This is a genomic window from Georgenia sp. SUBG003, assembly GCF_000715355.2.
Classification (GTDB): Bacteria; Actinomycetota; Actinomycetes; order Actinomycetales; family Actinomycetaceae; genus Georgenia.
The window spans coordinates 2,008,059-2,063,601 of the sequence record NZ_CP180204.1 but is presented as its reverse complement, the minus strand read 5'-3'; the positions used below and the strand labels follow the sequence as shown (position 1 = coordinate 2,063,601).

Below are 55,543 nucleotides of genomic sequence, written 5' to 3'. Positions count from 1 at the left end.
GGCACCGCGGCCGGAGCCGTGATCGGCGTCGTCTTCGCGGCCGGCGGCTGGTGGCTCGCGCCGCTCTTCACCGGGGACGACGGCGTCCGTGTCGCAGCCGCCGTCGGCCTCGCCGTCTCCGGCGCGTGCCTGCCGGTCGCGGGGGTGGGTCTACGTCCTGGACGGGGTCCTCATCGGCGCGGGCGACGGCCGCTACCTCGCGTGGGCGGGGGTCCTCACCCTCGTCGTGTACCTGCCCCTGGCGTGGGCGGTCCGGCAGTTCGCTCCCGACGGCGCAGCCGGCCTCGCGTGGCTGTGGCTCGCCTTCGGGGGTGGGTTCATGGCGGCCCGGGCCGTCACGACGGGGCTGCGGGCGCGCGGCACCAGCTGGATGGTTCCCGGGGCAGAGCGCTGAGGGCGGGGCGTCGCGGCAAACACGCCCGCCCGCCGCCGCGCCGCGTCAGCGCGCCTGGACGACGCAGAACTCGTTGCCCTCCAGGTCCGCCATCACCGTCCAGCGGACGCCCTGCTCGTGCTCTCCCAGCCTGCTGGCGCCGAGGGAGACGAGACGCTCCACCTCGGCCTCCCGGTCACCGGCCTCGAGGTCGAGGTGCATGCGGTTCTTGGCGGTCTTGCCCTCGGGGACGGCGAAGAAGAGGTAGGCCGGTCCCTCTCCGCCCACCGCCGCGAACTCGGCGGAGGCGCCGTCCTGGACCGGGCGGTCGAGGGCGGCACCCCAGAACCGGGCGAGCGCGCCGGCGTCGTCGGCGTCGAAGGTGATCGCGTGGACTGTCAGTGCCATGGCGCCAAACGTAGGGCAGCGCGGCGCAGGATCGGCGGAATGGTGTCGGCTCGGTGGCACGCAGCGCCGTCGTCGATAACGTTCGTCCCTCGCGGGGCAGGTGACGCTCCTACGCTGGGACCGGAGCGACGGCGCAGACCCGGGAGGCCGACATGCAGCGGATACAGCCGAACCTCTGGTTCGACACGGAGGCCGAGGAGGCTGCGCGGTTCTACGTCGACGTCTTCGGGGGTGACAGCAAGATCGGCACGATCACCCGCTACGGGCCAGACACACCGGGGCCCGAGGGCACCGTGATGACGGTCGACTTCAAGCTGCAGGGCCAGTGGTTCACCGGCATCAACGGCGGCCCGCAGTTCCCGTTCACGGAGGCGGTCTCCTTCGTCGTCAACTGCGAGGGGCAGGACGAGATCGACCACTTCTGGGACCGCCTCGTCGAGGGCGGTGAGCCCGGACCGTGCGGGTGGCTGAAGGACCGCTACGGCCTGTCCTGGCAGGTGGTGCCGACCGAGTGGTACGAGATGTACAAGGATCCCGACCCGGAGAAGGTCCGGCGCGTCACCCAGGCGATGCTGGCGACCCGGGGGAAGTTCGACGTCGCCGAGCTGCGGGCGGCGTTCGAGGGCAACGCCCAGCCGGCGCGCGGGCTGTGACAGCGGCGCCCGCCGCTGCTGGTGCGAGCCTGAGTCGCGGGCACCGTGCGGATGCTCGTCCGCCGTCGCCCGTCCGCCGTCCGCCGTCGGCCCGAGGCCCGAGGCCATCCCGGCCTGGCGGCCGGGCCGGTCGCCCAGGTGCGGCCGCCGGCCGGCGAGCCCGCCGAGCGGCCCCCCCGTGCCCGAGCCGGAGGCCGAGGCCGAGGGCCGGGCGGATCTCCGCCGCCGCCGAGGCCGTGGCCAGAACGCTCCAGGAGTCCGCGGCGACCGTCGAGGGAGAGCGCCGCGAGCTTCTCGAGACGACGGCGCAGATGGCGTCCGACCCCACCCTCGTCAAGGGAGCGGCCGCCCTCGTCCGCACCGAGCACCTGCCGGCGCCGCGGGCGGTGTGGCAGGCGGCGGGCAGGGTCGCCGAGCAGCTCAGCGCGCTCGGCGGCTACATGGCCGAGCGCGCCAAGGACGTCGCCGACGTGCGCAACCGGATCATCGCCGAGCTCACCGGGCAGCCGGTGCCCGGCGTCCCGCAGCGTTCCGAGCCGTTCGTCCTCGTCGCGACCGACCTCGCGCCCGCGGACACGGCCCTGCTCGACCCGGCCCTCGTGCGCGCCATCGTCACCGCCGAGGGCGGCCCCACCTCGCACACCGCGATCCTGGCCCGGTCCCTGGGCATCCCTGCGGTGGTCGGCGTCACCGGCGCGTCGACTCCCTGAAGGAGGACGCGGTCGTCCTGGTCGACGGCGGAGCCGGCACCGTCGAGGTCTCGCCGGACCCGGAGCGCGTGCGCCGTGCCGAGGAGCAGCGCCGGGTCACGCGCACCTTCGACGGCCACGGCCGCACCGCGGACGGGCACGAGGTGGCGCTGCTCGCCAACGTCGGGGACCCCGACGGGGCGCGGGCCGCGGCGGAGGCCGGCGCCGAGGGGGTCGGTCTGTTCCGGACCGAGTTCTGCTTCCTCGACCGCACCGAGGAGCCCGGGGTCGACGAGCAGGCGGAGCAGTACCGGCGGGTGCTCGAGCAGTTCCCCGGCAGGAAGGTCGTGGTCCGCACCCTCGACGCCGGGGCGGACAAGCCGCTGCCGTTCGTCACCGACGCCGAGGAGGCCAACCCCGCGCTGGGTGTCCGGGGTCTGCGCACGGCTCGCAAGGCCCCGGAGGTCCTGGAGAACCAGCTCGCCGCGATCTCCCGTGCCGCCGGGGCGGCCGAGGCGGACGTGTGGGTGATGGCCCCGATGGTCGCCACCGTCGCCGAGGCGGAGGACTTCGTCGCCGCGTGCGAGCGCCACGGGCTCGGCACCGCGGGCGTCATGGTCGAGGTGCCGAGCGCGGCGCTGCTCGCCGGGCCGATCCTCGCGCGCGCCTCGTTCGCCTCCATCGGCACGAACGACCTCACCCAGTACGCCATGGCCGCCGACCGGCTGCTCGGCTCTCTCGCCGAGCTGTCCGACCCGTGGCAGCCCGCCGTGCTGCGCCTCGTCGAGGCGACGTGCCAGGGGGGGCGCGCAACAGTCCCGGCCGGTCGGCGTGTGCGGCGAGGCGGCCTCGGACCCGGCCCTCGCCGTCGTCCTGGTCGGCCTGGGGGTCTCGTCGTTGTCGATGACTCCACGGGCGCTGGCGGACGTCGCCGCCGTCCTGGCCGACACCGACCTGGGCACCTGCCGGCGCCTGGCGCGGGTCGCCGTCGACGCCGAGTCGGCGGCCGACGCCCGGGCCCGGGTGCGGGAGGGGCTGCCGGTTCTCGCCGACCTCGGGCTGTGAGCGATGATGTGCGGGTGACAGCGCAGCGACCCACCCCCGCCGACATGTCCGAGGTGTTCGAGGCCATGGGCGGGCACGCCACCTTCGCCCGGCTGGTGCGCCGGTTCTACGAGGGGGTCCGCGAGGACGAGCTGCTCGCCCCGATGTACCCCAGCGACGACTGGCAGGGCGCCGAGGAGCGCCTGACGATGTTCCTCGAGCAGTACTGGGGCGGCCCCACCACCTACTCCCAACGGCGCGGGCACCCGATGCTGCGCCGTCGGCACATGCCGTTCGAGGTGACCCCGGCCGCCCGGGACCGCTGGCTGGCCCACATGCGGGTGGGCGTCGACGAGCTCGGTCTCGCCCCTCAGCTGGAGGCCGTGCTGTGGGACTACCTCGAGCGGGCCGCGCACGCGATGGTCAACACTCCCGAGCCCGGGCGCCGCAGTCTCGTCTGAACCGCCCGCCGTACCCGACACCAGGAGCGTCATGCCCGAGCTGCCCGTAGCACCCGACGCCGCCGCCGTCCTCGACGTCCCGGAGACGGACGTCGAGCCCCTGGCGACGGTCCTGCGCACCCTGCGTCTGACGCGCCTCGGTCCGGACGAGTTCACCGGCACGTCCGTGCCCCAGCTGACCGGGCGGATCTACGGCGGCCAGGTGCTCGCGCAGTCGGTGCTGGCCGCCGCCGCGACGCTGCCCGAGGACGGCGACGGCCCGCGCCAGCTCCACTCCGTGCACGGGTACTTCCTGCGGCCGGGAAAGGTCGAGCTCCCGATCACCTTCGCGGTCGAGCGCCTCCACGACGGACGCTCCTTCAGCACCCGGCGCACGCACGCCCTGCAGCAGGGCAAGCCGATCCTCTCGCTGATCAGCTCCTACCAGGAGGACCAGCCCGGGCGGGAGCACGCCGCGACGGCTCCGCCGGCTGCCGACCCCGAGAGCCTGCGCAGCGCGCTGACGCTCTTCAGCGAGGTCGACCACCCGGTCGCAAAGTTCATGTCCTCCACCGCCGCCTTCGACATCCGTCACGTGGAGCAGGACGTCTACCTGCGTGGGGCGGCGCGGCCCACCGACTCGCAGATGCTGTGGATGAGGGCTCGCTCGCCGCTGCCCGCCGGACTCACCCAGCTCCAGCACCGGGCGCTGCTGGCGTACGCGTGCGACCAGGTGCTCCTGGAGCCGGTGCTGCGCCGCCACGGGCTGAGCTGGCGGACGGAGGGCCTGAGCGTGGCGAGCCTCGACCACGGGATGTGGTGGCACCGGCCCCTGGACGTCGGCCAGTGGCTGCTCTACGTGCAGGAGTCCCCCTCCGCCCAGGGCGGGCGCGGGCTCGGCATCGCCAAGATCTTCGACACGGCCGGCGCCCACGTGGCGACCGTCGCCCAGGAGGGCATGGTTCGCGTCCCGGCCGACGCCGAGCCCGGCCCGCGCACCGAGGAGCGTGAGGTCCCGGTGCCCGGGCCGGACGAGGAGTGGCGGCGCCCGTCGCTGCGGTGAGCGCGGGCGCTCCGCTCAGCCCAGGCTGTCGGCCCGCACGGCGGGACTCGCCACGGTGCCGGCCTCGACGGTGACGAACGTCGCCGCCGTCCCCTCGGCGCCCTCCTCGGCCACCTGCACCCGGTAGCGGCCCGGCGCCACCCCCACCGCGCCGAACCAGCCCGAGCCGTCGGTGCGCACGAGCACCTTCGCCCCCGGCGCGGAGACCGGGTGCAGCACCACGTCGACCTGGTCCGCCACCGTCCCGTCCGTGAGCGTGACGGTCCCCGCGACGTTCCCGGTGGTGGCGTCCGTCCTCCAGGCCATCTCCGGCACCGCGACGTCGTCGGCGAGCACGTCCTCCCGCAGCGCCGCCGTCAGCGCGGCCCGTTCGGCGTCCTTGACGGCCCGGTCGCCGGAGGCGGTCGCCGCCATGGTGGCGTTGGCGTAGGAGTAGCCCATCCAGCCGTCGAACCCCGCCTCGAGCGTGTCCCGGGCCTGCTGGACCGAGCTCTCGACGTCGTTGAGGTACAGCGCCGGGCCGTTGACGACGTGCCGGCCGGCGCGGTACGCGACGAGCGCGTCGTTCCACTCGTCGAACATCTGGGCCTGGGCGGGCATCCACTCGCGCTTGTAGTTCATCGCGCTGACCGTGTCGACGATGCCCTCGTCCAGCCAGCCCTTCCAGTCCTGCAGGACGTTGCGGTACGGGCGGGTCCCCTCCCAGCCGCCGTAGCTCGCGGGCCCGAAGGCGTAGGTGATGCCGTTGACGCTGAGCCGGTCGGTGGGATCCACCTCGTACATCTCCAGGTAGATCTTGCGCACCAGGGCAGAGACCTGGTCGCGGCGCCAGTCGCTGAACTGCTCGTCCGTCGGCGCCGGGACGTCCGTGCGGCCGGTCTCCGCGGCGAACCGGGCGAGCGAGACCTCGGAGTAGCCCCAGTCGTTGACGAAGTCCCCGGTGTTGTGGTCCGGGTAGCGGATGTAGTCGAGGTTGATGCCGTCGACGTCGTAGTTCTCCGTGATGGAGGTGACCGCGTCGACGACGTAGTCGAGGCGTGCGGGTTCGCCGGGTCGATGAAGGAGTTGCTGCCCACCTTCTCCACGCCGTCGGCCCGCCTGTTGAGCCACCGGTCCTCGCCCTCGGCGGCGAAGCCGTGGGCGTTGTACGCGTGCTCGGGCGAGCGGGGCGGGGTGGCGGAGTTCCACAGGGTCGTGGCGTTGACCCAGGCGTGGACCTCGATGCCGGCGGCGTGCGCCTGCTCGACGACCTCGGCGAGGGGGTCGTACGGCGCGGGGTCGACGAAGGCGTCGGTGCGCGGGAAGAGCGCGTCGTTGCAGAAGCAGTCGAACCGGCGTCCCACCTGGACCACGAGCGCGTTGGCGCCCAGCTCCCCGGCGTCGGAGACCAGCGCGGCCACCTGCTCGGCGTCGTAGATGCCCGGGTTGAAGGCGTCGACCCAGTACCCGCGCCACTGCTCCGGCCGGTCCTGGCCGACGTCTGCCGGGTCGGCGGTGACCGGCGCGGCGAGCGCGAGCGCCGGAAGAAGTGCGATGCCCCCCAGCGCGGCGATCGTCCGTGAAGTCGGTGCTCTCATGTCCTGCTCCCCCTGGTCGATGTGGTCGCCGTCGCACAGCTCCGGGCGACGACGGCACGCCGGTGGTCCGGCGGCGTCGCCCGCCGCCTCGGATGCGGCGGGCGGGGCTCGGCACACGTCGTCGCGCGCAGCGCCCTCCGGGATCTTCCCGGGCGGTACCCCTCCCTCCTCGTGGGTGGCGGTGAATGTTCGGCGGTGCCGCGTCCGTCAGTGGGTGACGGTGCGGGGGCGGTGCTCCAGCCGGCGGTCGCGGACGGCGTCGCGCGTGGCCTCCAGCGCGCGCTGGCTCGCCGCGAACGTCCGCTGGGCGACGCCGACGAACACGCAGTCGACGACGGTGAGCTGGGCGAGCCGGGAGGCGGTCGCGCCGGAGCGGAAGGTGGTCTCCCGGGCTGCGGTGAGCAGCACGTGGTCGGCCTCCTGGGCCACCTGCGACCGGGGGGGCGTTGGTGATGGCCACCGTCGTCGCACCGTTGCGCCTGGCGATGGCGAGCGCGTCGACGGTGTCGATGGTGGTGCCCGTGTGCGAGATGCCGATGGCCACGTCCCCGGGCCGCAGCAGCGCCGCGGAGGTGAGCGCCAGGTGGGCGTCCGGGTAGGAGAAGGCGACCCGGCCGATGCGGTGGAGCTTCTGCTGCAGGTCGGCCGCGACGATCCCGGACGCGCCGACGCCGTAGACGTCGGTGCGCCCGGCGGCCACGACGGCGTCGACGGCCGCCTCGAGCGCGGGCACGGACAGCGCGCGGCCTGTCTCCTCGACGGCGCGCGCGTCGGCGAACGCGATCTTGGCGACGACGGCCGCCAGGTCGTCCCCCTCGGCGATGTCGCCGGGCAGCTCGGCCGGACGGGACTCCCCCTGCCGCCTGCCGAGGTCGGCCACGAGCGCCAGACGGAACTGCCGGTACCCCGCGAGACCGACCTCCCGGCACAGCCGCACGATCGTCGACTGGGAGGTCCCGCAAGCGTCCGCGAGCCCGGTGATGGTGAGGCCGGCGGCCCGCTCCGGGTCGGCCAGCACGAACTCGGCCACCCGCCTCGTCGAGGGCTGCAGGTCGTCGAGCAGCCCCCGCAGCTGCACCGCGAGCGCGACCTCCGTCATCGCACGGCCGTCCCGAGGGCGGCGACGGCGGACCGGACCCCGGCCGGGTCCGGTGCCGGCCGCCGTGGCGGCGCCCACGGGAACGGCGGCTGCCCCGGCGGTGAACAGCGGGAGGACCAGCGGCAGGAACAGGCCGAGCACGACGACGACGGCGAGCACCAGGACGATCCGTCGTTGCCGTCTGCTGCGCCTGGTGCTCACGCCGGAAGCCTACGTGCCCGTTCCCGGACGGCGCCCGGCCGGTCCCGCGTGCGCCGTTAGGCTGCGAGGCGTGGAACGCGACACCGGCACCGCGGGTGCTCCCGGCGCGGACGGCGTGCAGGAGCGCCGCCCCCGCTACGCCTACCTGGGGCCCGAGGGCACCTTCACCCAGGCCGCGCTGCTGCAGGTCACGGGGCCGGAGGAGGCGGACCTGCAGCCGTGCCCGGACGTGGTGACCGCGCTGGAACGGGTGCGCTCGGGGGAGGCGGACTTCGCCGTCGTCCCGATCGAGAACTCGGTCGAGGGTGGGGTGAACGTCACGCTCGACACCCTGTCCAGCGGCGCCCCGCTGATGATCGTCGGCGAGATGCTCGTGCCGGTCACGTTCACGTTGTGCGCGCGGCCCGGCACCGGCCTCGAGGACGTCAGGCGGGTCTCCACCCACCCGCACGCGTGGGCGCAGTGCCGTCGGTGGATCACCGAGCACCTCGACAGCGCGACCCATGTGCCGGCCACCTCCACGGCCGCGGCCGCCGCGCTGCTCGCGTCCGACGAGCCCAGCCCCGGCTTCGACGCCGCGCTGTGCTCCGACCTCTCCGCCCGCCAGTACGGCCTCGAGGTGCTGGCGGACGGCGTGGCGGACAACCCGCACGCCGTCACCCGGTTCATCCGGGTCGCCCGCCCCGGCCGGCTGCCGGAGCCCACCGGCGCGGACAAGACGACCCTGACGGTCCACCTCGCCGACAACGAGGCCGGCGCGCTGCTCAGCATGCTCGAGCAGTTCGCGACCCGCGGGGTGAACCTCTCCCGCATCGAGTCCCGGCCGATCGGCGACTCGCTCGGCCGCTACTCCTTCTCCATCGACGCCGAGGGCCACGTGGCGGAGGAGCGGGTGCAGGCCACGCTCATCGGCCTGCACCGCGTGTGCCCGACCGTGCGCTTCCTCGGGTCCTACCCGCGTGCCGACGGCCGGCGTCCCCACGTGCGGCCGGGCACGTACGACGCGGACTTTCGCGCGGCGAGGGACTGGGTCAGCGGGCTCGTGGCGGGGCTGCACGCCGAGGGCGACTGAGCGCCGCGCTCAACCGCTCGCCGGCCGCGCTCGCCGGCTGCTGGCGTTTCCGCCGAGTGCCGCCGTCCTGCCGGGCGCACCCGGCGGTTTCACGCGCACTCGGCGGTCTTGCGCGCACCCGGCGGTTTACCGTGCCCGCCGCCAGCCAGTCACCGACGGCGGGCGATCTCGCCGACTGCTGGCTTTTCCGCCGAGTGCCGCCGTCCTGCCAGGCGCATCCGGCGGTCTCACGCGCACTTGGGGGTGTCGCCAGCACCCGGCGGTTTTACGTGCCCGCCGCCAGCCAGTCACCGACGGCGGGCGATCTCGCCGACTGCGGCGGTTTCACGTGCCCGCCGCCAGCCAGTCACCGACTGCGGGCGATCTCGCCGACTGCTGGCGTTTCCGCCGAGTGCCGCCGTCCTGCCAGGCGCGGTCGGTGGTTTCACCCGCGGTCGGCGGTTCACCCGCGCTCGGCGGCTTCACGCGCGCCCCGGCGATCTCGCGCGCACCGGCAGACGCACCGCCGACGGGGCGGGACCTGTCGGTGCGGCCGTCTCACATGGTGCGGACGACCAGGCCGCCCTTCTCCACCCGCGCGTGGATCGTCGTCGCGAAGCCGACGAGATCACCGTCGACCTGCACGTGCTCGGGCTCCTCGGTCCGCACGACGACGGAGCGCGCCCGCCGGAACTCGATGGTGCCGGTGTTGTAGGGCACGAGGTCCTTGCGGATGCCGATGCCCTGGAGGGTGACCTTCCGCAGCAGGTCGGCCCAGCCGATGAGCCCGCCGCGGGTGTCGATCGCGGCGATGTCGAGCCAGCCGTCGTCGAGCTGGGCGTCCGGGAAGAGGACGATGTTGCCGGGCAGGCGGCCGCAGTTGGCGAAGAGCACCGTCCGGGCGGTGAAGGGCTCGCCGGGCTCGGAGTCGCCGAGCTCCGCCGTGGCGTGGATCTTCCGTCCGGTCAGATGCTTGACCCCGGCGACGAAGTACGCCATCCAGCCCAGCTTGGCCTTGAGCTCGTCGTCGGCGGCGGAGACCATCGCGGCGTCGAAACCGAGGCCGCCGATGACGAGGAAGACGTGCTCCTTGTCGGGGTCGTCGCCGGGGATCGAGCCGGCGTCGGGCGGCTCGACGCCCTTCGCGGCGGCCCCCTCTTCCGGGATGGCGGCGTCGAGCTCGGGCCCGCGCGCGGCCTCACCGGTGTCGGTCTTCTCCGCAGACCTGGCGGTCGACGCGTCGGCGCGGCCGCGGACCTTCTCCTTGTCCTCGGCACTGAGCGGCTCGGTGCGCAGCCAGCCCAGGTCCATCTCCCGGTTCCTGCCCGTCAGCGCCGTCGCGACGAGCTCGCGCTGGCTGCCGAGCGGCAGGTCGAGGTTGCGGGCGAGCAGGTTCCCGGTACCGAGCGGGATCAGCCCCATCGGGACGCCGGTGCCGGCCAGCGCCTCCGCCACCGCGCGCACCGTGCCGTCCCCGCCGGCGGCGACGACGACGGACGCTCCCATCTCGAGCGCCTCCCGCGCCTGGCCGAGGCCCGGGTCCTCCACGGTGGTCTCGAACCACAGCGGGTCGCCCAGGCCCACCTCGGCGGCGGTGCGGTTCACCAGGTCGCGCAGGTACTCCACGTCCACGGGCTTCGACGGATTGACCACCACCGCCGGCGGACCGGTGCGGGGCGGCGGGGGAAGCTTCTCCGCCTCCTCCTCCGCGGAGAACGAGGGCGTGCGCTTCCGGACCGCCCGCCACGCCACCAGCCCGAGGATCACCGCGGCCAGCGCCAGGACGAGCGCCGCCACCGCGACCACCGCGACCCACTGCTCCGACGTCATGGCCGCAACCTACTCGCGCCGAGGGCCACCCCGCCCGCCGGGAGCACGCCTGCACCGTGGGCCACCCCCGTTCGCCGGGCCGTCTGCGCCGGGGGCACCCCGCCCGCCCGGGCGTCGGCCAGTCCCGACCGCCCGGCGGACCTGCGACCGGTGCGCCCACCGACGGCCGATAGGCTCGGAGGCATGATCGACCTGCGAGCCCTGCGCGAGGACCCGGAGAAGGTGCGCGCGAGCCAGCGCGCCCGTGGCGCGGACGAGTCCCTGGTGGACGCGCTCCTGGAGGCGGACGCCCGGCGCCGGTCCACGCTGGCCCGGTTCGAGGAGTCCCGGGCGGAGCAGAAGCAGGTCTCGAAGTCGGTGGGCAAGGCCTCCCCGGAGGAGCGCCCGACCGTCCTGGCCCGCGCCAAGGAGCTCGCCGAGGGCGTCAAGGCCGCCGAGGCGGAGTCCAACCAGGCGGCGGCCGCTCTGGACCAGCTCCTGCACCAGGTGCCCAACGTCGTCGCCGACGGAGTCCCGGTGGGCGGCGAGGACGACTACGTGGTGCTGCGCCACGAGGGCACCGTCCGTGACTTCTCCGCGGAGGGCTTCGAGGCCAAGGACCACCTGGATCTCGGGGAGGGGCTGCGCGCGATCGACGTCAGGCGCGGCACGAAGGTGGCCGGCGCCCGGTTCTACTACCTCACCGGCATCGGCGCGCGCCTCGAGCTCGCCCTGCTCAACGCCGCGATGGACCAGGCCCTGGCGGCGGGGTTCACGCCGATGATCACGCCCACGCTCGTCAGTCCGCAGACGATGTCGGGAACCGGGTTCCTCGGCGCCCACGCCGACGAGATCTACCACCTCGCCACCGACGACCTGTACCTCACCGGCACCTCCGAGGTGGCGCTCGCGGGCTACCACGCCGACGAGATCCTCGACCTCTCCGACGGTCCGCTCCGCTACGCCGGCTGGTCCACCTGCTACCGCCGCGAGGCCGGCTCGTACGGCAAGGACACCCGGGGCATCATCCGGGTGCACCAGTTCAACAAGGTGGAGATGTTCACCTACACCAGCGTCGAGGACGCCGCGGACGAGCACGCCCGGCTGCTCGCGTGGGAGGAGGAGATGCTCGCCAAGGTCGAGCTGCCCTACCGGGTGATCGACACGGCCGCGGGGGACCTCGGCGACTCCGCCGCCCGCAAGTTCGACTGCGAGGCCTGGCTGCCCACCCAGAACCGGTACATGGAGGTCACCTCGACCTCCAACTGCACCACCTTCCAGGCGCGCCGCCTCGGCATCCGGGAGCGCGCCGAGGGCGGCACCCGCCCGGTGGCCACCCTCAACGGCACGCTCGCGACCACCCGCTGGCTCGTCGCCATCCTGGAGAACCACCAGCAGCCGGACGGCTCCGTGCGCGTCCCTGCGGGGCTGCGGCCCTACCTCGGGGGGCTGGAGGTCGTCGAGCCCGCATGACGGGGACCGACCGCCTCGCTCCCGTGACCGAGCGCGCAGCCCGCTGGAGGAGCCTCGTGCCGGAGGCCGTGCCCGCCGCCGGTCCCGACCTCATGGTCGCCCTGGACATCGACGGCACCCTTCTCACCCACGACGGCGGACTGGGGGCCGAGGTCCGCGCCGCCGTCGCGGCCCTGAAGGAGTCCGGCACCCACGTGGTGCTCGCGACCGGCCGCTCCGTCCAGGCCACGATCCCGGTGGCCCGCGACCTCGGGCTGACCGACGGCGCCGTCGTCTCCTCGAACGGCGCCGTCTGCGTGCGCATCGACCCCGCGCACGAGAACGGCTACGAGATCACTGACGTCGTGACCTTCGACCCCGGACCCGCGCTGCGGCTTCTGCGCGAGGAGCTGCCCGACGGGCTGTTCGCCGTCGAGGACCTCGGCAGGGGGTACAAGGTCACCGCACCGTTCCCGATGGGGGAGCTGTCCGGCGAGGTCGAGGTGGTCCCCTTCGAGGAGCTGCTCGAGGCCCCGGCCACCCGTGTGACGCTGCGCGCCCCGCACCTCGACGCCGCCGACTTCGACGCCCTCGTGGACCGGATCGGCCTGCACGGCGTGGGCTACGCCGTCGGCTGGACCGCGTGGCTCGACATCTCGCCGGAGGGTGTCAACAAGGCCAGCGCGCTGGAGATGCTTCGCGGGCGCCTCGACGTCGCCGCCGGCGCGACCGTCGCGATGGGCGACGGCGGCAACGACCTGGAGATGCTGGCCTGGGCCGCCCACGGGGTCGCGATGGGCAACGCCGGGCCGCACGTGCAGGCGGTGGCCGACGCCGTGACGGGTGACGTCCACGAGGACGGCGCCGCCGTCGTCCTGCGCGCGCTGCTCGAGCGCTGAGAGCTCCCGGCGGGCGCCGCGGGCGTGCTCGGGCTCCAGGGTCCTTCGTCCCGGCGACGCCGGAGCGGACGGTTCCCTTCCGCAGTGTTGCCGGATCGTTACCGTCGAATCACGTCGTTGTGTTGCACGTCACCGCCCGAAAAGGCTTTGGTTGACCCGTAGGAGCGCTGCCGCGCTCGTGACGCTGACGTGACGAGGAGTACCGCAGTGAAGATGATCAACCGACGCCGCACGACGGCGAGCCTTGCGGGCGCCGCGGCGCTCGCCATGACCCTGGCCGCCTGCGGCGGCGCCGACGACCTCGGCGGTGGTGGCGGGGGCGGCGGCGGAGGCACCGCCGGCGGCGGCGAGGCCGACTGCTCCGCCTACGAGGAGTACGGCACCTTCGAGGGGGAGACGGTCACGCTCTTCTCCTCCATCCGCGAGGTCGAGGCCGACCAGCTCCAGGACACGTTCACCGACTTCACCGAGTGCACGGGGATCACCGTCGAGCACAACGGCTCGGGCGAGTTCGAGCAGCAGGTCGTCGTGCAGGCCGAGGGTGGCAACGCCCCCCGACCTGGCGATCTTCCCGCAGCCCGGCCTGCTCCAGCGCATGGTCAACGACGGCCATGTCGTGGCCGCCCCCGACGCGGTCGAGGAGAAGGTCGACGAGGGCTGGTCCGAGGACTGGAAGAACTACGGCACCGTCGACGGCGAGTTCTACGCCGCCCCGCTGATGGCGTCCGTGAAGTCCTTCGTCTGGTACTCGCCGAAGGCGTTCGAGGAGAACGGCTACGAGGTCCCGAAGACGTGGGACGAGCTGATGACCCTCACCCAGACCATCGCCGACGAGCAGGGCTCGGACACCACCAAGCCCTGGTGCGCGGGCATCGAGTCCGGTGGGGCCACCGGCTGGCCGGCCACCGACTTCATCGAGGACATGGTGCTGCGCTCCGCGGGCGCCGACGTGTACGACCAGTGGGTCGCAGGCGAGATCCCGTTCAACGACCCGCAGATCGCCGAGGCGGTCGACATGGCCGGAGACATCCTCAAGAACCCCGACTACACCAACGGCGGCCTCGGCGACCCGCGCACCATCGCGACCACGTCGTTCAACGACGGCGGCCTGCCGATCCTCGACGGCGAGTGCTTCATGTACCGCATGGCGTCCTTCTACGAGGCGCAGTGGCCCGAGGGCACCGACGTCGGTCCCGACGGTGACGCCTTCGCGTTCTACCTGCCGGGCATGACGGAGGACGAGTCGCCGCTGCTGACCGCCGGCGAGTTCGTCGGCGCCTTCAACGACCGCGAGGCCACCCAGGCCGTCCAGGCCTACATGGCGTCCGGCGACTGGGCGAACACCCGCGTCGAGATCGGTGGCGTGGTGTCCGCGAACAAGGCCGTCGACCCGGAGCTCGCCTCCTCCGACGTCCTGCGCCAGGCGATCGAGCTGCTCCAGGACGAGGGAGCCGTCGCCCGCTTCGACGGGTCCGACCTCATGCCGTCCGAGGTCGGTGCCGGTTCCTTCTGGACCGGGATGGTCGACTGGATCAACGGGTCCGAGACCCAGCCGGTCCTCGACCAGATCGCGGCCTCCTGGCCGTCCAGCTGACCTGACGGCTCGACGGGGGCACGGCGCGAGCCGTGCCCCCGTCCTGTTACCGAAGGAGGTACCGGGATGGACTTCTTCCTCTACTCCAAGTTCGGCCAGATGATCCTGGCCGTCATCGTCTTCGCCGCGGTCATCGCGATAATCCTGGGGCTCGCCCAGCTGGCCGACCGCTACAGCGGACGCAGCCGGACGTTCTGGATGGTCCTGCTCTTCGGCGGCCCGGCGGCGTTCCTGCTCTGCCTCGGCCTCATCTACCCCGCCATCCGCACGACGATGATGTCGTTCATGGACCGGAGCAGCGAGACCTGGGTGGGCTGGGCCAACTACGAGTGGGTCCTCACCAACCCCGACTCGCTGCAGTCCTTCATCAACACCTTCTGGTGGGTGGTCCTCGTCCCGACGGTCTCGACGACGGTCGGCCTTCTCTACGCGATCCTCGTCGACAAGGCCCGGTTCGAGAAGATCGCCAAGTCGCTCCTCTTCCTCCCCATGGCGATCTCGTTCGTCGGCGCCGGCATCATCTGGAAGTTCGTCTACGAGTACCGCGGTGCCGCGCAGGAGCAGATCGGACTGCTCAACGCCGTCATCACCGGGATCGGGCTCGAGCCGGTGCGCTTCCTGCAGGACGCCCCCTGGAACACGTTCTTCCTCATCCTCGTGATGATCTGGATCCAGGCCGGGTTCGCCATGGTGCTGCTCTCCGCGGCGATCAAGGCGATCCCGGACGACATCGTCGAGGCGGCCCGGCTGGACGGCGTCAACGCCTGGCAGATGTTCCGCAGCATCACCGTCCCGAGCATCCGGCCCACCCTGGTCGTCGTCGTCACGACGATCACCATCGCCACGCTGAAGATCTTCGACATCCCGCGGGCCATGACCGGCGCGCGGTTCGACACCCAGGTGCTGGCGAACATGATGTACGACCAGTCGTTCACGTTCGGCAACAACGGCACCGGGTCCGCGCTGGCCGTGATGATCTTCCTGCTCGTCATCCCGATCGTCGTCTTCAACGTCCGGCAGATGATCAAGAACCGGGAGGTGCGCGGAGCATGAGCGGAACCACCCCCCGCCAACCCGGCGGTCGCCGTCGAGAGTCCCGTCCGGACCGTGCCCGACCCGATGGGTCACGCGGAGCCGCGCGTCGGTGCCTCGACCAGGGCGAAGCGCATGCTCACGTCCCGGCTCGGCTCCGCCGTCGCCGTCGTCATCGCCGTTCTCTGGACGGTGCCGATCGTCGGCCTGCTCGTCAGCTCGGTCCGCCCCGAGGCGGAGATCCGCACCTCCGGGTGGTGGACGTTCTTCACCAACCCCGCGTTCACGCTGGAGAACTACAACGAGGTGCTGTTCGGCCGGGCGTCGTCCGGGCAGCTGTCGAACTTCTTCATCAATTCCATCGTCATCACGGTGCCCGCGACGATCATCCCGCTCGTCGCCGCGACGATGGCCGCCTACTGCTTCTCGGTGCTGCAGTGGCGCGGCCGGGACACGGTGTTCGTCATCGTCTTCGCCCTGCAGATCGTCCCGCTGCAGATGGCGCTGATCCCGCTGCTGCGGATCTTCGCCGGCACGGAGGTCATCCAGAACTTCCCGTACCTGGCGGTGTGGGTGGCGCACGCGTGCTTCGCCATGCCGCTGGCGACGTTCCTCCTCCACAACTTCATGGCGGAGATCCCGCGCGAGCTGATCGAGGCGGCCCGGGTGGACGGCGCGGGGCACGTCACCGTTTTCCTGCGGGTGATGCTGCCGCTGCAGATCCCGGCGATCGCCTCCTTCGCGATCTTCCAGTTCCTGTGGGTCTGGAACGACCTGCTCGTCGGCCTGACCTTCACCGGCGGCAACAACGCGGTCCAGCCCCTCACGGCCCGGCTGTCGGAGATGGCCGGCTCGCGCGGGCAGGACTGGCACCTGCTCACCTCGGGCGCGTTCGTCTCGATCATCGTCCCGCTGATCGTGTTCTTCGCCCTGCAGAAGTACTTCGTGCGCGGACTGCTCGCCGGGTCCGTCAAGGGTTGAACCGCCCTGTCGGGCGACCTGAGGGCCCGTCCGATCGTCGAGGTCGGGCGGGCCTTGCCCGTGCCGCGGCGCCGCGGGACGCTGGGCGGACCGGATGGAGGCTGCCGCGGCCTCCGGGATCGGAGCGATGATGCAGATCGCGGAGGGTGCGCTGACCGGTGGCCTGCCGTACCTGGCGTTCGGGTCCGGGCCGCCGCTGGTGATGCTCTCGGGTCTCGAGGCCGAGAACGCCAACCCGACCGGGTGGGCCCGCGCGTCGGAGGCGCGCGGGCTGCGCGGGTACGCGCGCCGCTTCCGGGTGCACGTGGTGCGGCGGCCGCCCGGGCGTCCCCGCGGGCACGACCATGGCCGACCTGGCGGGCCTGCACGCGGCCGCGCTCGCGGACGCTCGGGGGAGGCGGTCGACGTGCACGGCACCTCGACCGGCGGCTCCGTCGCGCTGCAGCTCGCCGTCGACCACCCGGGGGCCGTGCGCCGGCTCGTCCTGCAGTCGGCAGCCTGCCGGCTCTCCGACGGCGGCCGGGCCGCGCAGCGCAGGTTCGCGGCGCGGGCCGCGGCCGGCGAGTACACGAGGGGCGTGGTCGAGCTGGCGCCGGTCATGGCGGCGACGGCGCCCGGCGCGCTCGCGGTGGGCGCCCTGCTGCGCGCGACGGGCCCCTCCATGGCTCCGAAGGACCCCACCGACCTCCTCCGCACGATCGAGGCCGAGGACATGTTCGACGTCAGCGACCGCCTCGGTGCCGTCCGGGCCCCGACGCTCGTGGTGGCCGGAGCACATGACGGCTTCTACAGCCCCGAGCTGTTCCGCCGGACCGCCGGAGGCGTCCCGGAGGGACGCCTCCTGCTGTACCCCCGCATGGGGCACATGGGTCCGACGCTGAGCCGCCGGGTGCGGGCCGACGTGCTGCGCTTCCTGGCCGGCGCACCGGTCGGCGCAGCTCCGCCGTCGTAGGTCCCACCGGGACGACTCCGTCAGGACTCCCCTGACGACGACGCCTCCACCTCTCGTCGGCAGGTCCGGCACGGCGAGGCTGCCGGCGGCCAGGCAGGGCCGGCCCGATCAGGGAACCAGCAGGACCTTGCCGAAGACGCTGCCGGAGTCGAGGAGCTCGTGCGCCCGGGCCGCCTCCGCGAGCGGCAGCCGCTCGGCGACGACGGGACGCAGCCGTCCGTCGTCGAGCATGGGCCACACGTGCTCACGCACGTCCGCCACGATCGCGGCCTTCTCGTCGAGCGGCCGGGCCCGCAGCGTCGTGGCGTGCAGGCTCGCTCGCTTCGTCATCATCCGGCCGAGGTCGATCTCGCCCCTGCGTCCCCTCTGGGTGCCGATGACCACGAGCCGCCCGCCGGTGGCGAGTGACCGCACGTTCTGGTCGAGGCCGCCCGCCCCGAGGACGTCGAGGACGACGTCGACGCCGCGGCCGTCCGTCGCCTCCTCCACCGCGGTCACGACATCCTCGGTGCGGTGGTCGATGGCGACGTCGGCGCCCAGGTCCCGGCACCGGGCCGTCCGCTCCGCCCCGCCCGCCGTCGTGAGGACACGCGCGCCGACGGCGGCGGCGAGCTGGATCGCCACCGAACCGACCCCGCCCGAGCCGCCGTGGACCAGCACCGTCTCGCCGGCACGCAGGCCGGCGACGTGGACGAGGTTCGACCAGGCCGTGCAGGCGGCCTCGGGGCAGGGCGGCGGCGTCGACGAGGTCGACCCCGGCGGCGGCGGCCTGCACGGGGATCGGGCCGCTCGGGGCGACTCTGCGCGCGCAGCGCCCCCCTCCGGGCGCCGCCCGGGACCGGTCCGGAGGACCTGGGCTGCGCCGTCCTCCACGCGATCCCCGGCTGCGCGGTCCTCCACACGATCCCCGGCTGCGGCGTCGTCCACAGCGCCGGCGGCTCGCGTCACCGGCCGCGGGAGGCGGTGCCTAGCGTGCCGACCTGGACGGAGCAGGCCGTGCGGACCGCCGCCCCGGCCGGGACATGCCGCGGAGGCCTGGGAGGGGAGACCATGAGCGAGGCGCCGAGGTGCTACCCGGGCGACGGTGGGACGTCGGCCATGCGGGCCGACATCCTCGCGGCCATCGGTCAGCTGGCAGAGGCGCAGGCGCAGCTGCGCGCTGCGTTCCCCGCGCAGTGGACCGGGGCCGGGGCGAACACCTTCACCGACGTGCTGCTCTCCCTCCTCCACCACTCCCAGGCGGTCGACCGGGCGCTGCGGGCTGCGGACCGCGCCGCGCTCGTGGCCGACGCCGAGCTGGAGGCCCGGCTGGCCGGAGGGACCGCATGACCACGGTGAGCGCCGAGCCGGACCTCGGGCGGGCCGCGGAGGGACGGCCGCCCTGGGCCACCGGCGTCATGGTGACCGGCGGCCGGGGCGGCCATGTCCGTGGACACGGCCGAGCTGGCCGCACTGTCCGCGCGCCTGCTCGCCGCCGCGGACATCGTCGCCGGCGCCGACAGGCTGGCCGGCGCCATCGAGGCGCACGTGCTCGAGTACGCCACGCGGTTCGTGTCCTCGATCCTGACGGTGCAGGACCGCCTCCGCGAGGCGCGCTTCCAGGGCGACGGTCTGCAGACGCTCGAGCAGCGCATCCGTGACCTCGCCGCCGACCTTCGCCTGCAGGGACTCTGGTACGAGGAGGCCGAGCGGCGGGTGACCACCACCTTCAGACCGCCGCTGTGGCGGTACGTCGTCGCGCTCGCACCGCCCAAGCTCATGCCGACGAAGGTCTGGCTGGCCGTCCGGGGGCTGGACGTGGCGCGGGTGGGCGGGCACCTCGTCGCCACCCACGCAAGCCTGGAACACTCCCCGGTGCCGGACGCGATCCTCGCCCAGCGCCACACCGCCGCGCTGGCGGAGCAGCTGCAGTACCTGAACCACGAGATCCTTCCCGGCAAGGTCGTGCTGGACGGCGAGCTGGTCGACGTCACCGGTCTCACCCCGGTGCAGCGTTCCGCCGTGGGCGTGATGCCCTGGCTCGCCAACCTGTCCCTGATCCCGAACCGAGGGCGCGCCTACGACGACGTCACCGCCTCGCCGGCGCTCCCCACGACCATGGCCGGCCCCGTGCCCACCCCACGGACCGAGTCCGACGTGCTCGGGCGGATCCCGGCGCTCGAGGAGGAGATCGCGCGCCGGGGGACGGGAGCGGTGGAGATCCTGCGCACCACCACCTCGGACGGAACCCGGCACTGGACGGTGGTCATCCCTGGGACGCAGGACCCGTGGGCCGGGGGTGAGAACCCGATGGACAACGAGACGAACCTGCGCGCCGTGGCCGGGCTGCGCACGGACATGGCGATCGGTGTGGCCGCGGCGATGCACCAGGCGGGGATCGCCCGCGGCGAGCCCGTGGCCCTGGTGGGCCACAGCCAGGGCGGCCTCGTCGCCGCACGCCTGGCTGCCGACCCGGTGCTCGGGCGCGAGTTCCGGATCTCGACCGTGCTGACTGCCGGTAGCCCGGTCGCCACCGTGAAGGTGCCGTCCGGGGTGGAGGTGCTCAGCCTGGAGCATGTCCAGGACCCGGTCGTCGGCCTCGACGGCGCCCCCAACGAGCCCGTTCCGAACCACGTCACGGTCGCCGTCGGGGACGCGACGCCGCCGAGCGCCCTCGGGGACGCGCACCGGCTTCCCGGCTACCGGACCGCGGCGGACCTGCTGCCGGGCATCCAGGACCCGGCGGTGGAGCAGTGGCTCGCCCGCAGCAGGGACGCGATGGGCGTGACGGACGAGGGTGCGCGCACGGAGTCGATGGTGTTCGAGATCCGGCGACGGTGACCGCTACGGGTGCCATGGTGACCGCTACGGGCGCAGCACCTCGACGGCGACGGCGTGACGCACCCCCGCCGCCCGGCCGGTCGTCCCCAGCATGTCGCCGAGCATCTCGGCGGGCACCGGCGCGGACGCGCCGAGGCCGGCCAGGTACTCCGCGTGCGCCTCCAGCGACGCCACGCCGGCCGCGAAGCCGGCGGTCACGTCCACGGCGTGCTCCGCGAGCGGCGACCCGAACGCCAGCACCGTCCGCGCCCCGCCCCACGGCTCGAGCCCGTCCTCGACGAGGTCGGTGAAGACCCAGCGGTTCCCGGCGTCCCGGACCGCGTCCACCACCGCCCGGCCGACGGCGATGTGGTCCGCCTGGTTCAGCAGGCCGCCCGGCCAGGTCTCCCGGAAGCCGCCGGTCACTACCGTGTCGGGCCGGAACCGGCGGATCTCCGCGGCGATCGCCCGCCGCAGGTCCAGCGAGTACTCGACCGTGCCGTCCGGGAAGCCCAGGAACCGCAGGTCCGTCACGCCGACGCGGGCGCAGGCCTCCCGCTGCTCGCGCTCGCGCAGGGGGCGTGCCCGCCCGGGAGGTAGGGAGTCGATCCCGGCCTCACCGCTGGTCGCGATCACGTATGCGACGTCGGCACCGCGTGCCGTCCAGCACGCCACCGCGGCCGCGCCGCCGTACTCCATGTCGTCCGGGTGCGCCACGACGGCGAGGACCCTCGCGACGTAGCTGTCGTCGAACAGGCTGAGCGTCTCCATGGCCCCAGCCTGCCCGAGGGTCAGCGCTGGTCGCCGGGGATGAGGAGCTGCAGCACCCAGGTGGCGATCGCGATGATCAGCCCGCCGACGAGGGCGTTCCAGAATCCGTCGACCTGCAGGCCGAACTCGGTGAACGAGGTGATCCAGCCGGTCAGCATCAGCATCAGGGCGTTGACGACCAGGAAGAAGAGTCCGAGCGTGAGGATGTAGAACGGCAGCGAGAGCAGGGCGACCACCGGCCGGACGAACATGTTCACCAGCGTGAAGACCGCGGCGACGACGGCGAGCTCGAGCAACGTCGACCCGGTGCTCGAGGTGGGGGCGAGGGAGATGCCGTCGAGCAGCCAGGCGCAGAACCAGATGGCGGCGGCGTTGACGAGAAGCTGCACGACGAACCTCATGGAGCCGATCCTGCCACCGGGCGTCCGGGAAGGGACGGACTTCGCCCGAGTACCATCGGCGCCCGTGTCCTCAGCCTTGGCCGGGCTCCTCACCGGCCTGTCGCTCATCGTCGCGATCGGTGCGCAGAACGCCTTCGTCCTCCGCCAGGGGCTCGCGCGCCGCCACGTCGGCGTGGTCGTGGTGATCTGCGCCGTCTCCGACGCTCTGCTGATCCTGGCCGGGGTCTCGGGCGTGGGCGCCGTCGTGCAGGACCACCCCACCCTGCTGAGCGTCCTGCGCTGGGTGGGTGCGGCGTACCTGTTCGGCTACGGCGTCCTCTCGCTGCTTCGCCTGCGCCGGCCGCAGGGACTGGATGCGGCGCAGACCCGCGCCGGCAGCCTGCGCTCCGCCGTCGTCACGGCCCTCGCGCTGACCTATCTCAACCCGCACGTCTATCTCGACACCGTGCTCATGCTCGGCTCGATCGCGAACCAGCACGGCGACCCGGGCAGGTGGTGGTTCGCCGCCGGCGCCGCGACCGGCAGCGTCATCTGGTTCACCTCGCTCGGGTTAGGCGCCCGTGCGGCGTCGCACGTGCTGGCGCGGCCGGCGACGTGGCGGGTGCTCGACCTCGTGATCGGCGTCGTCATGATCGCCCTCGCCGTTCGACTGCTCCTCGGGTAGACCCGTACTCGCGACGGGTCCTGAAGAACCTGACGGCTACAAGAAGCTTGACGGCTCGCGGAGGAGTTGACGGCTCGCGGAGGAGTTGACGTCTCGGGGGGTGGGGCGGGACGGGGGCGGACGGCGCACCGCCCGGCCGGTGGACAATGGGCACATGGCCAACCCGCGCTCCTCCGTCAGCCTGCGGCCCGACATCGACGCGCTGCCCGCCTACGTGCCCGGCGAGCGGCCCGCGAAGGGACGTCAGGTCTACAAGCTGTCCAGCAACGAGGTGCCCTTCCCGCTCCTGCCCGCGGTCGGCGCGGCGCTGGTGGACGTCGGCCCCGACCTCAACCGGTACCCCGACATGCACGCCACCCGGCTGGTCGAGGCGCTCGCGGAGCACCACGGCGTCAAGCCCGGGCGGATCACGGTGGGCAACGGCTCCGTGGCCGTCCTGGCCCACGTCCTCGCCGCCGTCTGCGAGCCGGGCGACGAGGTCGTGATGGCCTGGCGCTCCTTCGAGGCCTATCCCATCGCCACCCAGGTGGCCGGCGCCCGCCCGGTCCAGGTCCCGGTGGACGCCGCCGGCCGGCACGACCTGGACGCCATGGCCGCCGCCGTCACCGAGCGCACCCGGGCGGTTCTGCTGTGCAGCCCGAACAACCCCACCGGGCCCGCCCTTACCCAGTCCGAGGTGCGCCGCTTCCTCGAGACCGTCCCGCCGGGGGTGCTCGTGCTCCTCGACGAGGCCTACCTGGAGTTCGTCCGGCAGGACGACCCGACCGACGGCGTCGCGCTGGTCGACGACCACAAGAACCTCGTGGTCCTGCGCACGTTCTCCAAGGCGTACGGCCTCGCCGGGCTCCGGGTCGGCTACGCCGTCGCCCGTCGTCGTCTCAGCGCCGGCTTCCGCGCGGCCGCCACCCCGTTCGGCGTCAGCTCGATGGCGCTCGCGGGCGCCGTCGCCGCCCTGAACTGCCAGGACGAGGTCCGTGCCCGGGTGGACCACGTCGTCGCAGAACGCACCCGCGTGGTCGACGCCCTGACCGAGCAGGGCTGGCGGATCCCGGACGCGCAGGGCAACTTCGTCTGGCTCGAGCTCGGCCGGCGCGCAACTGCCTTCGCCGACACGGCGAGGGCGCAGGGCGTGCTCGTGCGAGCCTTCGCCGGCGAGGGCGTCCGCGTCTCGGTGGGGGAGCGGGACGGCAACGACCTCTTCCTCGACATCGCGGCCGACTGGCTTCGCGACCGCGCCGGCCTCTCCGTCCTGTAGCTCCCCCCCCCTGCAGCTGCCCCGGCCCTGTCACTGCCCCGGGCGTGTGCGTCGAGTGCGACGTCGTGGGTCCTGTCGGCCCCGACAGGCCGAGAAGGTAGCGGTCGACGAGCCCGGCCGCACCCGACCCGGCCGCTGCACTCGTCGACCCGCCGCGCTCGGTGCGACCGGGCGCCGACCCGCCGCGCTGGGGACGACGCCGTGGCGCGGGCCGCGTCGGTCGCTGTGGAAACCGCAACACATCACCACGGTGACGCCAGGGAAGGGGCCGGATCTCTGTAGGAATCCACGAACCGAAGGTTACGGTTGCGTAGCCTACGCTGGCGTAGGTTACGGGCTGCCACCACCCCCGGCGGTCCGGCCGTACCCGCCGCGCCCGGCGCGCACCCAAGCGCCGAGCGCGGCGGGAGCACGTGAGGTACCGTGCGGCGCACGAGGCGCCGTTGCCGAGGAGGACACGCTTGACCGAGCCGCTCACCGTCCCGCCGGGGACTGCGTCCGATCCCACGACGATCGTCCAGCTCCTCGACGCCGAAGGGCACCGTCACCACCACCCCGAGTACGGCCCCTTCGCAGCAGATCTCGATGCCGACGCCCTGCGCTCGATGTACCGGGACATGGTCCTCACGCGCGCGTTCGACACCCAGGCCACCTCCCTGCAGCGCCAGGGCGAGCTGGGCCTGTGGGCTCCGTGCCTGGGTCAGGAGGGCGCCCAGATCGGGTCTGCCCACGCCCTGGCCCCGCGTGACTTCGTCTTCCCCTCCTACCGCGAGCACGGCGTCGCGCTCGTGCGCGGGGTCGACCTGCGCGACCTGCTCCCGCTCTTCCGCGGCACCCGCCACGGCGGCTGGGACCCGAGGGCGCACAACTTCCACCTGTACTCGATCGTCATCGGCTCTCACACGCTCCACGCCGTCGGCTACGCCATGGGGGTGCAGCGCGACGGCGACGTCGGGACCGGCGACCCGCAGCGCGACCGCGCCGTCGTCACCTACTTCGGCGACGGCGCCACCTCCCAGGGGGACGTCAGCGAGGCCCTGGTCTTCGCGGCCTCCGCGAACGCCCCGGTGGTCTTCTTCGTGCAGAACAACCAGTGGGCGATCTCCGTGCCCACCAAGGTGCAGTCACGCGTGCCGATCGCCCAGCGGGGCACCGGCTTCGGGGTGCCGTCGGTCCGGGTGGACGGCAACGACCCGCTCGCCTGCTACGCCGTCACGCGCGCCGCGCTCGAGCGGGCCCGCTCCGGCGCCGGCCCGTCCTTCGTCGAGGCGGTCACCTATCGGATGGGGGCGCACACCACCTCCGACGACCCGACGCGCTACCGCGACCGGGCCGAGGAGGACGTGTGGCGCGCCAAGGACCCGATCGCGCGCCTGAAGGCGCACCTGGTCGCCGAGTCGCTCGCCGACGAGGAGTTCCTCGCGCGCGTCGACGAGGAGGCCGACGAGCTCGCGGCCGCGGTCCGGGACCACTGCCGCACCCTCGAGGCCGGCCCGCCCGAGAAGCTGTTCGACCACGTGTACACCGCACCGCACCCGCTCGTGGCGGAGGAGCGCGCGCAGATGACGGAGTTTGAGGCCGGCTTCGCCGACGCCGAGGAGGGGGCGCGATGACGGCCACCGCCCTGGCCCGCGCGATCAACGCCGGGCTGCGCGCCGCCATGGAGCGCGACGACAAGGTCATCCTCATGGGCGAGGACATCGGTCCGCTCGGCGGCGTGTTCCGCGTGACCGACGGGCTCCACAAGGACTTCGGCCCCGACCGCGTGGTCGACACCCCGCTGGCCGAGTCCGGCATCGTCGGCACCGCGATCGGCCTCGCCATGGCCGGCTACCGCCCGGTCTGCGAGATCCAGTTCGACGGCTTCGTCTTCCCCGCGTACGACCAGATCACCACCCAGCTCGCCAAGCTCACCTACCGCTCGCTCGGCGACCTGGAGATGCCCGTGGTGATCCGCGTGCCCTTCGGCGGCGGCATCGGTGCGATCGAGCACCACAGCGAGTCGCCGGAGGCGCTGTTCGCCCACACGGCGGGCCTGCGGATCGTCGCCCCGGCCACCGCCGCGGACGGCTACACGATGATCCAGCAGGCGATCGCCTCGCCGGACCCGGTGCTCTTCCTCGAGCCGAAGTCCCGCTACTGGGACAAGGCCGACGTCGACCTCGGGGCGGAGGTGGACCTCTCCGAGGCCGGGGTCACCACCGGCCTGCACTCCGCGCGCGTGGTCCGCCCGGGCTCGCACGCCACCGTCGCCGGGTACGGCCCCACGGTGAAGACGCTGCTCGCGGCCGCCGAGGTCGCCGCGGGCGAGGGGACGGAGCTGGAGGTGATCGACCTGCGGTCGGTCTCGCCGATCGACTTCGACACGGTCGTCTCGTCCGTGCAGCGCACGGGCCGGCTCGTCGTCGCGCACGAGGCGCCGGTGTTCTTCGGCCCGGGCGCCGAGATCGCGGCGCGGGTGACCGAGCGGTGCTTCTACCACCTCGAGGCGCCCGTGCTGCGGGTCGGCGGCTTCCACACGCCCTACCCGACCGCGAAGCACGAGGAGCACTACCTGCCGAACCTGGACAGGGTCCTCGACGCCGTCGACCGCGTCCTCGCCTACTGACGCCCCAGCCACCGTCCTCACCAGCGGCCGCCCGGGCGGCCGGAAGTACCTGAAGGAGCCGTACACGTGCCGAGCTACCAGCAGTTCCGTCTCCCGGACGTCGGCGAGGGCCTGACCGAGGCCGACATCGTCACCTGGGCCGTGGCGGAGGGCGACACGGTGGCCGTCAACCAGCAGCTCTGCGAGATCGAGACGGCCAAGTCGGTCGTCGAGCTGCCGAGCCCGTACGCCGGCCGGATCCACCAGCTGCTAGTGCCCGAGGGCTCCACGGTGGAGGTCGGGGCCCCGATCGTCGTCATCGACGTCGACCCGGGCGGTCCCGCGCCCGACGGCGGAGCCGCGCCGGCGAGCGCGGAGCCCGTCGCCACCCTCACCGCCCGGGAGAGGGAGGTTCTCGGCCTCATGGCGGAGGGCCTCTCCAACGGTGAGATCGCCGGGCGGCTCTTCCTGGGCGAGTCCACGGTCAAGACGCACGTCTCGCACATCCTCACCAAGACCGACTCGCGAGACCGGGTGCAGGCGGTGGTGCTGGCGCACCGGGCCGGACTCGTCGGCGCCCCCTGAGCCGGGCGGCCTGAGCCGGGCGACCCAGCGGGGGCGGTCCGGCAGAGCGTCCCCGGCAGGACGGTCCGCCGGACGACGGACACGGCGGCCGGCGGACGCGCTTCTCCGTCCCCGGGTGGAGACGACGGCGCCGGACCGGTTCACCCTGGCGGCTGATGTGGCGGTCCCGGGCGGCTTCCTAGTCTCGACGCAGGACGAAAGGAAGCCGAATGAGCCAGTCACCACCAGCCCTGGAGGTCATCGACCTCACCCGCCGTTTCGGGGACAGCACCGCCGTCGACCAGGTCTCCTTCGTCGTCGAGCCTGGCCGCATGACCGGCTTCGTCGGTGCCAACGGCGCCGGCAAGACGACGACGATGCGGATGATCATGGGCGTCCTCGCCATCCACGGCGGCGAGGTGCGTTGGGACGGCCGTCCGATCACGGCGTCGGACCGTGCCCGGTTCGGCTACATGCCGGAGGAGCGCGGTCTGTACCCCAAGCAGCAGATCCTCGACCAGCTCATCTACCTCGGTCAGCTGCGCGGCATGACCCGTCATGACGCCGCCGCCGAGGCCACCCGGCTGCTCGAGCGCTTCGGGCTCGGCGGGCGGACCAAGGACAAGCTCGAGTCGCTCTCCCTGGGCAACCAGCAGCGCGTCCAGGTGGCCGCCTCGCTGCTCCACGGACCGGCCGCGCTCATCCTCGACGAGCCGTTCTCCGGCCTCGACCCCGTCGCGGTGGACTCGATGGTCGACCTGCTGCGCGAGCGCACCCGCCAGGGCGTCCCGGTGCTCTTCTCCAGCCATCAGCTCGACCTCGTCGACCGTCTCTGCGACTCCCTCGTCATCCTCGCCGGCGGCCGGGTGCGTGCCGCCGGCGCCGGCGACGATCTGCGCGCCGCCGGCCCCCGGCGCTTCCGTCTCGCCACCGAGCCCGACGCCGGCTGGGTCCGCGGGGAGCCCGGGGTCGACGTCGTCGACGTCGAGGGCACCACCGCGGTCCTGCAGATCGACGACGACGCCGCCCGCGAGCGCCTCGTCCGCCGTGCCGCCGAGCGCGGGCTGATCGAGTTCACCCCCCTCGTGCCCACCCTGTCCGACATCTACCGAGAGGCCGTGCGATGACCACCACCGCCCCCCAGGACCGAGACGCCCACCCCCCGTCACGGAGCACTCCGGCGCCGTCCAGCGCCCGTGGCTGGTGGTCGCCGTCCGTGAGGTGATGGTCAAGGTCCGCGACCGGAACTTCCTGATCTCGACGCTTCTCACCGTGGCGATGATCTCCGTCGGCATCGGGGTCTCGGCCTACCTGAACACCCGCACGACGGACCACACGCTCGCGGTCGTCGACGCCACCGGCGGCCAGATCGCCGCCGCGGCCGACGAGATCGTCTCCGCCGACGACTCCGGGGACACCGTCGAGGCCACCGAGTACGACGACGAGGCCGAGGCGCGTGACGCCGTGGCGGCCGGGGACGTCGACGCCGCGCTCCTCGGCACGGGCGACGGGTGGACCATCGTCGGTGACACCGAGGTCGACTCCGGTCTCGAGCGCGCCCTCAGCGAGGCGGTGGCCGCCGCGGTGCTCGAGACGAACGCCCAGGCCGCCGGGACGACGACGGCGGAGCTGACCGCCGGCTCCGCCGTGACCACCGAGCTCCTCGAGGGCGACGCCGACAGGGCCACCATGCAGCGCGTCGTCGGGTTCGTGTTCGCGTTCCTCTTCTACATGGCCGCGATCGTGTTCGGCATGGCCATCGCCCAGTCCGTGCTGGAGGAGAAGCAGAACCGCGTCGTGGAGATCCTGGCCACCGCGATCCCGATCCGCCAGCTGCTGTACGGCAAGGTCATCGGCAACTCCGTGCTGGCGCTCGCCCAGATCGCGCTCTACGCCCTCGTCGGCCTGATCGGCCTGAACGTCTCCGGGACCGCCGGCGACATCGGGTGGATCCTGGGCGCCTCCGGATGGTTCGTCGTGTTCTTCGTCGTGGGGTTCGTGGCGCTCGCCGCCGTGTTCGCCGTGCTCGGCTCGCTGGCCAGCCGCAGCGAGGACCTGCAGTCCAACACCGGCCCCATCATGGGCGTGATCATGGTGGCGACCTTCGCGGGCATGTTCGCCACCGGCACGCTGCTGACGGTGGCGTCCTACGTCCCGGTGGTCTCCTCCGTGGCGATGCCCGTGCGCATGCTGGGCGGGGAGGTGCCGATGTGGGAGCCGGTGGTCTCGCTGGCGGTCACCGCCGTCACGGCCTACCTGCTGGTGCGGCTGGGGGGAGCGGGTCTACCAGCGCGCGGTGCTGCAGGGCGGCACCGCGCTCACCTGGCGCCAGGCCCTCAGGCTGGAGGTGTAGGCACGCCGGCCCGCGCGGCCACGCCCAGCATGGCGGGAAGCGCCCGCTCGACGGTGTCCATGGTCGCGGTCAGGCTGATCCGGAAGTGCCCGGGCGCGCCGAACAACCGTCCGGACAGCACGTACACCCCATGCTGCGCGAGGGCGGCCGCGTACGCGTCCCCGTCGCCGCCCGGGGCGGCGCTCCAGAGGTAGAAGGTGCCCTCGGGGCGCGTGACCCGGTAGCCCGCACCCTGGAGCGCGGCCAGCATCCGGTCGCGCTTCCGGGTCAGCTCCGCCAGGTCGATCGACACCGTCTCCAGGGCCGGGACCGCGTACTGCATGACGGCGTCGGGGAACGTCCAGCCCAGCGCCAGCTGCAGCGGCAGCGCGGCGGCCCTGAGCGACTCCCGCTCCACCGGCGGCATCGTCGGGGAGAGTGCCAGGTAGCCGAGGCGCTGGCCGGGTGCCAGGAGCACCTTGCCGTAGCTGTAGTCGATCAACGTCCACGGATAGCAGGCGGCCGGGCTGACGAAGGGAGTGCCGTCGAACCGGATGCGCCGGTACGGCTCGTCCGAGAGCAGCCAGACCCGCCGGCCGTTCCGGCTGGACGCCTGCTCGAGCACCGCGGCCAGCGCCTCCAGCTCGTCGCGCCGGTACACCCGGCCGGTGGGGTTGGCGGGGGAGTTCACCAGGACGATCCGTGTGCGGGGAGAGATCGCCCGGTCGATCGCCTCCACGTCGAGGCCGAAGGTGTCCGGCCGCAGCGCCGCCCGCACCGGCACCATGTCGGCGGCCCGCAGCATCGACGGGTAGCAGGGCCAGGCCGGCTGCGGGATCACGACCTCGTCGCCGGCGTCGCCCACGAGCCGCAGGGCGAGGGCGATGGCACCGAACGCGCCCTGGGTCATCTGCACGTCCTCGGCCTCGAACGGCAGACCGAGCTCTGCCGCGAGGGCCGTCGCGACGGTCTCGCGCGGAGCGCGCTCGCTGGACTTGTACGCGAACCAGTCCACGGTGCGGGGCTCGACACTGGTCCGCAGTGCGGCGACGAGCCCCTCGAGCGGCATCTCGTGCGGGTTGCCGAAGGTGAGGTCGAGGACGTCGGGGCGGCCGTCCATGGACCGCATCGACGTGAAGTAGTCGGTCAGGCCGCGGATGTCCTCGCGCGCCGCCCCCGCCCGCCTGGACAGCTCCATCCGGACCGCCTCCCGTCCGTCACACCGTCGTGGACAGTCCCATGATGGTCCTCGCCGCCGCGCGTGTCACAGGTCCGGCCGGCACCCCACCTGGCGGCCGGTCGCGCGCACCCGGGGTCAGCGATCCGCGCGCCGGGCTCGGTAGGCCGCCACGTGCGCGCGGTTCGCGCAGCCGCCCTCGCAGAACCGGCGCGAGCGGTTGCGGGACAGGTCGACCACGAGGTCCTCGCAGTCGTCGCCGGCGCACACCCGCAGCCGGTCCAGCTCTCCCGCGCGCACGACGTCGGCCAGTGCCACCGCCTGGGCGCGACTCTCGGCGATCGCCGCCTCGGCGGCGCGCACGGCCCCGGCGAGACGCCCGGGCAGGCGCAGCAGGTCGGCGGAGGGACGGCGCGGCAACGGCACGCGCTCGACGATGCGCAGCGGGTACCCCGCCTCGGGTACCAGGGTGCGTTCCAGCCCCGCCTCGGTCCCCAGCACGGTGACCTCGGCGCCGTCGCCGGCACGCAGCTCGGCGGCGGTGGCGAGCAGCGGGTTGACGTGCCCCGCGGTGCCGCCGCCGGCGAGGAGGACGCGCAGCGGCTCAGCCACGGCGGGACCGCCCCGGGACGACGGCGAGGGAACGTCGCACGACGCCCTTGCGGGTGGCGAGGGCCTGTGCGGCGCCCGGCTCCGACCGGGCGAACGAGAGCAGGACCCCGACCGCCATGAGCGTGGAGATCATCGCGGAGCCGCCGGCGGAGACCAGCGGCAGCGGTACGCCGATGACCGGCAGGAGCCCGATGACGACGCCGATGTTGACCAGCGCCTGGGCGAGGATCCACGACGCGACCGCGGACGTGGCGATCTGGACGAACGGGTCCGGGTGGCGGCGCACGATCCGGAACATGCCGACGGCGAGCCCGCCGAACAGGCCGAGGACGAGCAGCGTGCCGAGCAGACCCAGCTCCTCGCCGATGATCGCGAAGATGAAGTCGTTGTGGGCCTCGGGCAGGTAGGACCACTTCTCGCGTGACGCGCCCAGCCCGACACCCGACAGGCCGCCGGTGCCGAGGCCCCACAGCCCGTGCCGGGTCTGGAAGCCGGCGCCGGAGGGGTCCGCCTCGGCCAGGCCGAGGAAGGACATCACGCGCGTCGTCCGGCTGGTCGAGGACAGGACCAGGGCGGCGGCCACGCCCGCGCCGAGGACGCCGGAGACGGCGAACCACTTCATGGGCAGCCCGGCGACGAAGAACGCACCGACGACGAGGGCGACCATCACCAGCACGGTGCCCATGTCGTGGCCGGCGAGCACGAGTCCGACCGCCGCGAGCGAGCCGATGCCCGCCGGGACCAGGACGTGCTTCCAGTCGTGCAGCAGCGCGGCCTTGCGCGCGAGCACGAGGCCGAGCCACAGGGCCAGGCCGAGCTTGAGGAACTCGGAAGGCTGCAGGGTCTGGTTCACGCCGGGGACGTAGATCCAGTTGAGGTTGCCGTTCTCCCCGCGACCGAGCGGCGTGAAGATCAGCATCTGCAGCAGCAGCGCACCGCCGAGCGCCGGCCAGGCCAGCCGCTTGTACCAGGCGACGGGAATCCGGGACGCGCCGAGCGCCAGGGGCAGGCCGATGATGACGAACTTGGCCTGGCCGAGGAACTCCGCGTACGGGTTGCCGTCGTTGTCCCGGATGGAGGAGATGGTCGAGGCGGAGAGCACCATGACGATGCCGAGGGCCAGCAGGAGCAGGGCGGAGCCGGCCACCAGGTAGTAGCTCAGGGCGGCGATCTCGCGGCTCTCGGCCCGCTGGCCGGTGCGCGTGCTGCTGCGTCCTGCGGGGCGCACCGCCGGCCGCGCGGCCGCGGTGCGGGGGACGACGCCGCACGCCGTCGACCGTGCTCATCTGCGCCCTCCCAGGGAGCGCGCCGCGCGGGCGAAGGCGTCGCCGCGCTCGGCGTAGCTGCGGAACTGGTCCATCGAGGCGCAGGCAGGGGCCATCAGCACGGTGTCCGCCCGGCCGGGCGAGCCGCGCCCGCCTCGGCGACCGCCCGCGTCATCACGTCCCCATCCTCACCAGGGACGACCTCGATCACCGGGACGTCGGCCGCGTGTCGTGCCAGGGCGCTCCGCAGGGGCTCACGGTCGGTGCCGATGAGGACGACGGCGCGCAGCCGCTCGCGCTGTGCGCTCACCAGCTCGTCGAACGTCGCGCCCTTGGCGAGGCCGCCGGCGATCCACACGACCGTGCCGGCCGGCAGCGCGCCGAGGGACGCGGCGGCGGCGTGGGCGTTGGTCGCCTTGGAGTCGTCGACGTAGGCCACGTCGTCGACGGTCGCGACGAGCTTCGATCCGGTGGGCGCCCGGGGCGTAGTCGCGCAGACCCCGCGGGCTCGTCGCGTGCAGGGCGGCCTCGAGCTCGCGGGCGCACACCAGGGCGCTCGCAGGGCGTCCGGCTGGGTCCTTGGCCAGCATCCGCTCGACGACGGCGGCCACCGGCGCCGGCACGCTCGCGGGCAGCGGCGGCAGCGGCTGGTTGACGTGGGCGAACGCGATGTCCACCTGACTCGTGCCGGTGAACGGCCGGTGCCCGGCGAGGCACTCGTACGCCACGACACCGAGGGCGTACACGTCACCCGCGGCCGTGGCCGCCCGGCCCATCGCCTGCTCGGGCGGGAGGTACTGGGCGGTGCCCATCACCATGCCGGCGGAGGTCATGGGCGCCTGGTTCGCGCCGAGGGAGATGCCGAAGTCGGTGAGCTTGACCGTGCCGTCGGCGGTGATGATGAGGTTCGCCGGCTTGACGTCGCGGTGCACGACCCCGGCGGTGTGCGCAGCGTGCAGCCCGCGGCAGGCCTGGACGAGCAGCGGCACCAGCTCCGAGGCGGGTAGGGTGCCCCGGCGGTCGAGCCGGTCGGCGAGCGTCTCGCCCAGGACCAGCTCCATGACGAGGTAGCCGGAGCCCTCCTGCTCGCCGTGGTCGAGCAGCATCGCGAGGTTCTGGTGCTGCAGGCCCGCCGTGTTGCGCGCCTCGGTGCGCAGCCGGGCGAGGAACAGCTCGTCGCCCACCAGCTCCGGGCGCAGCACCTTGGCGGCGACGGTCCGCCCGAGCCGGCGGTCCAGCGCCTGCCACACCTCGCCCATGCCGCCGACGGCGATGAGCGTGGTCAGCTCGTACCGCCCGCCGAGCACCAGGCCGGCGCGTGGCTCCATCGGGGTTCCGGCCCTCACCGGAGCACCGCCTCCATGACCGCGCGGGCCACGGGCCCGGCGTTCGTGCCGCCGTCGCCGCCGTTCTCGACGACGACGGCGACCGCGACCTCGGGATCCTCCGCGCCGGCGAAGCCGAGGAACCAGGCGTGGGGCGAGACGTCGGCGGAGATCTCCGCCGTGCCGGTCTTGCCGGCCACCTGCACGCCGGGGATCTGCGCGGCTGTCCCGGTGCCGTTCGCGACCACCTCGACCATCATCTCGGTCAGCTTGTCCGCCGTCTCCGGGGTGACGGACTCGCGCAGCTCCCGCGGCTCGGTCGTGCCGACGACCTCGAGGTCCGGCGACAGCTCGCGGGCCACGAGGAACGGCTGCATCTGCACGCCGTCGTTCGCGACCGCCGCAGCGACCATCGCCATCTGCATGGGCGTGACCCGCACGTCCGACTGCCCGATGCCGCTCATCGCCAGCTGCGGCGGCGAGGGCTCGTCCGGGAAACGGGACGGGGTGACCTTGAGCGGGACCTCCAGCGGCTCGCCGAATCCGAACGCCTCGGCCTGGGCGCGCAGCGTCTCCTCGCCCATGTCCATCGCCAGCTGGGCGAAGGTGGTGTTGCAGGACTGCCGGAAGGCGATGATCAGCGGGACCTCGCCGGAGCCGTCGCCGCACGCGCGCTGGAGCGGGTTCTGGATGATGTGGCTCGTCTGCGGCAGGGACAGCTCGGTGGGCCCGGGCACGAGGGTGTCCGGGGTGGTGCCCTGGTCGGCCTCGAGCGCGGCGGCGGCGGTGATGACCTTGAACACCGAGCCCGGCGCGTACTGGTCGCCCCCGATGGCGCGGTTGACCAGCGGCTTGTCCGGGTCCTCGTTCAGGGCGGTCCAGGCGGCCTCGGCCTCCTCGCGGTCGTGGGTCGCGAGGGAGTTGGGGTCGAAGCTGGGGCTGGAGACCATGGCGAGGATCGCCCCGGTCCCGGGGTCGAGGGCGACGACGGCGCCCTTGCGGTCCCCGAGCGCGGCGGCGGCCGCCTGCTGCGCGGCCGGGTCGAGGGTCAGCTCGACGGCGCCGCCCTGGGGCTGCTGGCCGGTCACGAGGGTCTGGATCCGCTGCAGCAGCAGGGAGCTGGAGGTGCCGTTCAGGACCTCGTTCTCCGTCTGCTCCAGGCCGGTCAGGCGGTTGAACGCCGTGGAGAAGTAGCCGGTGGTGTGCGCGTAGAGCTGTCCCGGGGAGTACGAGCGCTGGTAGCCGTACACGTCGTCGACCGGGGTCGACGTGGCCACCGACTCGCCGGCCACCACGATCGGGCCGCGGTCGCGGCCGTACTCGCGGTAGACGGTGCGCACGTTGCGGGAGTCGGTGTTGAGCGCCCCGGCCTGGAAGAACTGCACGGACGTCGCCGAGACCATGAGGGCGAGGAACATCAGGGCGACGACGGTCGCGAGGCGGCGGATCGGCTGGTTCACAGGCGCACCACCTCCGTCTCCTGCCCGTCGGTGGGGTCGGGACCGCGGCGTCCACCGTCGCCGACCTCGAGCGGGGCGGCCGGGCCGGCGTCCTCGGGAGCGGGTTCCGGCTCGGGCGGGGCGGGCCGCCGGGCTGCGTCGGAGATGCGCAGGAGCAGGGCGACGATGATCCAGTTCGAGACGAGCGAGGAACCGCCGAGCGCGAGGAACGGCGTGGTCAGGCCGGTGAGCGGGATCAGCCGGGTGACCCCGCCGACCACGACGAACACCTGGAACGCCAGCACGAAGGCCAGGCCGGAGGCGAGCAGCTTGCCGAACCCGTCGCGCACGCCGATCGCGGCCCGCATGCCGCGCTGCGCGAGCACCAGGTAGAGGAGGAGGATGGCGAGCATGCCCGTCAGGCCGAGCTCCTCGCCGAGCGAGGCGACGATGAAGTCGGAGTTCGCGTACGGGACGAGCTGCGGGTACCCGTAGCCCCATCCGGTGCCGGTCAGGCCGCCGGACGCCATGCCGAACAGGCCTTGGACCACCTGGCCGGAGCCGCCGGGGCTGCGGTTGTAGATCTCCGGCTCGAGCGCGTGGAGCCAGACGTCGAACCGCGCGCCGACGTGCGGGAACAGCGCGCCCGCGACCACGGCGCCGCCGGCGAACAGCGCGAGGCCGATGAGGACCCAGCTCAGGCGCTCGGTGGCCACGTAGAGCATGGCGACGAACAACCCGAAGAACAGCAGCGAGGTGCCCAGGTCGCGCTCGAGGACGAGGACGGCGAGCGAGACGCCCCAGGCGAGCATGATCGGGCCGAGGTCGCGGGCCCTGGGCAGCTGCAGGCCGAGCACCTTCGGGCCCGCCAGGGCGAGCGTGTCGCGGTTGGTCACCAGGTAGCCGGCGAAGAAGACCGCGAGCACGATCTTCCCCAGCTCGGCGGGCTGGAAGGACATGCCGAGGAGACTGATCCAGATCCGGGCGCCGTTGATGCTCACGCCGAGACCGGGCACGAGCGGGAGCACGAGCAGCACCAGGCCCACCACCATGGCGGTGTACGTGTAGCGGCGCAGGAGCCGGTGGTCGCGCAGGAACCACAGCACCGCGACGGCGGCGGCGACCCCCACGAGGGTCCACATCAGCTGCCGGTCCGCGTCGCCGCCGTCACCGCCGCGGGCCGTGGAGGCCAGGTCGATGCGGTAGATCATCGTCAGTCCGATGCCGTTCAGGGCCACCACGATCGGCAGCAGCACGGGATCGGCGTAGGGCGCCCGCCACCTCACGAGCATGTGGGCGAGGAGGGCGAGCGCGGCCAGTCCGCCCGCGCGGGTGGCGAGGTTCGCGGGCAGCTCACCTGTGACGGCGAGCGAGACCTGCGCGTAGGCGCCGACGACGAGCACGAGGGCGAGGCCGAGCAGCGCCAGCTCGGCGCCCCGTCCGGTCCGCGCCCGCTGCTGGGTGACGATGGCCATCAGGCGGGCTCCGTCGTCGACGGCGACGGCGAGGCGGGCGCCGTCGGGGACTCGGAGGGTTCCGCCGCCGGGGCCGGCTCGGCGAGCGACTCGCGCAGGTTCGCGACGATCTCCTCCGCGTCCGCGAGCGACGAACGGGTGATGGGACTCGTCAGGCGGTCCTGCGCGACGGGCGTGAGCGCGTCGACGCGCAGGTCGGTGCGCTCGTGCAGGCTCGCCAGCCGGACGGGACCCACCTCCTGCGGGATGCCGCGGTAGATGGCGACGTAGTCGCCGTACGGGGGAGACGTAGTACTGGGTCTGGGTCCACGAGTAGCCCGCGTAGCCCAGCCCGACGAGCGTGCCCAGCACGAGGATCGTCGCGACGACGCGCCCCACCCACCGCCGCGCGCGGGAGGGGCCGGGATCGTCGTCGTCCTCGGGGATGACGGGCGACGGCGGCCGGGCGCCGTTCGTCAGGGCGGCCGCCCTGGCCGCGGCCCCGCCTCCCCCCGCGCGTGGCGCGCAGCCGGTCCTTGGCCGCGGCGCCCACCACCTGCGGCGAGTTGTCCGGGGAGCCGTCCGTCACCACGTCGGCGACGACGCACGTGACGTTGTCCGGGCCGCCGGCGCGCAGGGCGAGGTGGATGAGGTCGTCGGCGCACTCGCCGGGGTCGGTGACGGTCAGGAGCGTCTCGGCGATGGTCTCGTGGGAGACGACGCCGAACAGCCCGTCCGACGCCAGCAGCCAGCGGTCCCCGGGCAGCGCCTCGCGGAGGGACTCGTCGAGCTGGACCTCGCTGTCGTTGTCGCCGAGGGCACGCAGGATGACGTTGCGCTGCGGGTGCCGCTCGGCCTGCTCGGGGGTGAGGCGCCCGGTGGAGACCAGGTACTGCACGAAGGTGTGGTCGGTCGTGACCTGGGTGAGCTCGCCGCCGCGCAGCAGGTAGGCGCGGGAGTCGCCGATGTGCACCATGGCGAGCTTGTTCCCGGCGCGAAGCACCGCGATGCAGGTGGTGCCCAGCCCGGCGAGGTCCGGATCGGCCTCCGAGCGCTGGATGAGCTCGTCGTGCGCGGCGCCGACGGCGGAGCGCAGGAGGTCGAGGAGGTCGTCGGCGCTGTGGGCGTCGTCGAGCTCGGCGAGGTGGGCGACGGCGACCGAGGAGGCGATGTCGCCGCCGGCCGGGCCCCCCATGCCGTCGGCGAGCACCAGCAGGTGCGGGCCGGCGTAGCCCGAGTCCTGGTTCGAGGCGCGGACGAGGCCGACGTCGGAGCGGGCGGCGAAGCGCAGCTGGACGGACACGGGGCTCACCGGCGCAGCTCGATGAGAGTCTGGCCGATGCGGACCGGGATGCCGGGCGGCACCTGCACGGGCTCGGTGATGCGGTCGCCGGCGACCACGGTGCCGTTGGTGGAACCGAGGTCCTCCACCCACCAGGCGCTGTCCTTGGGGAAGAAGCGGGCGTGCCGGTTGGAGGAGTAGTCGTCGTCGAGCACGAGCGTGCAGGCGGGCGCGCGGCCGACCAGGACCGCCGACGGGCCGAGCGGGATGGTGGTCCCCGCGAGCGGGCCCTGGGTCACGACGAGACGGCTCGGCGCGTTGCGGGCCGGGCGCGCGGGCCGCTGCTCCGGCGTCGTGCGGCGGGTGGGCCGGCCCCGGCCGGGCCCTCGCGCGGTGACGCGGGTGCCGAAGACGTCCTTGCGGAGGACCCCCAGCGCGGCGAGGACGAACAGCCACAGCAGGACGAGGAAGCCGAACCGCAGCAGGGTGACGACGAGCTCGCTCAAGCGTCACCTGCCGCCGTCGTCGGGTTCGTCGGCGCCGGTCCAGAACATGACCCGGGTCCGTCCCACCGTGATGGTGTTGCCGTCGACGAGCGTGGCGGCGTCGACGCGGTGGCCCTCGACGAAGGTGCCGTTGGTGGAGCCGAGGTCTGTGGCGATGACGCCCGCCGGGGTCACGCGGATCTCGAGGTGCCGGCGGGAGACGCCGGAGTCGTCCACCACGATGTCCGCCTCGCTGCCGCGGCCGATGACGGTGACCGGTCCAGTGAGGAGGTAGCGCTGCCCGTCGATGTCGATGATCGGGTGGCGCGAGGAGGCGACCGCGGAGGTGGCGGGGGGCGACGGCGCCGCGGCGGGTGGCCGAGCGCACCGCGAACCGCCCGGTGGTCAGGGACTCGTCCTGGGCGAAGCGGACCTCGACGGGGCCGACGAAGGAGTAGCGCTGGGAGGAGGCGTGCTCGGTGGCGGCGCCGACCATCTCGTCGGCGAGGGCGTCCGAGCCCCACTGCTCGACCTGCTCGAGGTCGGTCGGGGACAGCTCGACGACGAACTCGTTCGGCACCACGGTGCGCCCGCGGGAGACGGCCGCGGCGCGGTCGTCCATCTCGCGACGAACGGCAGAGGCGATCTCCACGGGTTTGACCTCGCTGCGGAACGCCTTGGCGAACGCGGCGCTGACGACGTGCTCCACGCCCTTCTCGAAACGGTCGAGGACGCCCATCGCGCACCTCCTTCCCCGGGGCGGGTCGCGGCCCGGATCGTGTCCGGTCTGCACCGGCTCCTTCACCCGGACCGTGCGGTCCGGTGGTCCGTCCCCCGGACTGGCCGTCCGGTGTCGCTCGCCGGGCAGCCGCCCGGCACCGGCGCACAGGTCCGGCACGTCGATCCTAACGAGGCGGGCTGTGAACAGCCGTATTGGGCCGGCGGCGCGCGGGCACGGCACGTCGGTCCGCCGCGCCAGGACGGGCGAGGCGCGCCGCCGGGGTGTGCAGGATCACGGCGCCGGAGCGGCGGAAGGGTTCGGTGACGGACCGGCGTGCGTGCTAACGTTTCGTTCGCTGTCCGAGCGAGCGCGAGTGGCGGAATAGGCAGACGCGCACGGTTCAGGTCCGTGTGCCCGAAAGGGCGTGGGGGGTTCAACTCCCCCCTCGCGCACAGCAGAGAGTGGCGGGATCCCGGCGATGCTGGGGCCCGCCACTTTTTTTTTTTTCATGCTCTGTTGTGGGTGAGTCTGGTCGTCCTCACATGGCCCGGAACTCTTGGATCCACCTTGGCCCTGTGGCCCCTCCGCACGACAGCGCGCAGGTCCTCCGCGCGCCGGCGCACGTTCTCCCCCCTCCACGGCGGCGGTCCGCACGGCGACCGTGGCCTGCCCGAAGTCGGTCTGCTCGACCGGCACGACGGCGTCGGCCGCCGTGGGCAGCGGCGCGCCGGACGCGATCCGCACCGCGGTGCCGGGCACGAGGTGGATGGGGTCCACCGCGCCGGCGCGGATCTCGTCGATGACCCGCAGGGTCACCGGCTCGTCCGGCCGGGCACCCGCGACGTCGGCGGCACGAACGGCGTAGCCGTCGGTGGCGGCCAGGTCCGCGACGGGCAGGTCCGACGGCGCCAGCACGTCCTCGGCGAGGATGCAGCCGACGGCGTCCGGCAGCACCACCTCGAGCGGCGGGAGCGGCCCCACGGCCGCGAGGCACGCCGTGAGGTGCTCCTGGACGGTCCTCACGGCCGGGCGGGCGCGTGCGGCTCCGTCGCCTCGGGGCCGGCCGCGGGGGTGGAGCCGAGCTCGACCCGCCGGCCGTGCACGTAGGACTCCAGCCACGCGGAGAAGTCCGTCCCGATGTCCTCGCGGTCCGCGGCGAGCTGGACCACGGCCTTGAGGTAGTCGAGCTTGTCCCCGGTGTCGTAGCGGCGGCCGCGGAAGACGACGCCGTGGACGCCGCCGCCCTCGGCCGCGTCCGTGCGGGCGAGGGTCTGCAGCGCGTCGGTGAGCTGGATCTCGCCGCCGCGCCCGGGCCCGGTCTCCTCCAGCACGCGGAAGACGGCGGGGTGGAGCACGTAGCGGCCGATGACGGCGAGGTTCGACGGCGCCTCGTCCACCGGGGGCTTCTCGACGAGCTCCGTCACCCGGACGACGTCACCCTCGCCGAGCGTGCCGACGGCCGTGTCCGTGGGCTCCACGGCCGCGGCGCCGTAGAGGTTGATCTGCCCGGGGTCCACCTCGAGCAGAGCGATGACCGAGCCGCCGAGGCGCTGCTGGACGGCGATCATGTCGGTCAGGAGGGTGTCGCGGGCGTCGATGAGGTCGTCCCCGAGGAGGACGGCGAAGGGCTCGTCGCCCACGTGGTCCTTGCCCTGCAGCACGGCGTGGCCGAGGCCCTTCGGCTCGCCCTGGCGCACGAAGTGGACGTGCGCGAGCTCGCTGGAGCGGCGCACCGAGGCGAGACGGGCGGCGTCCCCCTTGCGCTCGAGAGCGCCCTCCAGCTCGGGGGCGGCGTCGAAGTGGTCCTCGATGGCCCCCTTGCCCCGGCCGGTGACCAGGAGGACGTCGTCGATGCCCGACTGGGCGACCTCCTCGACGACGTACTCGATCGCCGGCCGGTCCACGACCGGAAGCATCTCCTTGGGGATCGCCTTGGTGGCGGGGGCGAAGCGGGTTCCCAGGCCGGCGACCGGCACGACGGCCTTGCGGACCCGTGCGACGGGCGCGTTCTCGTGTGCTGACATAGCCCGAGGCTAACGGCCACGGCGTCGCGGGGCCGTCCGGCGGCGGGCGGCACGCCGCCTTCCGCGATGGGCGAAACGGACGAACGCGCCGGCCGAAACCTGTGGAACCGGTGGTTTCGACGCGACGCGGCTGCGACACTCGGACCATGCACCGCACGCAGCTCGCGCTTCCAAGGACGGACGGCTACGAGACAGAGGACGCGAAGCAGGTGCTCCGCCTCATCGTCCGGGAGGCGCGCGCCCAGCGTCCCGAGAGCGAGCGCGTCCGCGCCGGCAAGGTCCTCGCCGTCAACGGTCTCGAGGCGGTCGGGGACGCCCGGTGCGTCGCCGCGTACGTCTCCCGCTCCGACGAGCCGGACTCCCTGCCGCTGCTCGAGGCCCTGCGGGAGCGGGGCACACGGGTGCTCCTGCCCGTGCTCGGGCCGGGCCTGAACCGCGAGTGGGGCGAGTACCGGGGCGCCGACGACCTCGCCGTGCGCGCACCGGGCCGCCCGCCCGAGCCGTCCGGGCCCGTCCTGCCCGGCGAGACGATCGCCGAGGCGGACGTCGTCGTCGCCCCCGCCCTGGCGATCGACGCGGTGGGCACGCGGCTGGGTCAGGGCGGCGGCTGGTACGACCGGGTGCTCAAGCTCGCCCGCCCCGGCACCCAGGTCTTCGGGATGGTCTTCGACGAGGAGCTCGTCGCCGACGTGCTGCTGCCCGCGGACGCCCACGACGTGGCGGTCCCCGCGGTCATCACGCCCGAGCGCTGGTTCCTCCTGTCGGGGTCCCGCTTCCAGAACGAGGCGCTGGCGGGTCAGGCGAACGCCGTGCGCAGCCCGTCCGCGCAGCCCACCGAGCTCTGAGACCGGCCGCACCGGTCGCCCTTCCCGACGCGACGCTCCCCACCCGGACGGTCCCCGGCGCGGGTCACCGTGGCTCCGCCGCGGTCACTCCGGCGGCCGGAGCGTCAGCGTCACGGAGCCGGCCTCCTCGACCGCCTCTCGGCTGAAGGGCCACGGGAACGTCTCCCCGGCGGCCCACGCGTCGACCTGGTCGGTGTAGTGGTCCGAGCCCGGGTGGCCGGACGCGCCGGACGTCGTCACCCACGTCGAGCGGTCCAGGTCGCCCATGTCGACCACCATGCGCATGGACGGCCCCGCGGTCACGGTGAAGTCGGGCCGGCCCAGGTCGTCCGAGGCCGCGGTGCTGAACGACGTCGCGTCGACGATCGAGGACCCGCCGGCCACCTCCACCGCGCCCGGGTTGAACACCCGGCGCACGAGCGTCGGCACGCCCTCCCCGCCGAGCACCGGGTGCTCCGGCGCGAACCGGTGCAGCTTGCCCCACTCCCAGCCCGCCGGGTCCTTGCCCATGGTGTTGGTCAGCTGCTGGCGGGCGAGCACGAGCGCCTGGCGCAGGATCTCGTCGCGGCCCTCGACGATGTTCACCGTGGTGCGGTCGTCCCACCACGGGTCCTGCGGGTCCTCGAGCAGGCGCTGGACCACCATGAGCCACCGGGCTCCGCCGTCGGGGGCCTGGGAGGCCGGCAGGTCGTCGGTGAAGGTCAGGTCGAGCACGCTGGTCCACACGGCGTTGAAGTAGGCGGCGCCGGCCGAGGAGGCGTCCGTGGGGAAGCCCTCCGCGGACCACTCGCGCAGCAGGTCGACGGCCTCCTCGACGAACGGGTCGTCGACGTCGACGCTGAGCAGGGCCGGCAGGACCGCGGGGCCGAACGGGCTGGCGTCGTCGAGCATGATCTCGTTCATGTCCTCGACGTCGAGCGCGTCGCCGTCCGCGATCTTCTGCTCGAGCAGGAAGCGGATCCGCTGGCTGCGGAACCCGGCGTCCCAGTCGGTGGTGAGGAAGGGGCCCTCGCCGGCCGGTGTCACGGCCTGGTTGGCGGCGGAGACGAACCCCTCGGCGGGGTTGAGCACCCGGGGCATGTCCTCGGGGGCGACGAAGCCCTGCCAGTCGTACCGGGAGTCCCAGCCCGGGCGCGGCCAGGAGCCGTCGGAGGGCACCGGGGAGCCGGGCACGGCCGCGCGCACCGGGATCCGGCCGGGCGCCTGGTACCCGATGTCGCCGTCGGCCGTGGCGAAGACGATGTTCTGGGCGGGCACCTCGAGGAGGGCCGCGGCGGCGGCGATGTCCTCGGCGTCGTGGGCGCGGTTGATGGCGAAGACCGCGTCGCGGTGCGCCCCGGCGTCAGGGCCGTCCACTGCAGCGCGACGGCGTAGCCGGAGAATCCTGCGGGCGGCGCCCCCTCGGGCACCGGGACGCTGCCGGCCACGCCGGTGTCGGCGAGGACCTCGGAGACGATCGGACCGTGCTCCGTCGTCGTCACGGTCGTGACGACCGGCTCGGCACCGTTGACCTCGATGGTCTCCCGGCGCGTCTGGAGCGGGACCCGTGCGCCGTCGCGCAGGTAGGTGCCGTCGTCGTAGAGGCGCTCCAGGGTGAAGTCGATGACGTCGGCGCCCAGGTTGGTCAGGCCCCAGGCGAGCTGGTCGTTATGGCCGATGACCACGCCCGGGAGCCCGGAGAAGGAGAACCCGGCGACGTCGAAGGTGCAGTCCTCCCCCTCGCCCGTGCAGTGCAGGCCGACCTGATACCACAGGTTCGGCGCGTCGAGGGCGAGGTGGGGATCGTTGGCCAGCAGCGGCTTGCCGCTCGCGGTGTGCTCGCCGGAGACGACGAAGGAGTTCGAGCCGATCCCCTCCCCCTCACCGACGAGGACGGGCACGGCGTCGAGCGCCGCGGCGGCGCTCGCCAGGGCCTGCCCGGCGCCCCGCCCGCAGCCAGGCGACGCCCACCCGGTCCCCGACGGCCAGCCGCTCGCACCCGGGGCCGACGGCGTCCACGCGGCCGACGATCTCGTGGCCGGGGACCGTGCGCGGCCGGCGAGGAACGAGGTCCCCCTCGGCGAGATGGAGGTCGGTGCGGCACACCCCGCACGCCTCGACCGTGATGCGCACCTCCCCCGGGCCGGGCACCGGATCCGGCAGCTCGACCCATCGCAGCGGCCCGCCGGCGACCGGCCCCGGACGTTCCACCACCCACGCCTGCATGGCCACCTCCTGGACCGCACCGAGCAGCTTCGGGTCGCGTCCCCGCGTCCCCGGCGTTCCCGCCCGATCCCAGCGTCGCACCGGGTGACCCGCCGGTCAGCGGATCGGCGTCCGGCGAACGCGCTCCTCGACGGCGGCCCCGCAGGGAGGCGGCCGCCGTATGCTCGGGGCATCCTCCGGGGGCCTCGACCAGCGGCGTGCGCCGCAGGGAAGGACCGAGATGCCTTCGCGAGAATCCGCCCGGCCCCGTTCGGCGCGACGACGGCGATGGACCTACCTCCCCGCTCTGGTCGGGCTGGCCGTCCTCCTCGCGGGCTGCGCGGCCGGCCCCAACCCCGCTGCCGGCCCGGGCGAGGCCGGGTTCTGGTCGGGGCTCTGGCACGGCCTGATCCTGCCCGTGACGTTCATCGTGTCGCTGTTCGACGACGACGTGACCATCTACGAGGTCGCCAACAACGGCAACTGGTACGACTTCGGCTACTGCGTCGGCCTGTCGATGTTCTTCTCCGCCGGCCCCGCTGCGGGTGCGGCGGGCCGCCGCCGGTAGGCCGCCACCGCCGACCATGGTCGGGGGCTGCCCTGCTCCGGGACCTCGGCCTCTGTCCATCTCCGGGACGTTGGCCCCTGTCGGTGCCTCCCAGCCGTTGCGACGATGGCAGCAGCCCTCGCAGGCGAGCCGGGACCTTCCCCGGCCGGTCGAGAGGAAGTGGTGGCGATGGGGCTGCAGGACACGGAGCGGACCCCGGGAACGGTCCGACGGGGGACGCCCTCGAACATCGTGTGGGGCGTGCTGCTGCTGCTCGCCGGTGTGCTCCTCATGCTCGACTACCTGGACGTGCTGCCCGACGCCTGGGCGCTCTGGACCGTCGTGTTCGGGGTGGCGGGGGCCGGCTTCCTGTACGTCTTCCTCACGCAGCCGCAGCACTGGTGGGCGGCCATCCCGGCGGGCTGGCTCTTCGGCCTGTCCGCCGTCATGGCCTGGGAGCAGATCGCCGGAGCCGAGGACGACCGAGGTGGAGCGTTGCTGCTCGGCCTCGGGGGCCTGGGGTTCTGGGCGGTGTACGTGCGCTCGCACGAGCTGTGGTGGGCGGTCATCCCGGGTGGTGCGCTGGTGACACTGGCGGTGACCGGCATGCTGGACGGGACGGCGAGCGAGACCGCTTCGGGATCGGTCTTCTTCCTCGGGCTGGCCGTGACGTTCGGGCTGCTCACCGTGCTGCCCGGCGCCCGCATGAGGTGGCCGGCGTTCGTGGCCGCCGGCCTCGCCGTGATCGGCGTCCTCACCGCCCTGGGCGCCGACGAGGCGATCACCATGGCGAACTTCCTCGTCCTGATCGGCGCGGGCGGCTACCTCATCTGGCGGGCGCTCGGACCTCGGCGACCCCACCAGCCCGGCGCGTGACGGTGCTGCGCGACCTCGCCGGGGCCTGCGCCCCGGCGAGCCCGCGCGGCGTCAGATGAGGTTCTCGACCCGGCGGATCATGTCGATGCTCGGGAACTTGTCCTCGCGGACGCGGGACAGGAGCTCCTCGGCGTACCAGGGCACCTCGCGCGGCTCGAGCAACGACTCGATGGTGTCGAGCATCGTGGCGGAGGGGTACCGGTCCTCCTGCACCTTGTCCAGGAGCGCACGGAGCAGTTCCTTGCGGGTGTCGTACCTGTGCGCGTCCTGGTCGGCCATCGTTCGCTCCCTAGCACGGTAGGTGGGTGAAGCAGGGAGCAACCAGGCTAGAACGGGAGGTCTGCTCCGGCGAGCGCTGAGGGCGGAGTGCATCCGGGTCGGCGGAGGCGTCACGCAACTGAGCGTGGGTACCGACCTGCCCACCCGGCGCGGGCGGAAGGAACGAGAAAGGCCCGGAACCGTTGCGGTTCCGGGCCTTCGTCCTGTGCGCCCGGAGGGACTCGAACCCCCAACCTTCTGATCCGTAGTCAGATGCTCTATCCATTGAGCTACGGGCGCATGGCCGCTTGGGCCGAGAAAGACTCTATCGTGACTGCCGACGCGGGACCAACCGCGGACCGCGTGAGCGTGGTCACGTCGGTGTCGGCCCGGCCAGCCCCGGCACGTCGGCGAAGGAGTAGGGGGGCCACGGGCCGAGGTAACGGATCACTGCCGCGGGCTCCTCGTCCTGCACCGCGGCGAGCTCCTGCCCCACCGCGGGGATCGCGTCCCGCGGGACGAGCAGGGACACCGTGAGGACGGGCACCACACCTTCCCCCGGGCGTGCGCTGCGGTTCTCGCTGAGCTCCTCGGACACGGCGGCGAGCCGGCGCCGGTACTGCTGGTACAGGTCGTCCGCGAGCGCGTCCGTGACCTCTCGCTCCAGCTGGTCCAGCCGCTTGCCCAGCAGACGGCGGACCCCTGGCGGACGCGTCTCGAGGTCCTCCCGCATCGCCACCACGTCCGGGTGCCGCTCGGCCACCCGGTGCTGGTCCAGACCGATCTCGACCCGCAGCTCGACCCGGTTCTCCAGGGCGTCGAGCCGTTCGCGCAGCAGTCGCCCGCCGGCGGTGAGCCACCCCTCGAGCCGGGAACGGGCCGGCGTCTCCTCCCCCTCGGCGACGATGACGTTGAAGCTCATGGGCAGCACCGCGCCCGTGCTCTCCCAGACCCGCTCGACGACGTCGCTGTGCTCGACCACCCACCGCCTGACGTCGTCGTCGGCACCCTCGTACGGGCCGGCCGCATGCCGGTGGACGACGGCGGCGAGGTCGCCGGGACCGGCCACCACCTCCAGGGCGGCGCCGTCGATGCCGGTGCCGAGCTCGGCCGGCTTCCCGGCCACCACCGCGTAGACGTAGAGGCCCCCCGTCACGCGTCCTCCTTCCGGGCCTCCTCGACCCACCTCGCCGGGTTGACGAGCTTGTCGACGACCTCGTTCACGACGTCGTCGAGTCCGCGCCGGAGGTCCGACACCGAGGTAGTCAGCCCGTGGTCCTGCTTGATCTGCTCGAGGGCGTCGTCAAGGTCGAGGAGCGCCTGGCCGAGGCGCTCCTGCTCCTCGTCGGTCAGCTCGCCGCCCTCGATCCTGCGGATCGCCTGGCTCTCGAGTGCCTCCTCGATCACCTCGACCAGCGTGATGACGAGGGTGAGCACCCCGTTCTTCAGGCTCTTCTCGTCGATCTTCAGGGTCATGGCTTCCCTCCTGCACCCGCGGACAGCTCGGGACGCCGGTCGCCCGAGGCGCGCGTGAGCTCGCGGACCCAGGGCCGCGGATCCTGGACGGCCAGCCGCACGTCTCCGTCGAGAGTGCGGACCACCACGACGGAGGAGCCGACGGGCGTGCGGTCCCGCTCGACGTCGACCGCCAGCACCTCCTCCTGGCGCAGCCGGACGGCGGGGCGCCGGTCGAGCGTCCCCGTCCACGCCACTCCCCCGGCCCGGTCGACGACGGCGGTCCCGCCCCGCCACACGGGTCCGGTCGCGAGCTGCTCCCGGTACCAGACGCTCGCCTCGAGCGCCGGGGCGTCAGGGGCGGGGTTCAGCGCCGGCGCGGCGGGTCCGAGGCCCTGCTCGCGCAGCATGCCGAGGAGCCGCTCCGGCGCCGCGGCGGAGAGGGTGGCGGTCCCTGCCTCGGTCGTGACGACGAGCCGGACGCGGTCCTCACCGCCGATGCTGCGTTCCGTGCGCAGGTCGCGCCGGCGACGTCCTCCAGGCGCACCTGCCACAGCACCTCCCTGGGGTCGGCCCGCCAGACGATCAGCCGGCGCGAGGTCAGGTACACCGTGCCCGGGCGCCAGGTGCCGTGCGGCTCGTCCTGACGGTGCCCGCCCGCCATCCGCATGACGATCTCCTCGTCCTCGGCGAGCGGGACGTGGCGGGAGACGGACCGCCTGACCCACTCCCGGGTCTGCTCGTCCCAGGAGCGCATCATCCCGTACTCGAGCATCGTCTCGATCCCGGCGATCGTGGCCCGGAGGTTCACCCCGATCAGCGGGATGTCGGCGACGGTGATGATGAGGTCGAGGTCCAGGTACACGCCCTTGTTGAGCAGCACCTCCAGCAGGTCCGGCAGCGTGGCACCCAGGTCCCGCGTGGGCTCCATCGCCTTCGCGGCGACCCCCGGCGCGGCGGGTTCAGCCATCGCGGTCCGGCACCTCCGCGCGGTCCTCGGCACGGGCGCCGGTGCGCGACCCGTTGCGGCTCTCGGCCCGCGGCTCGGGGGGCCGCCGGCCCTCAGCGGCGGGCCCAGACGGTGGTGTCCCGCGGAACGGCCACGGCTGCGCCATCGTCCGCCGTGGGGCCGCTGGAGACCACGACCTCCCAGCCCGCCGGAAGCGTGACCGGCTCCTCGCCGAGATTCGTCAGGACCAGCACGTCCCCGCGCCCCGGGGCGGCGTTGACGAAGGCGACCACGGCCGGCGAGCCGGCGTGCTCGGACTCCCACGCCAGCGAGCCGAGCCCGAGCCCGAGCTCGCCGCGCAGCCGCAGCGCGGTGCGGTACAGCTCGAGGGTGGAGAGCGGGTCGCCCTCCTGGGCGTCGGCGGCGTGGGCGTGCCAGCCCTCGGGCTGCGGCAGCCAGGCCTGCCCCGTTCCCCGAGAACCCGAACGACGGCGCACCCGACTCCCACGGGAGCGGCACGCGGCACCCGTCGCGCCCCTTCTCGGCGCCCCCGGTCCGGAAGAACGCCGGGTCCTCGCGGGCGTCGTCGGGCAGCGACGTGTGCTCGGGGAGCCCGAGCTCCTCGCCCTGGTACAGGTACGCGGAACCAGGCAGGGCCAGCATGAGCAGGGACGCGGCGCGGGCCCGCCGCAGGCCGAGCCCGGCGTCGGGCTGGACGTCCTCGGCCCCGATCCCGTTGGGGCCCTTGCCGGTCTCGGGAAGGCCGAGGCGGGAGGCGTGCCGGACGACGTCGTGGTTGGACAGCACCCACGTGGTGGGGGCACCGACGGCGTCGTTGACGCGGTAGGACTCCTCGACGCACTCGCGCAGGTGCGGCGCGGACCAGGGGGAGACGAGGAAGGCGAAGTTGAACGCCTGGTGCATCTCGTCCGCCCGCACGTACCTGGCGAGGCGCTCGAGGGGGTCCACCCACGCCTCGGCGACGAGGATGCGCTCGCCGGGGTACCCGTCGAGCACCTGCCGCCACGAGCGGTAGATCTCGTGGACGCCGTCCTGGTCGAACATCGGCGGGTGGGGGCGGCGCGCGGTGACGCCCTGCTCCTCGGCGCCGGCGACCATCATGACGTGCCCGCTCCAGTCCGGCAGACCCGCGGCCTTGACCAGGCCGTGGGCGACGTCGACGCGGAACCCGTCCACGCCCCGGTCCAGCCAGAAGCGCAGGACCGACTCCATCTCCGCCCGCACCTCCGGGTTCTCCCAGTTCAGGTCGGGCTGGCTGGAGTCGAACAGGTGCAGGTACCACTGACCGTCGTTCTCCCACGGGCTGCCCGGTGCGTCCTCCCGGTCGCACACCCGGGTCCACGCCGCGCCGCCGAAGATCGACTCCCAGTTGTTCGGCGGCTCCTCGCCGACCTCCCCGCCGCCCTCGCGGAAGATGTAGCGGGCCCGCGCGGAGCTCGCCGGTCCGTCGGCGAGGGCCTCGCGGAACCAGGCGTGCTCGTCGGAGGTGTGGTTGGGCACCAGATCCACGATCACCCGGAGCCCGAGGGCATGGGGCGCGCTCGAGAAGAGCGTCCGCGTCCGCGAGCGTGCCGAAGCGCGGGTCGACGTCGCGGTAGTCGGAGACGTCGTAGCCGCCGTCGTTCTGCGGGGAGCGGTAGAACGGGGAGAGCCACAGCGCGTCGACACCGAGGGCGGCGAGGTGGTCGAGCCGGGCGGTGATGCCGGGCAGGTCGCCCATGCCGTCGCCGTTCCCGTCGGCGAACGAGCGCGGGTAGACCTGGTAGATCACCGCGTGCCGCCACCACGCCTCGTCGCGATCGTGCGCCGGGGCGTGGACGGTCAGGGAGCCTGGCTCGGTACGGACGGTCACTTCTCTCCTACGTGGTGCTCGGATCTCGGATCTGGGGGGTGTGCCCCGCGCCGCGGGCAGCCCTGCGCCGGTCGCGTGCCGCCGCGCCACGGGCGGCCGTGCGTGGGGACGCGGCCTGCGCGGACGCCGCCCGTCAGGGTGTCACGGGCAGGCTCCCGGACGCACATCGGCCGACGGCGTCGTGGGGTCCGGCGGCGCAGGTACGTCGCACGGCTCAGTAGGCCAGCGGCGCCGCGTCGGTGGAGCCACGGACGATGAGCTCCGGCACGAAGATCAGCTCGCCGCGCGGGACCTGCGAGCCGCCGATCTCCGCGACCAGCGTCGTGACCGCGGCCTGGCACATGGCCGCGACGGGCTGGCGGATCGTGGTCAGCGGGGGGTGGGTGAAGGGAATCAGCGGGGAGTCGTCGTACCCGACGACGGAGAGCTCCTCGGGGACGCGCCGGCCGTTCGCCCGTGCCGCCCGCACCACGCCCAGCGCCATGAGGTCGGAACCGCAGACGACCGCGGTGCAGCCCGCCTCGAGCAGCTCGCTGCCCGCGGCCACGCCGCCCTCGACGGTGAACAGCGTGCGCACCACGCGGGGCTCCTCGTCCTCGACGTACTGCGCCATCGCCTCCTCGAAGCCCACGCGCTTGCGGTGGGCCGGAACGAAGCGCTCGGGCCCGATGGCCAGGCCGATCCTGCGGTGGCCCTGGGAGACGAGGTGCCGCACGGCCAGCTCCATGCTGCCGCGGTCGTCGGTGGAGAACGAGGGCGCGTCCACCGCGGGGTTGTGGCCGTTGAGGAGCACGAAGGGCACGCCGCGCTCCCGCAGGCGCTGGTAGCGGGCCGGGTCCGCGCTCGTGTCCGCGTGCAGCCCGGAGACGAAGACGATGCCGTCCACGCCGTGCTCCAGGAGCATCTCGACGTACTGGTCCTCCGTGGTGCCGCCCGGGGACTGTGTGCACAGCAGGGGCGTCAGCCCCATCGTCGACAGGACGGACTCGATCGACTGGGCGAACGCGGGGAAGACCGGGTTGGTGAGCTCCGGCACGACCAGCCCGACGAGCCCGGCGGATCGACCGCTGAGCTTGTCCGGCCGCTCGTAGCCGAGCATGTCCAGCGCCGCCAGGACGGCCCGCCGTGTCTCGTCGGCGACGCCCGGCTTGTCGTTGAGCACGCGCGAGACGGTCGCGGTGCTGACGCCCGCCTGCTCGGCGACGTCGGTCAGTCTGGTGCGCCCTTGCATGGCAGACCTGGCTTTCTTCTACAGCGCGCGACGGTGTGCGCGACCCACTTGAAACTGTTGCCTGAAAGTTACTGCAAGTAGTTGCAAGCGTGCCAGTACCGCAGTTACTGTCGAGACATCCGGACCGGTCCCGTCGGCGACGACAGGGGCGAGCCGCGACTGAATATCCCACCTATCCCCACAGGAGACTCAGATGCGACGGAGCATCACCCTTGCGGCCGCCGTCGGCATGACGATGGCGCTCGCCGCCTGCGGCGGGGGGCGGCGACGCCACCGACGAGGAGACCGGCGCGGCCCCCGCGGCCGGCGAGACCAGCGACGCCGGTGACGGCGGCACGCTGACCATCTGGACGGACGAGACCCGGAAGGACGCCGTCGAGGCGGCCGCCACGGCGTTCGAGGAGGAGACCGGCGCCACCGTCGAGACGGTCCTGAAGAACTTCGAGGACATCCGCGCCGACTTCCTCGCCCAGGTCCCGACGGGTGAGGGGCCGGACATCACGGTGGGCGCGCACGACTGGCTCGGCGAGATGACCGCGAACGGCGTCGTGGCCCCGATCGAGCTCGGCGACAAGGCCTCCGAGTTCGAGACCGTCGCGATCGAGGCGTTCACCCAGGACGGTCAGGTCTACGGGCTGCCCTACGCGGTCGAGAACATCGGCCTCATCCGCAACACCGCCCTCGCTCCCGAGGCCCCGGCGACCTGGGACGACGCCGTCGCCGCCGGCCAGGCCGCGGGCACGAAGTACCCCGTCCTCATCCAGGTGAGCGAGGAGGGCGACCCCTACACGATGTACCCGCTCCAGACCTCGTTCGGCGCTCCGGTGTTCGTCCAGAACGACGACGGTTCCTACTCCCCGGAGCTCGCGCTCGGCGGCGAGCCCGGCAACGCGTTCGCGCAGTGGCTGGCCGCGCAGGGTGAGGCGGGCACGCTGGACACCGCCATCACCTACGACATCGCGGTGGAGGCCTTCGCCAACGGCGAGTCGCCCTTCATCATCGGCGGACCGTGGATGATCGCCAGCTTCGAGGGCCTGGACCTGGCTGTCGACCCGATCCCGAGCGCGGGCGGCGAGCCCGCCCAGCCGTTCGCCGGGGTGCAGGGCTTCTACGTCAACGCCAAGAGCGAGAACGCCCTGCTCGCCAACGACTTCCTCGTGAACTTCATGTCGACCGAGGAGGCCCAGCTGGCCCTCTACGAGGCCGGGGACCGTCCGCCGGCGCTCGTCGCCGCCGCCGACAGCGCCTCCTCCGACCCGGTCACCGCCGGGTTCCGTGAGGTCGGCACGAACGCCGTGCCGATGCCGTCCATCCCGGAGATGGGTGCGGTGTGGAACTTCTGGGGCGTGACGGAGGCTGCGATCGTCAGCGGCTCGCAGGAGCCCGTGGCGGCCTGGGAGAAGATGGTCTCGGACATCCAGGGCGCGCTCGACGCCGCCTGACCCCCCTCCGGCGGGTGCAGGGCCACGGCCCCGCACCCGCCGGAACGGCGCCTCGCGCCGATCACCGGCACCGCCGGAGGACAGAACCCGGGGTCGACGACGAACCCCACTAACGGTCGGGCCACGACGCCCGACGGAGGTCCCACATGAGCGCCCGCACCGAGGTGGAGCGACGGATCGAGGCCGAACGGCCGGCGCCGCCCGTCTCCCGCAGCTCCCACGCCAGCACCTTCAGCCGCGGCTTCCTCGTCAAGGTCGTGCTGATGGCGCTGGTCAACGCCTTCGGCGTGTACGTGGTCCTGGCAGCGTGGGCCGCCGAGTCCTACGGCGTGCTCGCCGCCACGGCCGTGCTCGTCGTGGCGGCCGACTACGTCTACTTCTCGAAGCGCACGCTCCCGATGAAGTACCTGCTTCCCGGACTGGCGTTCCTGCTCGTCTACCAGGTCTTCGTCGTCGCCTACACGGGCTACGTGGCCCTGACCAACTACGGCGACGGCCACAACTCCACCAAGGGCGACGCCGTGGAGGCGCTGCTGATCCAGAACGAGCGCCGTGTCGAAGGCTCCGCCGCGTACCCGCTCGTGGTGCTGGACGACGGGGGGAGAGCTCGCGTTCGCAATCGTCGACGACGGCGAGGTCCGGGTGGGGCGGGCGGAGGCTCCGCTCGAGACGGTCGACGACGCCGTCGTGACGGACGGTGCGGTCACCGACGTGCCCGGCTACGACGTGCTCGCGCGCCAGGAGGTGCTCGAGCGTCAGGCAGAGGTCACCGCCCTGCGCGTCCCCGTCTCCGACGACCCCTCGGACGGCTCGGTGCGCACCCAGGACGCGCGGAACGGGTACGTGTTCGTGTCCACCTTGGCGTACGACGAGGTGGCCGACACCATGACGGACACCCTGACCGGGACCGTCTACACGCCGAACGAGGACGGCATGTTCGAGGCGCCGGACGGCACCACCCTGCCGGTGGGCTGGAAGGTCTTCGTCGGCCTCGAGAACTTCGCCACGGCGTTCGGCGACACCCGCTACTCCGGGCCCTTCCTGCAGGTGCTCCTGTGGACGCTCGCCTTCTCCGTGCTGTCCGTGGTGACGACCTTCCTGCTCGGGCTCTTCCTCGCCATGGTCTTCAACGACGAGAGGGTCCGCGGGCGCAAGATCTACCGGACGCTGCTGATCCTGCCCTACGCCTTCCCGGGCTTCCTCGCCGCCCTGCTGTGGTCGGGGCTGCTCAACCGGCGCTTCGGCTTCGTCAACTCGGTGCTCCTCGGCGGCGCCGAGATCCCGTGGCTCACCGATCCGTGGCTGGCGAAGCTCTCGGTGATCGGGGTGAACCTGTGGCTGGGTTTCCCGTACATGTTCCTGATCTGCACCGGTGCCCTCCAGTCGATCCCGAAGGACGTCCTGGAGGCGGCCAAGATCGACGGCGCAAGCAGGTTCCGGACGTGGCGCTCCGTGGTGCTCCCGCTGCTCATGGTCTCCACCGCGCCGCTGCTGATCTCCTCCTTCGCGTTCAACTTCAACAACTTCAACCTCATCTACATGCTGACCGGCGGCGGGCCACGGATGGCTGACGCCTCCGTGCCCATCGGGCACACCGACATCCTCATCTCGATGGTCTACTCGATCTCCGGACTCGACGGCACGGCGGACAAGAACTACGGCCTGGCCAGCGCCCTGTCGATCGTCATCTTCCTGATCGTCGCGACCATCTCCGTGATCAGCTTCCGCCGGACCCGCTCGCTCGAGGAGATCAACTGACATGGCCACCGCAACCACCCCTACGGCGGCGCCGGTCAACCGGGTGAGCCGCCGCCGCTGGTTCAGCGAGGTCGGATGGCGGCACGTCGTCGGTGTCGTGGCCGTCGTCTACGCAGCGTTCCCGATCGTGTACGTCCTGTCCGCCTCGCTCAACCCGGGCGGAACGCTCACGGGGTCCAACTCGCTCTTCAGCGAGGTCAGCGGCGCCAACTTCGCCGAGCTGAACGGCACCTACTTCTGGACGTGGGTGCGCAACACGTTGTTCATCGGCACGGTCACCGCCGTCGGCACCGTCCTGATGGGCGCAGCCGCGGCGTACGCCTTCTCGAGGTTCCGGTTCACCGGGCGGCGGGTCGGTCTCATGAGCCTCCTCGTCATCCAGATGTTCCCGCAGATACTTGCCTTCGTCGCCATCTTCCTGCTGCTGCTCGGGCTGCGGAACGTGGTGCCCGTGCTGGGCCTGAACAGTCAGATCGCACTCATCTGCGTGTACCTGGGCGGCGCCCTCGGCGTGAACACGTTCCTGATGTACGGCTTCTTCAACACCGTGCCGCGCGAGCTCGACGAGGCCGCCAAGATCGACGGCGCCACGCACGCCCAGATCTACTGGACGATCATCCTGCGCCTGGTGGCGCCGATCCTGGCCGTCGTCGGCCTGCTCTCCTTCATCAGCTCGTTCTCCGACTTCGTCATCGCCCGCGTGATCCTGCAGTCCGAGCAGAACTGGACGCTGGCGGTGGGGCTGTACGGCTGGGTGTCCTCGTTGCTCGAGGCGAACTGGGGCCTGTTCGCCGCCGGGGCGGTGATCAGTGCGCTGCCGGTGCTCCTGCTCTTCATGTTCCTGCAGCGCTACATCGTGGGCGGACTGACGGCGGGCGCCGTCAAGGGCTAGGCCTCGTCAGTCCAGCGCGATCCACACCGTCGTGTCGGGCGGCACGCTGACCATCCCGTCCAACGGCATCGGCAGGTCCTCGCTGGCGTGCAGGATCTCCCGCTCCGCCGGCACGCGCACGTCCCGGTCCGAGACGTTCGTCAGCACCAGCACGTCACGGTTGATGAAGGCCAGCGTCCCCGCGTACTGCGGGTCGTCCACCCACGCGACATGGCCGGTGCCCAGGCTCAGCTCGCGGCGCAGCCGCAGCGCTTGCCGGTACCGCTCGAACGGGCTGCCAGGCGTGCCGCGCTGCTCGGTGGCGAGGCGCGCCACCTCGGCGATCGTGCCGGCGGGGTCCTCGCCGCGCGGGACGATGCGACCGGCTCGCCCATGCGGACGTAGGCGGTGCCGGGGAGGGCCGTCATGAGGAGCGTCGCGGCCCGGCGACGACGGCGCGCTCCGGCGTCGTCGAGGCCCCACGACGGCGCGGAGCCGTCCGACAGGTCCGTCAGCGTCCACCCCGCGGGCGCGCCCACCGCATCGCGCTGGAGGTAGGAGTCGGAGACGGCGGCACGGAGCCGGGGCGCGTCCCACCGCGTCAGCGCGAGGCGGTCGTCCCGGGTGACGTGCAGCCAGTCCTCGTGAAGGTGCTCCGCCAGGGCCTCCGGCGCGCGCGCGGAGATCCCGCCCGTCAGCACCGCGTCCGCCTCCGCCGCGAGGGCGTGCAACGCGCCGAGATCGACACCGCGGTGCTGGTGCCCGTCGGCGGCGGTCGTC

General features: G+C 73.2%; 52 protein-coding genes, 2 tRNA genes and 8 pseudogenes (3 of these 62 cut by a window edge). 31 read left to right on the top strand and 31 right to left on the bottom strand.

Annotation, left to right across the window (positions count from 1 at the left end; genetic code table 11):
• Positions 1-394, top strand: a pseudogene (locus tag DA06_RS10185) (MATE family efflux transporter) (it extends 918 nt beyond the left edge of the window).
• A gap of 45 nt (positions 395-439) precedes the next feature.
• Here the strand turns inward: DA06_RS10185 and DA06_RS10180 are convergent.
• Entirely contained in the window at positions 440-781 is a 342-nt protein-coding gene (locus DA06_RS10180) for a VOC family protein (protein ID WP_043499664.1), read from the bottom strand.
• 152 nt (positions 782-933) lie between these two features.
• Here DA06_RS10180 and DA06_RS10175 point away from each other — a divergent pair, with 152 nt between their 5' ends.
• From DA06_RS10175 to DA06_RS10150, 6 genes and pseudogenes are all read left to right on the top strand, one after another.
• Positions 934-1,434, top strand: a complete 501-nt coding sequence (locus DA06_RS10175; RefSeq protein ID WP_043499662.1) for a VOC family protein — start codon at positions 934-936, stop codon at positions 1,432-1,434.
• The gene (locus tag DA06_RS10170; RefSeq protein ID WP_418607602.1) at positions 1,431-2,144 is read left to right on the top strand and encodes a PEP-utilizing enzyme; all 714 of its coding nucleotides are present in this window, start codon (positions 1,431-1,433) and stop codon (positions 2,142-2,144) included. Before DA06_RS10175 ends, DA06_RS10170 begins: the two co-directional genes overlap by 4 nt.
• A 68-nt stretch (positions 2,145-2,212) precedes the next feature.
• Positions 2,213-2,866: pseudogene (locus tag DA06_RS10165) on the top strand (putative PEP-binding protein); the annotation flags it as partial.
• A gap of 88 nt (positions 2,867-2,954) precedes the next feature.
• Complete coding sequence (locus DA06_RS10160; RefSeq protein WP_418607967.1) at positions 2,955-3,188, top strand: putative PEP-binding protein; 234 nt, start codon at positions 2,955-2,957, stop codon at positions 3,186-3,188.
• A 44-nt stretch (positions 3,189-3,232) separates the two neighbouring features.
• Positions 3,233-3,628: a globin gene (locus DA06_RS10155; protein WP_043499656.1), complete on the top strand. Its 396-nt coding sequence runs from the start codon at positions 3,233-3,235 to the stop codon at positions 3,626-3,628.
• Between the two features lie 31 nt (positions 3,629-3,659).
• Positions 3,660-4,670, top strand: coding sequence for an acyl-CoA thioesterase (locus tag DA06_RS10150; protein ID WP_418607601.1), 1,011 nt, complete (start codon positions 3,660-3,662; stop codon positions 4,668-4,670).
• 15 nt (positions 4,671-4,685) lie between these two features.
• Here DA06_RS10150 and DA06_RS10145 read toward each other — a convergent pair whose 3' ends face one another.
• Positions 4,686-7,547, bottom strand: coding sequence for a family 10 glycosylhydrolase (locus DA06_RS10145; protein ID WP_418607600.1), 2,862 nt, complete (start codon positions 7,545-7,547; stop codon positions 4,686-4,688).
• A 70-nt stretch (positions 7,548-7,617) separates the two neighbouring features.
• Here DA06_RS10145 and pheA point away from each other — a divergent pair, with 70 nt between their 5' ends.
• Positions 7,618-8,619 (top strand): prephenate dehydratase, encoded by a 1,002-nt coding sequence (pheA, locus tag DA06_RS10140; RefSeq protein WP_418607599.1) that lies wholly within the window; start codon positions 7,618-7,620, stop codon positions 8,617-8,619.
• A gap of 537 nt (positions 8,620-9,156) precedes the next feature.
• Here the strand turns inward: pheA and DA06_RS10135 are convergent.
• The gene (locus tag DA06_RS10135) at positions 9,157-10,428 is read right to left on the bottom strand and encodes a diacylglycerol/lipid kinase family protein (RefSeq protein WP_043499648.1); all 1,272 of its coding nucleotides are present in this window, start codon (positions 10,426-10,428) and stop codon (positions 9,157-9,159) included.
• 183 nt (positions 10,429-10,611) lie between these two features.
• On the opposite strand from DA06_RS10135, the gene serS reads away from it, so the two are divergent.
• The 6 genes from serS (at position 10,612) to DA06_RS10105 (ending at position 17,317) form a co-directional block, all read left to right on the top strand.
• Positions 10,612-11,880 (top strand): serine--tRNA ligase, encoded by a 1,269-nt coding sequence (gene serS / locus DA06_RS10130; protein ID WP_043499645.1) that lies wholly within the window; start codon positions 10,612-10,614, stop codon positions 11,878-11,880.
• The gene (locus DA06_RS10125; RefSeq protein ID WP_418607597.1) at positions 11,877-12,758 is read left to right on the top strand and encodes an HAD family hydrolase; all 882 of its coding nucleotides are present in this window, start codon (positions 11,877-11,879) and stop codon (positions 12,756-12,758) included. The genes serS and DA06_RS10125 overlap by 4 nt, the downstream gene beginning before the upstream one ends.
• 541 nt (positions 12,759-13,299) lie before the next feature.
• A complete protein-coding gene (locus DA06_RS10120; protein WP_418607595.1) occupies positions 13,300-14,352 on the top strand; it encodes an ABC transporter substrate-binding protein in 1,053 nt (350 codons plus the stop codon).
• A gap of 66 nt (positions 14,353-14,418) precedes the next feature.
• Positions 14,419-15,405, top strand: a complete 987-nt coding sequence (locus tag DA06_RS10115) for a carbohydrate ABC transporter permease (protein ID WP_043499643.1) — start codon at positions 14,419-14,421, stop codon at positions 15,403-15,405.
• Positions 15,406-15,471: 66 nt separating this feature from the next.
• Positions 15,472-16,365 carry a carbohydrate ABC transporter permease gene (locus tag DA06_RS10110; RefSeq protein ID WP_043499641.1) on the top strand — a complete coding sequence of 298 codons (894 nt, stop codon included), beginning with the start codon at positions 15,472-15,474 and terminating at the stop codon, positions 16,363-16,365.
• Between the two features lie 127 nt (positions 16,366-16,492).
• Positions 16,493-17,317 (top strand): alpha/beta fold hydrolase, encoded by an 825-nt coding sequence (locus tag DA06_RS10105; RefSeq protein WP_418607593.1) that lies wholly within the window; start codon positions 16,493-16,495, stop codon positions 17,315-17,317.
• A gap of 108 nt (positions 17,318-17,425) precedes the next feature.
• On the opposite strand, the gene DA06_RS10100 is transcribed toward DA06_RS10105, so the two are convergent.
• Complete coding sequence (locus DA06_RS10100; RefSeq protein ID WP_418607591.1) at positions 17,426-18,265, bottom strand: zinc-binding dehydrogenase; 840 nt, start codon at positions 18,263-18,265, stop codon at positions 17,426-17,428.
• A 102-nt stretch (positions 18,266-18,367) separates the two neighbouring features.
• Between DA06_RS10100 and DA06_RS10095 the strand changes: the two genes are divergently transcribed.
• Both DA06_RS10095 and DA06_RS10090 read left to right on the top strand, forming a co-directional pair.
• Positions 18,368-18,646, top strand: a complete 279-nt coding sequence (locus DA06_RS10095; protein WP_418607589.1) for a hypothetical protein — start codon at positions 18,368-18,370, stop codon at positions 18,644-18,646.
• Between the two features lie 93 nt (positions 18,647-18,739).
• The gene (locus tag DA06_RS10090) at positions 18,740-20,137 is read left to right on the top strand and encodes an alpha/beta hydrolase (protein WP_043499636.1); all 1,398 of its coding nucleotides are present in this window, start codon (positions 18,740-18,742) and stop codon (positions 20,135-20,137) included.
• A 24-nt stretch (positions 20,138-20,161) separates the two neighbouring features.
• On the opposite strand, the gene DA06_RS10085 is transcribed toward DA06_RS10090, so the two are convergent.
• Together DA06_RS10085 and DA06_RS10080 are read right to left on the bottom strand one after the other, a co-directional pair.
• The gene (locus DA06_RS10085) at positions 20,162-20,887 is read right to left on the bottom strand and encodes a PIG-L deacetylase family protein (protein ID WP_043499634.1); all 726 of its coding nucleotides are present in this window, start codon (positions 20,885-20,887) and stop codon (positions 20,162-20,164) included.
• 20 nt (positions 20,888-20,907) lie between these two features.
• Positions 20,908-21,288 carry a phage holin family protein gene (locus tag DA06_RS10080; RefSeq protein ID WP_043499632.1) on the bottom strand — a complete coding sequence of 127 codons (381 nt, stop codon included), beginning with the start codon at positions 21,286-21,288 and terminating at the stop codon, positions 20,908-20,910.
• A 64-nt stretch (positions 21,289-21,352) separates the two neighbouring features.
• Between DA06_RS10080 and DA06_RS10075 the strand changes: the two genes are divergently transcribed.
• From DA06_RS10075 to DA06_RS10045, 7 genes and pseudogenes are all read left to right on the top strand, one after another.
• Entirely contained in the window at positions 21,353-21,952 is a 600-nt protein-coding gene (locus tag DA06_RS10075) for a LysE/ArgO family amino acid transporter (protein ID WP_043499631.1), read from the top strand.
• A 154-nt stretch (positions 21,953-22,106) separates the two neighbouring features.
• Entirely contained in the window at positions 22,107-23,207 is a 1,101-nt protein-coding gene (gene hisC, locus DA06_RS10070) for a histidinol-phosphate transaminase (RefSeq protein WP_043499626.1), read from the top strand.
• 461 nt (positions 23,208-23,668) lie between these two features.
• Complete coding sequence (gene pdhA, locus DA06_RS10065) at positions 23,669-24,820, top strand: pyruvate dehydrogenase (acetyl-transferring) E1 component subunit alpha (RefSeq protein WP_043499624.1); 1,152 nt, start codon at positions 23,669-23,671, stop codon at positions 24,818-24,820.
• Positions 24,817-25,815, top strand: a complete 999-nt coding sequence (locus DA06_RS10060) for an alpha-ketoacid dehydrogenase subunit beta (protein ID WP_043499622.1) — start codon at positions 24,817-24,819, stop codon at positions 25,813-25,815. The genes pdhA and DA06_RS10060 overlap by 4 nt, the downstream gene beginning before the upstream one ends.
• A 66-nt stretch (positions 25,816-25,881) precedes the next feature.
• On the top strand, positions 25,882-26,379 hold the full coding sequence (locus DA06_RS10055; RefSeq protein ID WP_418607588.1) for a biotin/lipoyl-containing protein: 498 nt from the start codon (positions 25,882-25,884) through the stop codon (positions 26,377-26,379).
• A 209-nt stretch (positions 26,380-26,588) separates the two neighbouring features.
• Entirely contained in the window at positions 26,589-27,485 is an 897-nt protein-coding gene (locus DA06_RS10050) for an ABC transporter ATP-binding protein (RefSeq protein ID WP_043499613.1), read from the top strand.
• 97 nt (positions 27,486-27,582) lie between these two features.
• Positions 27,583-28,560: pseudogene (locus DA06_RS10045) on the top strand (ABC transporter permease); the annotation flags it as partial.
• Positions 28,561-28,694: 134 nt separating this feature from the next.
• Here DA06_RS10045 and DA06_RS10040 read toward each other — a convergent pair.
• From DA06_RS10040 to DA06_RS09995, 10 genes and pseudogenes are all read right to left on the bottom strand, one after another.
• Positions 28,695-29,888, bottom strand: coding sequence for an aminotransferase class I/II-fold pyridoxal phosphate-dependent enzyme (locus DA06_RS10040; protein ID WP_043499611.1), 1,194 nt, complete (start codon positions 29,886-29,888; stop codon positions 28,695-28,697).
• A 117-nt stretch (positions 29,889-30,005) separates the two neighbouring features.
• Entirely contained in the window at positions 30,006-30,479 is a 474-nt protein-coding gene (locus tag DA06_RS10035) for a CGNR zinc finger domain-containing protein (protein ID WP_418607586.1), read from the bottom strand.
• Positions 30,472-31,707, bottom strand: coding sequence for a peptidoglycan glycosyltransferase FtsW (locus tag DA06_RS10030; RefSeq protein ID WP_052436607.1), 1,236 nt, complete (start codon positions 31,705-31,707; stop codon positions 30,472-30,474). The genes DA06_RS10035 and DA06_RS10030 overlap by 8 nt, the downstream gene beginning before the upstream one ends.
• A gap of 152 nt (positions 31,708-31,859) precedes the next feature.
• Complete coding sequence (locus DA06_RS10025; protein ID WP_418607585.1) at positions 31,860-32,054, bottom strand: hypothetical protein; 195 nt, start codon at positions 32,052-32,054, stop codon at positions 31,860-31,862.
• Positions 31,999-33,072: a serine/threonine-protein kinase gene (locus DA06_RS10020; protein ID WP_418607583.1), complete on the bottom strand. Its 1,074-nt coding sequence runs from the start codon at positions 33,070-33,072 to the stop codon at positions 31,999-32,001. Before DA06_RS10020 ends, DA06_RS10025 begins: the two co-directional genes overlap by 56 nt.
• A 14-nt stretch (positions 33,073-33,086) precedes the next feature.
• Positions 33,087-34,529, bottom strand: a complete 1,443-nt coding sequence (locus tag DA06_RS10015) for a peptidoglycan D,D-transpeptidase FtsI family protein (protein WP_043499590.1) — start codon at positions 34,527-34,529, stop codon at positions 33,087-33,089.
• Positions 34,526-35,983, bottom strand: coding sequence for an FtsW/RodA/SpoVE family cell cycle protein (locus DA06_RS10010; protein ID WP_418607581.1), 1,458 nt, complete (start codon positions 35,981-35,983; stop codon positions 34,526-34,528). The genes DA06_RS10015 and DA06_RS10010 overlap by 4 nt, the downstream gene beginning before the upstream one ends.
• 151 nt (positions 35,984-36,134) lie before the next feature.
• Positions 36,135-37,274, bottom strand: a complete 1,140-nt coding sequence (locus DA06_RS10005; RefSeq protein ID WP_418607579.1) for a PP2C family protein-serine/threonine phosphatase — start codon at positions 37,272-37,274, stop codon at positions 36,135-36,137.
• Positions 37,271-37,750 (bottom strand): FHA domain-containing protein FhaB/FipA, encoded by a 480-nt coding sequence (locus DA06_RS10000; RefSeq protein ID WP_043499585.1) that lies wholly within the window; start codon positions 37,748-37,750, stop codon positions 37,271-37,273. The genes DA06_RS10005 and DA06_RS10000 overlap by 4 nt, the downstream gene beginning before the upstream one ends.
• Positions 37,751-37,753: 3 nt before the next feature.
• A pseudogene (locus DA06_RS09995) lies at positions 37,754-38,468 on the bottom strand (FhaA domain-containing protein).
• A 349-nt stretch (positions 38,469-38,817) separates the two neighbouring features.
• On the opposite strand from DA06_RS09995, the gene DA06_RS09990 reads away from it, so the two are divergent.
• Positions 38,818-38,902, top strand: a tRNA-Leu gene (locus tag DA06_RS09990).
• A gap of 226 nt (positions 38,903-39,128) precedes the next feature.
• On the opposite strand, the pseudogene DA06_RS09985 reads toward DA06_RS09990, so the two are convergent.
• Together DA06_RS09985 and DA06_RS09980 are read right to left on the bottom strand one after the other, a co-directional pair.
• A pseudogene (locus DA06_RS09985) lies at positions 39,129-39,407 on the bottom strand (molybdopterin molybdenumtransferase MoeA); the annotation flags it as partial.
• Between the two features lie 62 nt (positions 39,408-39,469).
• Positions 39,470-40,474, bottom strand: a complete 1,005-nt coding sequence (locus DA06_RS09980; RefSeq protein WP_418607578.1) for a UTP--glucose-1-phosphate uridylyltransferase — start codon at positions 40,472-40,474, stop codon at positions 39,470-39,472.
• Between the two features lie 146 nt (positions 40,475-40,620).
• On the opposite strand from DA06_RS09980, the gene DA06_RS09975 reads away from it, so the two are divergent.
• The gene (locus tag DA06_RS09975) at positions 40,621-41,319 is read left to right on the top strand and encodes a 5-formyltetrahydrofolate cyclo-ligase (protein ID WP_052436606.1); all 699 of its coding nucleotides are present in this window, start codon (positions 40,621-40,623) and stop codon (positions 41,317-41,319) included.
• Positions 41,320-41,403: 84 nt separating this feature from the next.
• On the opposite strand, the pseudogene DA06_RS09970 reads toward DA06_RS09975, so the two are convergent.
• A pseudogene (locus DA06_RS09970) lies at positions 41,404-43,229 on the bottom strand (penicillin acylase family protein).
• Positions 43,180-43,605 (bottom strand): alcohol dehydrogenase catalytic domain-containing protein, encoded by a 426-nt coding sequence (locus DA06_RS09965; RefSeq protein WP_418607576.1) that lies wholly within the window; start codon positions 43,603-43,605, stop codon positions 43,180-43,182. Before DA06_RS09965 ends, DA06_RS09970 begins: the two are co-directional and overlap by 50 nt.
• Positions 43,606-43,744: 139 nt before the next feature.
• Between DA06_RS09965 and DA06_RS09960 the strand changes: the two genes are divergently transcribed.
• Both DA06_RS09960 and DA06_RS09955 read left to right on the top strand, forming a co-directional pair.
• Positions 43,745-44,071 carry a hypothetical protein gene (locus DA06_RS09960; protein WP_418607574.1) on the top strand — a complete coding sequence of 109 codons (327 nt, stop codon included), beginning with the start codon at positions 43,745-43,747 and terminating at the stop codon, positions 44,069-44,071.
• A gap of 168 nt (positions 44,072-44,239) precedes the next feature.
• Complete coding sequence (locus DA06_RS09955; protein ID WP_418607573.1) at positions 44,240-44,926, top strand: hypothetical protein; 687 nt, start codon at positions 44,240-44,242, stop codon at positions 44,924-44,926.
• Between the two features lie 51 nt (positions 44,927-44,977).
• On the opposite strand, the gene DA06_RS09950 is transcribed toward DA06_RS09955, so the two are convergent.
• The 9 genes and pseudogenes from DA06_RS09950 to DA06_RS09910 all read right to left on the bottom strand — a co-directional run bounded on the left by DA06_RS09950 (position 44,978) and on the right by DA06_RS09910 (position 51,143).
• Positions 44,978-45,205, bottom strand: coding sequence for a hypothetical protein (locus DA06_RS09950; RefSeq protein WP_043499564.1), 228 nt, complete (start codon positions 45,203-45,205; stop codon positions 44,978-44,980).
• Positions 45,206-45,411: 206 nt separating this feature from the next.
• Positions 45,412-45,484 (bottom strand) — tRNA-Arg (locus tag DA06_RS09945).
• Positions 45,485-45,557: 73 nt separating this feature from the next.
• Entirely contained in the window at positions 45,558-46,340 is a 783-nt protein-coding gene (locus tag DA06_RS09940) for a GvpL/GvpF family gas vesicle protein (RefSeq protein ID WP_043499562.1), read from the bottom strand.
• A complete protein-coding gene (locus tag DA06_RS09935; RefSeq protein WP_043499560.1) occupies positions 46,337-46,660 on the bottom strand; it encodes a gas vesicle protein K in 324 nt (107 codons plus the stop codon). Before DA06_RS09935 ends, DA06_RS09940 begins: the two co-directional genes overlap by 4 nt.
• Entirely contained in the window at positions 46,657-47,049 is a 393-nt protein-coding gene (locus tag DA06_RS09930; RefSeq protein WP_043499558.1) for a hypothetical protein, read from the bottom strand. Before DA06_RS09930 ends, DA06_RS09935 begins: the two co-directional genes overlap by 4 nt.
• Positions 47,007-47,570, bottom strand: coding sequence for a gas vesicle protein (locus DA06_RS09925; protein WP_418607965.1), 564 nt, complete (start codon positions 47,568-47,570; stop codon positions 47,007-47,009). Before DA06_RS09925 ends, DA06_RS09930 begins: the two co-directional genes overlap by 43 nt.
• A 131-nt stretch (positions 47,571-47,701) precedes the next feature.
• Positions 47,702-49,329 (bottom strand): annotated as a pseudogene (locus DA06_RS09920) (alpha-amylase family glycosyl hydrolase).
• 346 nt (positions 49,330-49,675) lie between these two features.
• Positions 49,676-50,692 carry a LacI family DNA-binding transcriptional regulator gene (locus tag DA06_RS09915; RefSeq protein WP_043499555.1) on the bottom strand — a complete coding sequence of 339 codons (1,017 nt, stop codon included), beginning with the start codon at positions 50,690-50,692 and terminating at the stop codon, positions 49,676-49,678.
• A 172-nt stretch (positions 50,693-50,864) separates the two neighbouring features.
• Positions 50,865-51,143, bottom strand: coding sequence for a hypothetical protein (locus tag DA06_RS09910; protein ID WP_418607571.1), 279 nt, complete (start codon positions 51,141-51,143; stop codon positions 50,865-50,867).
• Between DA06_RS09910 and DA06_RS09905 the strand changes: the two genes are divergently transcribed.
• From DA06_RS09905 to DA06_RS09895, 3 genes and pseudogenes are all read left to right on the top strand, one after another.
• Positions 51,031-52,134, top strand: a complete 1,104-nt coding sequence (locus DA06_RS09905; RefSeq protein WP_418607963.1) for a sugar ABC transporter substrate-binding protein — start codon at positions 51,031-51,033, stop codon at positions 52,132-52,134. The two genes, DA06_RS09910 and DA06_RS09905, sit on opposite strands and share 113 nt — an antisense overlap.
• A 146-nt stretch (positions 52,135-52,280) precedes the next feature.
• Positions 52,281-53,892 (top strand): annotated as a pseudogene (locus DA06_RS09900) (ABC transporter permease subunit).
• 1 nt (position 53,893) lies between these two features.
• Positions 53,894-54,784, top strand: coding sequence for a sugar ABC transporter permease (locus DA06_RS09895; protein WP_043499552.1), 891 nt, complete (start codon positions 53,894-53,896; stop codon positions 54,782-54,784).
• A 6-nt stretch (positions 54,785-54,790) separates the two neighbouring features.
• Here the strand turns inward: DA06_RS09895 and DA06_RS09890 are convergent, their stop codons facing one another.
• Both DA06_RS09890 and DA06_RS09885 read right to left on the bottom strand, forming a co-directional pair.
• Entirely contained in the window at positions 54,791-54,985 is a 195-nt protein-coding gene (locus tag DA06_RS09890; protein WP_418607569.1) for a hypothetical protein, read from the bottom strand.
• 26 nt (positions 54,986-55,011) lie between these two features.
• Positions 55,012-55,543 carry the 3' portion of a hypothetical protein gene (locus DA06_RS09885; protein WP_418607568.1) on the bottom strand. It continues 2 nt past the right edge of the window, so only the last 532 of its 534 coding nucleotides appear in the window; its start codon straddles the right edge of the window (only 1 of its three bases is visible, at position 55,543); its stop codon occupies positions 55,012-55,014.
• Positions 55,516-55,543, top strand: the start of a protein-coding gene (locus DA06_RS09880; RefSeq protein WP_418607566.1) for an alpha/beta fold hydrolase. The gene runs 626 nt beyond the window's last position; the window shows 28 of its 654 coding nt (coding positions 1-28); the start codon lies at positions 55,516-55,518; the stop codon falls past the right edge of the window. The two genes, DA06_RS09885 and DA06_RS09880, sit on opposite strands and share 30 nt — an antisense overlap.

What these genes read in the sequence shown, in the direction of transcription:
- DA06_RS10180 (WP_043499664.1), bottom strand. Translation starts at nt 781, where the DNA reads ATGGCACTGACAGTCCACGCGATCACCTTCGACGCCGACGACGCCGGC.
- DA06_RS10175 (WP_043499662.1), top strand. Translation starts at nt 934, where the DNA reads ATGCAGCGGATACAGCCGAACCTCTGGTTCGACACGGAGGCCGAGGAG.
- DA06_RS10155 (WP_043499656.1), top strand. Translation starts at nt 3,233, where the DNA reads ATGTCCGAGGTGTTCGAGGCCATGGGCGGGCACGCCACCTTCGCCCGG.
- DA06_RS10150 (WP_418607601.1), top strand. Translation starts at nt 3,660, where the DNA reads ATGCCCGAGCTGCCCGTAGCACCCGACGCCGCCGCCGTCCTCGACGTC.
- DA06_RS10135 (WP_043499648.1), bottom strand. Translation starts at nt 10,428, where the DNA reads ATGACGTCGGAGCAGTGGGTCGCGGTGGTCGCGGTGGCGGCGCTCGTC.
- serS (WP_043499645.1), top strand. Translation starts at nt 10,612, where the DNA reads ATGATCGACCTGCGAGCCCTGCGCGAGGACCCGGAGAAGGTGCGCGCG.
- DA06_RS10125 (WP_418607597.1), top strand. Translation starts at nt 11,877, where the DNA reads ATGACGGGGACCGACCGCCTCGCTCCCGTGACCGAGCGCGCAGCCCGC.
- DA06_RS10115 (WP_043499643.1), top strand. Translation starts at nt 14,419, where the DNA reads ATGGACTTCTTCCTCTACTCCAAGTTCGGCCAGATGATCCTGGCCGTC.
- DA06_RS10110 (WP_043499641.1), top strand. Translation starts at nt 15,472, where the DNA reads ATGGGTCACGCGGAGCCGCGCGTCGGTGCCTCGACCAGGGCGAAGCGC.
- DA06_RS10105 (WP_418607593.1), top strand. Translation starts at nt 16,493, where the DNA reads ATGATGCAGATCGCGGAGGGTGCGCTGACCGGTGGCCTGCCGTACCTG.
- DA06_RS10095 (WP_418607589.1), top strand. Translation starts at nt 18,368, where the DNA reads ATGAGCGAGGCGCCGAGGTGCTACCCGGGCGACGGTGGGACGTCGGCC.
- DA06_RS10090 (WP_043499636.1), top strand. Translation starts at nt 18,740, where the DNA reads ATGTCCGTGGACACGGCCGAGCTGGCCGCACTGTCCGCGCGCCTGCTC.
- DA06_RS10085 (WP_043499634.1), bottom strand. Translation starts at nt 20,887, where the DNA reads ATGGAGACGCTCAGCCTGTTCGACGACAGCTACGTCGCGAGGGTCCTC.
- DA06_RS10080 (WP_043499632.1), bottom strand. Translation starts at nt 21,288, where the DNA reads ATGAGGTTCGTCGTGCAGCTTCTCGTCAACGCCGCCGCCATCTGGTTC.
- hisC (WP_043499626.1), top strand. Translation starts at nt 22,107, where the DNA reads ATGGCCAACCCGCGCTCCTCCGTCAGCCTGCGGCCCGACATCGACGCG.
- DA06_RS10060 (WP_043499622.1), top strand. Translation starts at nt 24,817, where the DNA reads ATGACGGCCACCGCCCTGGCCCGCGCGATCAACGCCGGGCTGCGCGCC.
- DA06_RS10050 (WP_043499613.1), top strand. Translation starts at nt 26,589, where the DNA reads ATGAGCCAGTCACCACCAGCCCTGGAGGTCATCGACCTCACCCGCCGT.
- DA06_RS10040 (WP_043499611.1), bottom strand. Translation starts at nt 29,888, where the DNA reads ATGGAGCTGTCCAGGCGGGCGGGGGCGGCGCGCGAGGACATCCGCGGC.
- DA06_RS10020 (WP_418607583.1), bottom strand. Translation starts at nt 33,072, where the DNA reads ATGGAGCCACGCGCCGGCCTGGTGCTCGGCGGGCGGTACGAGCTGACC.
- DA06_RS10010 (WP_418607581.1), bottom strand. Translation starts at nt 35,983, where the DNA reads ATGGCCATCGTCACCCAGCAGCGGGCGCGGACCGGACGGGGCGCCGAG.
- DA06_RS09980 (WP_418607578.1), bottom strand. Translation starts at nt 40,474, where the DNA reads ATGTCAGCACACGAGAACGCGCCCGTCGCACGGGTCCGCAAGGCCGTC.
- DA06_RS09975 (WP_052436606.1), top strand. Translation starts at nt 40,621, where the DNA reads ATGCACCGCACGCAGCTCGCGCTTCCAAGGACGGACGGCTACGAGACA.
- DA06_RS09960 (WP_418607574.1), top strand. Translation starts at nt 43,745, where the DNA reads ATGCCTTCGCGAGAATCCGCCCGGCCCCGTTCGGCGCGACGACGGCGA.
- DA06_RS09955 (WP_418607573.1), top strand. Translation starts at nt 44,240, where the DNA reads ATGGGGCTGCAGGACACGGAGCGGACCCCGGGAACGGTCCGACGGGGG.
- DA06_RS09950 (WP_043499564.1), bottom strand. Translation starts at nt 45,205, where the DNA reads ATGGCCGACCAGGACGCGCACAGGTACGACACCCGCAAGGAACTGCTC.
- DA06_RS09935 (WP_043499560.1), bottom strand. Translation starts at nt 46,660, where the DNA reads ATGACCCTGAAGATCGACGAGAAGAGCCTGAAGAACGGGGTGCTCACC.
- DA06_RS09930 (WP_043499558.1), bottom strand. Translation starts at nt 47,049, where the DNA reads ATGCTGCGCGAGCAGGGCCTCGGACCCGCCGCGCCGGCGCTGAACCCC.
- DA06_RS09925 (WP_418607965.1), bottom strand. Translation starts at nt 47,570, where the DNA reads ATGGAGCCCACGCGGGACCTGGGTGCCACGCTGCCGGACCTGCTGGAG.
- DA06_RS09915 (WP_043499555.1), bottom strand. Translation starts at nt 50,692, where the DNA reads ATGCAAGGGCGCACCAGACTGACCGACGTCGCCGAGCAGGCGGGCGTC.
- DA06_RS09910 (WP_418607571.1), bottom strand. Translation starts at nt 51,143, where the DNA reads ATGTCCTCGAAGTTCTTCAGGACCGTCTCGACGGTGGCGCCGGTCTCC.
- DA06_RS09895 (WP_043499552.1), top strand. Translation starts at nt 53,894, where the DNA reads ATGGCCACCGCAACCACCCCTACGGCGGCGCCGGTCAACCGGGTGAGC.